Source organism: Caballeronia hypogeia (assembly GCF_001544875.2).
In the GTDB taxonomy this organism is placed as follows: Bacteria; Pseudomonadota; Gammaproteobacteria; order Burkholderiales; family Burkholderiaceae; genus Caballeronia; species Caballeronia hypogeia.
In genome coordinates this window covers 1-56604 of record NZ_FCOA02000002.1, presented here as the reverse complement: position 1 = coordinate 56604, position 56604 = coordinate 1, and the positions used below count along the sequence as shown (strand labels likewise).

Here is a 56604-nt window from a genome sequence, read left to right as displayed (position 1 = left end):
AGCACGCGCAGCATCGCGAATTGCGCGCGGCGGCGCACGACGCCCGCCGCCTGCGTCGAGAACACGAGAAACGCGCCCGTGAACAGCGCGACCAGCGCGAGCACGTTCATGTTGATGCGATACGCGCGCGACAGCCGATCCGTGCGGCTTTCGACATCGCGCGTCTCGGTCACGACGAGCCGTCCGCCCAGCTCGTGTTGCAGCGACTGGCGGAACGCCTCGCGATTCACGCCGCGCGCGAGTTGCAGATCGACGCGCGAGAGCTTTCCGGTCATCGCGAAATGCGTCTGCACGGCGGCGATGTCCATCACCGCGATGCGCTGCCCGGGACGCGTGCGCGCGATGCCGCCCGCCACGCGCAGGCTGACTGGCGAGGTGCCGCTTTGCAGTTCGATATGCGCGCCGTCGCGTGCGCCGAGCCAGGTTTGCGCGGCGGGCGAAAGAAAGATGGTGTCGTCGGCGAGCACATCGAACGGGGTTTGCGGCGACGGCACGCCGGTCAGATCCGGCGCAATGCGCTTCGCGCGAAACACGTCGATGCCCAGCACCTTGAGCGGCGCACTCTTGCCGGGCACGGCGGCATCGACTTCGAGCACCGGGCTCGCGACCGCGACGCCCGCGTGCGTCGCGAGTTGCGGATAAACCTTCTCGTCGATGAGAGCCTGCGCGCCGCGCACCTGCAGATCGGCCTGACCCGACAGGCTGCGCGCGGCGGCCGAAAACTCGTTGAACGCCGCGCCGTTGATGAGCTGAACCGCGAACCCCAGACCGACCCCGAGCGCGATCGTCAGCACGGCGGTCAGCGCGCGGCCGCGATGACTGCGCCATTGCGCGCCGAGCAGCCAGCGCGTGAGCGTGTCGAAGCTGCGACGCCCGATTGCGGTATCGCTCATCGCGCGAGTGTCGCCGCGTGCAGCGCGCCGTCGCTCAGGATCACCACGCGGTCCGCGAAGGCGGCGGCCGCTTCCGAATGCGTGACCATGACCGTCGCGGCGCGCGTCGCCTTGGTTTCCGCGCGCAGCAGTTCCAGCACTTCATGCGCGGTTTGCGGATCGAGATTGCCAGTGGGTTCGTCGGCCAGCAAAAGACGCGGCCGATGCACCAGCGCCCGCGCGATTGCCACGCGCTGCAGCTCGCCGCCCGAAAGCTGACGCGGCATATCGCCGTCGCGTCCGTCGAGGCCGACCGCCGCGAGCATCGCGCGCGCGGGTTCGGGCGGCATGCCGTTCAACAGCAGCGGCACCGCGACGTTCTGATACAGCGTCAGATGCGGCAGCACATGAAACGCCTGAAATACGAAGCCGAGCTTCTGGCGACGCAGGCGCGTGGCGGCGTCGTCGGAGAGCGTGGAGATGACCGCGCCGTCGATCAGCACTTCGCCGCTGTCGGCATGATCGAGACCCGCGATCAGATTGAGCAGCGTCGATTTGCCGACGCCCGAGTCGCCCATCACCGCGACGAACTCGCCCGCGCCGAGCGCGAAGTCGAGCGCGTCGAGCACGATGCGCCCGCCCGCGTAAGTCTTCGTCAGGCGGCGGCATTCGAGGGCGGGAGTGACGTTCGGGTCGGCGGGTCGCATGGGATGGGTCAGGCACGAAGGCGCGATTTCTGATTTCGCAAGCATTGTGCCCAACAATCGTGCTTTTCCGCTCGTTGCGCCGCCTGAATCAGCCTTGCGGCATCGTGCCGGGCCGGATGTACGGGAACATGTGCGACACGTAATCCGCCTTGCCGAGCGCCACGCCGTGATGACGCAGGATCGCGTAGGCGGTCACCGCGTGGAAATAGAGCTGCGGAAGGCACCAGTCGCGCGCGTATTGCTCGCCGGTCAGATCGAAGACGATGCCGTTCGGCAGATCGAGCGCGATGGGCGACGCGCTGCAGGCATCGAGCGCATCCGGCGTGAGCGCCGAAAGAAACGCGCTCGCCTCGGCGATACGCGCTTGCGCATCGGCGAATGTGCCCGGCGCTTCGTTCGACTTCGCGCCCTCCGTGCGAATGCCGAGCAGGCTCTGCGGCAACGCCTCGCCACGCAGCCGGTAAACCGGCTCCAGCGCCTGAAAGCACGCGAAGCGCACCTGTGCGGCGAGCGGGAACATGTCCGGGGCGAGACGCAGCGTCATGAGCGCATCGGCGTCGGCGCCCTGCTCCTTCTCGAGCGCGGCGGCCTTGTCGAGCCATGCCGACAGGCTCTTCAAGGTTTGCAGAAAGGTCGGGACGAGAAGACGGGTCAGTTGCATCGAAGGCTCCGCGGGTCGAGGTATCGCGATCTTATCGCGATGTGGCCCCGACCCGCGACGCATCGGCTTCCTGCATCGGCTTCCTGCATCGGCTTCCCGCATCAGCTTCCGGTCAGGCCGAACACCGCGACGCCCGTCTTCGTGCCGACATACACCTTGCCGTTCGCGATTGTCGGCGAGACGAACTTGTTGCCCGCGCCGAACTGATCGCGCGTGCCCGACTGGTTGCTGTTGTACAGCTCGGTGGCGAGATTGCCGGCGTCGTACGCATGCAGCACGGCGGGGGTGACGTTTTCCACGCCCCAGACGATGCCGTTCGTGTTGCCGTTCGCGGAGATCACCGGCGCGAAGCCCGGAAAACCCCAGTTGGTCGCCGGGCTCGTGCTCTGACTCGATGCGGTGGTCGCCACCATCGCGTTCACGACCGGCAGAGCCTTCAGGCGATCGCCCGCCGGGCCGACGTAAATCGTGTTGTTGTAGAACGCGGGCGCGCTGAACATCGGGCCGGTGATCGTCGAGAAAAGCTCCTGATAGATGTGGTCGCCGGCCGAATCGAACTTGCCCATGTTGTCGCGATCGACGATGTAGAGCGCGCGCGTCTTGCCGCCGCCTATCGCGAGATGGCGCACCTTTCCATTGACGTCGGTGAGATCGGGCAGCACAAGCACGCCGCCCGAGCCGAGGTCGAGATCCTGACTCGACTGCACGACCGTGTCCGATGGCTGGAAGTAATCGGTCACCTGGAGCGTCGGCGTCGGCGTGAGCTTCAGGAAGCCGTTGCCGAAATCGTTGTGAATGGGCATGTCCTGCGCGTTGGTCGTCGGGTCGAAGGTGCCGTTGCCATCGAGGAAATAGATCGACGCGCCATCCGATGCGAGGCCCGCGCCGCTCATCCAGATGCCGCCCATCTCGCCGTTCGGCGTTACGTTGACGATGTTCGTCTGCTTGAGCGTATCGGCGCTGTAGCCGATGACCCAGCCGGTGTACGGCAGCGCATCGCAATGCGAGCTCCACGACGTGTACACCACGCCGTTCATCAGCAGGAGCGATGCGCGCTCGATGTACTGGCCGGACGTGAACGGCACGACGCCGTTGACGCTGCCCGATCCGGTGCCGGGATACGAACCGGTGATTTCCGTCGGGCCGCCGAAGAGCTCGGCGCCGGTGGCGATATCGAGCGCGTGGATGCGCTGGTGATAGCCGCCCGAGCTGTCCTTCGACATGCCCACGACATACATCGCGCCGTTCGGCCCGCGCGCGCGGTCGATGACCGGCGTCGCCGTGACGCCGATGGTCGGCGTGGTCTGGTTGCAGCCGTGATCGTCGCTGGGTGTTTCGCCCGCGCCCAAGGTCGAGACGCGCCAGAGAACGGTGCCGGTGTCGGCGTCGAAAGCGTAGACGGTGCCGTTCTCGGTGGCGACGTAGAGCACGTTGTGGGTGCCGCCCGCGATCGGCACTTTGCCGAGATAAAGCGGCTGCGCGTCGATGGCGCCATCGACGGAATAGAAGCCGAGCTTGCCGAACGTGGCTGCCTTGACGTTGGCGGGCGTGAGCCGGGTTTCGGCGAGCTGCCCGGCGGTACGGCGAATGTCGTTGTGATACGTGACGACGTCCATCGGCGTGGATGGCGATGCCGTGCTCGCGGCCGGCGTGCTGGCCCCGCTCGCCGACGAAGCCGCCGACGGACTCGACGCCGTGGCGGGACTCGACGCGGATGACGGCCCCGAAGACGATGCGTTGCCTCCGGACGTCGCGGCCGTGTCGGAATTCGAACTGCCTCCGCTACATCCACCGATGATTGCTGCCGCAACGGCAGCGACGACTACGATCACGCCAAGCGAGAAGTGCCCTTTCATCTGCGGAATCTCCCGTTTCTTCGAATTTCTTGAGGGGGCCGAGCTGGATGGTGCGGCGATTATGGTCCGCGAGATGTTGCAGCAATAAAAAGGCGTCGGAGAAAGCTAACATTTGGCCGAATAATCTGATGGAAATGTGTATAGGTATGAACAATCTGTCCGTCAGGAAACGCGAATTTCGGCGCTTTCCCCATACTTAAGCGTCTACCAAAGAAAGGTAAAAAAGCTTAAAACGCCTCAGGCGACAAAAGCTGAACGGTTAGGCTTGTATGCCTTCCGATAAAAGAACCTGAGAGACAGATGACCCCGACAAATGACGTCATCCTGAGAGAGCGAGACCGCCTGTTCGGTCTGCATTCGGTACGCGGCGCAATGCCGGTCACACCTTCCTTCGACGACCTCGAAGATTTTCACCCGACCATCAAGTATCACCGTGGCGCGGCCTTCCATGCCTCGGCCACGCGCGTGGGCAACGTGTTCATGGCGAGCGCGTCGATTCTGGAAGAAGACGGCCATTCGACTTCGCTGGGAAGACTTGGCGCATTCGCGAGCGAGGATGTCGCGCTCGGCTTCGCGGTCCGCTGCGCGACCGCGTTCATCGACGGCGACGAGATGCCGCTGCCGCCATTCCAGACGATCGCACAGTAAGCGCGGGCAAATCCCTCACGCCATAGAAGCGCAAACGCCGCTTCAGCTCCGGATCGAAGCGGCGTTCGCGCGCGCTTCGCGAAAGCGAAAATAGCCGCTGCGCAGCATGACGGGGTTGCAGCCGAACCGGCTCAGCATCTGTTCCGCCGCGCCTTCGATGGACGACCGGTGACTCTCGAACGCGAGCCGCAGATCTTCCTCGCGCCACGACGCGGCGCCGAAGTGATCTTCCAGCGCCTCGGCGGAAATGATGCATTCGACGCGCTCGCCATCGGCGACGGCCGCGAACGTGAGCGACGGGACATCGCCCTGATAGACGGGCGTGTGACTCAAAAACGTGATGTTCATGCCGAGACCTCGCAAAACGACGCTGCGCGTGCTTCACGCATCGAACGAACGGGACGTCCCCGAAGCGGACATATCCCTTAAGTTTTTGCGATGAATTTGGCCCGCGTATTGATCTCGATCAAACGGGAGGCGGCCGGCACGGGTTACGTCTAAGGAATGCGATAGCTCCCCATCTTTTCCCCGATATAGCTGTACGAGCCCTTGTCCGCCGGCAATACCTGCACCTGCTGCCAGTCGAACTTTCCCTCGATGCCCTTGTACTTGCCGGTGCCCGCGCCGAGCGTGCCCTTGCCCGATGTCGAACCGCCCGGATAGCTATAGGTCTCGACGAACTTGTCTCCGTCCTTGTCCGTATAGACGCAGTAGCCGGTCGCGGAACTCGCGCTGAAACCCGCTTCGACGCAACGCGCCGTGACGTTGTGCATCAGCGGCGTCTTCTGGTTGTTCGTCATGAGCAGCGTGGATTCGAACAGATACACCGCGTCGTCGCCGCCCGCCTTGAGCTCCCGGACGTCGTTGCCGGTGGCGACGTAGGTTGCCTCGATGGCCCCCTGCTTCGGCAGCGCTTCGGCCGCGCAGACCGCCGGCAGAAACGTCATCGCGACGAACGCTGTCGAGGACAGCACGGTAATACCGGATGCGCGGGTTGTGCTTTTCATCGTCGACCTCCAGACGGATTACTTCTGAATTCCCTTCTCCCTATGCCGATGTCCGACACGAACGTGCGCCAACGGACGCCAGCTCTCGCGCCGACACTATTCAGCATGTCTACCTATGATCATTGACATGGCGTCGCGCTGCCGGGGAAAAGTGTCGCGCACGGCAATCTCAGCCGATACCCCCATTTGAGGGCAATCTCGCGCGCAGGGGACCTTCGATCGGGCTCCGCCTGTCCGAAAAGCTTCCTATACTGCCAGGCAGGTTTTCTGAAGACGCGGCGCCGTGAAGGCTCGCGGGAGACCGCATGCAACGAGTCGATGCCATTCATCGCGCGATCCAGAGCATCTACGAGGCGACGCTCGCGCCGGAGCACTGGCCCGAAGCGATTGCGTCGGTGGCGCTCGCGGGCGGCGCGCACAAGGCCATCTTGCATGCGGCCGCGTCATGCGGACCCACGCTCGCGGTCACCAGCGGATTCAGCGCCGACGATGTCCCCCGTCTTCAGCGCGAGATCGAAAACCGGCTGCCCGCATGGATCGAGGCGATACCCACGGGCACGCCCTTGCGCCAGACTTCGGTGATATCGGACGCGGACTTCCGGATGTCCGATCTCTATGATGCCGCCGTGCGCCCCGCCGGCGGCTTCTATGGAATCGTCGCGCCGCTCGTGCGCGGGGCCGACCGTCGCATTCTGCTGACACTGGCGCGCAACGCGGGCGCCGCCGACTTCACGGAAGACGACGTTCGCGCGACCAGCGTGATTGGCTCGCACGTCGTGACGGCGTTCAAGGTATGGCGGCGCATCGCCGGTTCGGAGGGACGGGCGTCGGCGACCTGTGAGGCGATCGCCAGACTGAACGTGGGCGTCGTGTTTCTCGATGAAACCATGCGTCCGCTGCTCGCCAATCCCTGCGCCGAGGCGCTGGCTCGTCGCGCGATGGTCTCGTGCTCGAAGCCAGCGGGCTCACGGCCACGCGCGCCGACGACGCGCGCAATCTCGCCGCGTCGATCGCCGCCGCCACGCACTTCGGTGACGCCCGACGCCGGGACCCCGATCCGGCGGCGCGGGCGGCGTCCGCGTGGAACTGCCTGATTCATCGCCGGCCGCCGCGCGGTCCGCTGGTCGCCAGAGTCGTTCCGGCGGGCTATTCCTTGCCGTCCTCTCTCGGCGTGGCGACTGCACGCACGATCGTGTTCGTCATGGAAGCCGACCGGCCGCCCGCGATCGACACATCGTTCCTGTGCGCCGCCTTTGGCCTCACGCGGCGCGAAGCAGCGCTCGCGGCCCTGCTCGCGCGCGGCGATGACCTGCGTCTCGCCGCGAGGCAGTTGAATATTGAGATCGGAACGGCGCGCGGCTATCTGAAGCAGGTTCTCGCCAAGACCGATACGCATCGCCAGGCCGAGCTCGTCGCGTTCCTGTTGCGCGGCGGTCTGCAGCCCGTCGGCCTCCGCTCGCGCGGCTCAGCCTGAAGCGCGCGGCTCGCCGGCCGCCGCGAGCGGACGCGCATCGCACGCAAGCGTTCATTCGTGTGAACGGCGCTCCGGCCGCTCGTGGCGCTCGGGCCGTTCCGGCCGGTGCGTGCGGCCCTGATCCTCGCTGATGGTCGATATCGCGTGCTTGAAGATGCCTTGCGCGCCGGTCGTCGAGTTGAGATAGACCATATACGAATCGAATGACTGGATGTGACCCGTCAGCTTGATGCCGTTGACGAGAAAAACAGAGACGCGCTTGTGCTCCTTGCGCAGGACGTTGAGGAATTCGTTCTGGGGATTCGGCGCGGCTTCGGACATGGTGTTCTCGGTCTATCGGTAAGAATAATGGGGGGGCCGGCTGCGTCATGCGGGCGGCCGCTCGTGTTCATTTCCATATGATAGATGGATGCGTCGCCAAAACGCTGCACAAGTGGTCGCGGCACATGGTTTGCGACGGCAAGTTGCCTTAACCCACAGGAGGCGCTATGAGCATCTTTTCATCGATCATGAGCAAGATCTTCGGCCATCAGGACAGCAATACGCCAGCGGCACAAGCAGGCGGGAGCGCCGCCCCGCCTGCTTCCGGTGCGCCGGCGGCAGGCGCCGCCGCGCCCGCGACATCGACGGCCGCATCGCCCCCCGCGCAGGCCGACGCCCCGCAACAGAACGTGGATGTCGAAGCGGTGCTCACGCAGATGCAGGCGAGCCACGGCGAGCAGCTCAACTGGCGCACCTCCATAGTCGATCTGATGAAGCTGCTGGGTCTCGACAGCAGCCTCGCCGCGAGAAAGGAGCTGGCCTCCGAACTGCACTACAGCGGCAACACGGAGGACTCCGCCGCGATGAACATCTGGCTGCACAAGCAGGTGATGCAGAAGCTCGCCGAGAACGGCGGCAAGGTGCCCGACGATCTCAAGTAAGCGCGCGGAGCCGTCCGGTCAGCCTTATTCCGCCTCGACGCGTTCGTCGCTTCCGCGTCTGGACGCGTTGCGCGCCTGCGCTTTCGCGAGCCGGCGCGCGATCTCGGCCGCCGCCGCGCCGTCTTCGTGCGTCGCCGCGCCCTCGCTCTCCCGTTCCTCCGCGAGCTGGAGATAGGCCGCGGCGAGCTTGCGCAAGTCTTCCTCGGTCGCGTCTTCGATCCCAATCAACTTGTTGCTCGCGTGCTTGTGCGACGCGAGCAGTTCGTTGAGCTTCAGATGAACCGCGACGCTGTCCTTGTTCGCGCTCTGCTGAATGAGAAACACCATCAGAAAGGTGATGATCGTCGTGCCCGTGTTGATGACCAGTTGCCAGCCTTCCGAGAAATGGAAGAACGGCCCCGACACGAGCCAGACGACCACTGATATCACCGCGAGCCCGAAGGCGACGGGCGATCCGGCCCAGCGCGTCACGGTGCTGGCGAAAGCGTCGAAGGCGCGCGTGACCGGATGTGCCTTCGCGTAGCCCGGACTCGATGTCGAAGGCACCGTATCCATGGGCGCGGCATCGGGAAGCGGGTTCTTGTCGTTCATGTGGGGGGTTTCGAGAGGGATGAAAAGAATTTAGCAAGTGCAGCTTTCGAGAGACATACGTCCCGCGGGAGCGCACCGGAACGACACTTGCTGAATTCCGGCACGACTCATCCGATGTTGACGCCATGAAGAACCCTGCCTTCCTCACCGCGCTGAATGCAATGCGTTTGGCCTGCATGAAGACCGCGCACGAGCCGACGTGAATCCGAAGTGAATCCGATCATCCGTCGCCGGCGCATCGGCCGCTTCGATGCGGCGCGCATGTGCGTGCAGTCGTCGATCGCGAGCGTGCTCACGTATGCGTGCATGAAGTTCATCGCCTCGCCGAGCCTGACTTGGGGCGTGTTTTCGAGTCTGTTCACGCTGCAGGTCAACTTCGACCGCAGCCTGAAGCACGGCACCGGGCAGATGATCGGCGCGGTACTCGGCACGGCGGTCGGCGTCGCGACGCTGCATTTCTTCGCCGCGCCCGACAATGCGCTGTTAAGGCTCAGCCTCGCGACGCTCGTCACCTGCCTGTCCTCGACGATCTTTCCCACGACGAACTACAGCATCGTCGTGGCGGCGGCGCTCGCGCTGGAACCGTCCGCCGGCATCGCGGGCGCGTTCGCGCGTGCGGAGGCCATCGTGGCGGGCGCGGCCATCGGCATTGCGGTGTCGGTGAGCGTGTGGCCGCAACTCGCCCGCTCGCGCGCCTTCGACATCATGGGCGAACTGCTCGACGACTCGCGCGCGCTGCTCACGACCTTGCCGATCCTGCATCCTGTCGAGGACCGCACGAGTGTCGACGCGCTGCATGAGCGCTTCCTGCGCCATCTCGTCGAGGCGCGCGCGGTCTGCGGCGAAACGCGCGTGCGCGCGCGCTTCGAGACGGGCTCGACGCTCGCCGCCGCCCTCAACGCGTTCCAGACGCTCTGGCACGGACTGGTGCTGCTCGACCGCGTCGGGCAGGCGCAATGCGCGTCGCTGCCGCATCAAGAACGCGATGCGCTGATCGAGCGCATTGACGCGGTGTGCCATTGCGCGAACAGCTATCTGAAAGCGCTCGCCGAGTGGATGCGCGGCGGCGTGCCGCTGCCTCCGACGCAGCGCTTCCTCGGGCCGCTGCACGACGCCGCGGCCGCGGTGCGGGCGCGCGTCGGCGGGTCTGAAGTGATGCCGTTGCAATCGCAGGCGCTATCCACGCTGTCATTTGCGCTGGATCAGATCGAATCGAATCTCGCGAACATCGGCCGGGTGCTGGAGATGCGCTTCCATCCATAGCGATAGCGGCGAGCGGACACGGCTCGTTTCCCACGAAGCCGGACGATTGCGTGATCGCCTATGCGTTGCCCGATTCGCAGTGAGCGTTGTCGGCCGCTGCGGCCAGGTCGTTCGTGTGGACCATCAGTTCGCGGACCTGACGCAGCATCGGATACTGGTCGAGCACGGCGCGCCAGCGCGGCGATGCGAGCAGATCGGTCCATATCGCTTCGAGAACCTGCGCATCGGCATGCGGGTTTTCCGCGAGCGCGGCAGCATATTCCAGGCTTGCGGGCGCCGACAGGAGCTGCATGCGGATGGCCGCGCCGAGCAGGCGCGGATTCGCCTCCGCCGGCGCGTCGCAGCAATACAGCACCGTGCGCCGCAGGCTGGCTTCGTCGGTTCGCAGCGCGCCGAGCGACGCGCCGCGAATACGCATCGTGCCGCAACGAGTCTCGAAGGCGTAAGTCGCGTCACGTTCCGCATGTGCAAGCAGCCGTATTCCGCGCAGCAGGCGACCAAAGTCGGTGGCGGCCGCATCCACCGAAGCCTTGGCTTCGACCAGCAGACGCACGTCCCAGGCTTCGTCGTCCGCACTCACGCGATGCAGCAGCACCGCGTCCCATTCTGTCTTCGCGTGCGCGTGACTCGCCGGTATCGAAGCCGGAACACGCATCGACGTCACCACGCGCCACGCGTCGCGCGTGCCGTCTGCCTCGTCGAGGCGACGCGCCAGCGCTTCGAGCGCGCGGGCCGCCGCCGCTTCCGTGGCCACGCCGCGCCGTTGCGAAGCGGCGCCGTGAGCCACGGCCAGCGCACTGCCCGGACGCGGGCCCTGAAGGTCACACAGCGACCGGTAATGGCGCACGGATTCATCCGCCTCCAAGGATTCGAGCCGGCGCAGACGTGTCAACGCGTCGCTGTCGCGCAGCCGCACCAGCCCGCTCGCGAGCGCCGAATCTTGCGCGATCTCCGGCACTTCGAGCAGGGCGCGAACGGTCTCGTGAAACGCCGACGAGTCCGCCGATGTCGCTGCGGCATGAAGCCCGCTCAGCGCGTCGCGCTGCGCGACGGAAACGATCCGCGCCACTTTTCCCGGATGCGCGAGCGAAGCAACGGCCGCGCGAATCCCGCGCCGATCCTGCCCGGCATGTGCAGACAACGACGCGTATTCGCGCACCCGCACGACCCGGTGACGCAGCGTCATCGCCTGAAAGACGGGGTCGCCGCCGTCCGTGCGCAGTGCGTCGCGGATCATGCGCGCGAGCGAATCGATGAAACGGCGCTTCAGCGCTTCATCCGGCGTGCCGGCGCGGGCCAGCGCCTCGCGGGCCTGTTCCAGCGCGAGCGCCAGGGCCTTCGCCGGGCTTGAGGCGGCTGCGCTGTCGAGCGGCGGCAGGCGATAGCAGCGCGTCACGCCCCGCAGTATTTCATCGAGCATCTTGTTCTCGCGCTTCGTCGCGTGTCCGGAAACGGTTCGATAAGTACATGATCTGTTTCGTACTAGTTTCCTAAAATGGGGACACTGGTTTGCGCGAACCCAACGTTCACAAGCATGCGACGCCGTTTCACGCGTCGCTTCACTCTCACGCCAGCCTCGAGTCAAACGAAAATATGGTCATCTACCACCGTGGCGCAGCGTTCAAGGCCGCCGTAAGCCGGGAAGGCGCGGCTTACATCGCCACAGCATCGATTCTGGAAGAGGACGGACATACCACGTCGCTGGGCGAACTCGGCGCCTTCGCAAACGAGGAAAGCGCGTATTGCTTCGCGGTGGCCTGCGCGACCGCGTTCATCGACGGCGACACACCTCCGGTCCCGCCGCTCCTGTCCGCGGACCACTAGGCGAGCGAGGCGGAAAGCCGCCCGGAACCGCGCGGCCACGCTCAGGCGTCTGCGCACGGTCATCGCGCAGCATAGTCAACGGCAAGCTTCGTTCGCGCCGGCAAACGAGGCCGATTCCCCGTGCAATCAGGAGCTGAAACGGGATCGCACGAACGAACCCGTCTTGCGCCTAGCCCTGCGACGAAGGCGTCGGCGGAAGCCCGAAATGCGGCACGACACCCTTCACGCCCGGCACGTTCTCTGCCGCGACGCGAATTGCATTGCCCTCGTCTGAGCCGACGACGGGCCCCCAGAGATGCACCGTCCCGCCTTCGACGATGACGTTCTCCCGCGCGAGCGCCCACGGCTGGCCTGCCATGGCGGCGAGCACGTCTTCGCGTATCGCGTTGTCGCCGCTTTCGATATCGGCGGGCACCTCGGGCGCCATCGTCACGAGCGCGCGAATGAGGTTGGCGCGGCTCACGACGCCCACCAGCTTGCCGTCGCGCATGACCGGCACGCGCTTGATTTTCCGGCGGTCGAGCAGATCGGCAATGTCCGCGACCGGCATCGATTCGGTGATCGTGGCGACGTCGGTGGTCATCACATCGCGGACCTTCCGCGCGTGCTCCCTCACGTACTGGCTCGCCAGCTCGCTCGTCGATGCAACCAGTTCGAGCCACCAGGCACGCTGCCTGACGCCGGTGCCGAGCTCCGCACGGTGCATCAGATCGCCCTCCGTGACGATGCCGAGCAACTTCCCGGACTCGTCGACCACGGGCATGCCGCTGATGCCAGCGAAGACCATGGTGCCCGCGGCGTTGCGAACGGACATGTCGGGGCTGGCGGTAATGATCGAAGTCGTCATGATGTCGGAAGCTCGCACGTTCATCTCCTTGAGGGAAGAAAACATCGTCTCGAACTGCTGGCGCTCCATCATCGCGCCAGACGACGGGTTCTGACAAGAATGGCTTTCGCGAACCGCGCGGCTCGCCGGTGCGGATCTCGAATCAATCTGATGATTCGTTTCGCAAGATGTGCGGCAGGCGCTTCGTTCACCGGCGATTTCGTCGGACGATGAACGAAACCGCGCTTCTGTTACGCTCGGACACTCGTCAGGTTTGCGCGGAACTCGACATGACCGTTCTGTCAGCGCGTTATGTGATCGCGATCGTAGTCAACGTGGCATTGCCCGCGCTCGCCTACAGGATCGCGATCGGGCACTTCGGCGTGGTCGGCGCGCTCATTGCATCGGCATTGCCGCTGGTCGTGTGGATGACCTTCGATCTGACGCGCTACCGCCACTTCGACGCGCTGAGCGGCATCGTCCTGGCGGGCATCGTCATGTCGCTGCTCGTGCTGCTTTCGGGCGCGGACGGCTGGCTGCGAAATTCACGCGAGCCGGCGGTCAGCGGCGTCATCGGCATGTTCTTTCTGCTTTCGCTCTTTCTCGACCGCCCTCTCGTGTATTACCTCGCGCGCTCGACGCTCTCGCGCGAACAGCAGGGACGCGAAGCCGACTTCGACGATCGCTGGGCCACACGTCCGGCGCTGGCCCGATCGATCCGGCTGATGACCGCCGTGTGGGGCGCCGGTCTCGTCGGCGAGAATCTCGCGCGACTCTGGATCACGCTTCACCTGCCTGACACGGACGCCAACCGGCTGTCCACCTTCGTCAGTTACGCGACCTACGCGGCGCTGACGGTCTGGACGATGTTCTACCGCAACAGATACATCAAGCGACAGGCGTAGGATCGCTTCCGGCTCAGGCGGCGGGCCGCGCGCCCTCCCACGCGCGCTGCAGCAACGCCCTGAGCGGTTTCTCCTCGACCGGACGCGGATTCCAGTATGGGTTCGACATCGCCACCTCGCATGCACGATCGAGGTCGGCTTCGCTCAGGCCGATCTCACGGAGCCCTTGCGGCACGCCGAGTTCATGGTTGAGTCGATACAGCCCGTCCGGCGCCGACTTCACGTTCAATGCGCGCGCGATGCGCTCCATCGCGTCGTCGGCCACGATGCTGTTGTAAGCGAGTGCGTGCGGCAGAACGATTGCGTGCGTCTCCGCGTGAGGCAGGTTGAAGGTTCCGCCGAGCGTATGGCAAAGCTTGTGATGAAGCGCCATCCCGACGTTGCCCAGCACCATGCCGCACAGCCACGCGCCGTAGAGACACTCGCTGCGCGCCGTCCTGTCCCTGCTGTTTCGATTCACGCCGCGCAGACCATTGGCGAGCGAGCGAATGCCTTCCTCCGCCATCAGGGACATGACGGGATTGCCATCCTTCGAATACAGGCCCTCGGCGGCATGCGCGATCGCGTTGAGGCCGCTCACGATCGACAATCGAACCGGCAGTCCGATCGTCAGTTCAGCGTCGTACAGCACAGTCTTCGGGATGACCCTGGCGTCGCGGCCGGTCTTCTTCAGGCCGTCTTCGGTGATGCCGTAGATCGGCGTCATCTCCGAGCCGGCATAGGTCGTCGGTATCGCGATGATCGGCAGCGGCGATTCGAGCGCGATCGCCTTGCCGAGTCCGATCGTGGAACCGCCCCCGATCGCCACCGCACAGTCCGCGCCGACCGCCTTCGCGTGCTCTCGCGCACGCCGCGCGTTCTCGATGGGCACGTGCATCTGCGCCCCATCGAAAACGCCCGCGCTCGACGGACCGAGCAGCGCCGAGACGACTTCGGCCTGCGCCTTCTGCTCGGGCGTGCAGAGCACCAGCGCGCGCCGCGCGCCGAGCGTCTCGACTTCCTGCTGGATCAGCTTCATGCTGCCCGCGCCGAACACGACGCGCGATGCCTGCGTGGTATAGGTGAACTCGTACATGCTCTGACCCGTCTAGATGTAATCGACCTGATGACGCGCGATACGAACATCGCCCACCACCTGCTTCACCCGCAAATGCTCGGGATGCGAGGCGTAGGCGTCGAGCGATTCCTGGCTTTCGAACTCCGTGTACAGGACGACGTCGCACGCATAATCCACGGCGCTGACGTCCAGTCCGACCTCGAGCCTGGTGAGCCCCGGAATCTTGCCGCTCAGGCTTTCGAACGCGGACTTCACGAGCTGCGCGGATTTTTGCCTGGCCTCCGGCGTGTCGCCGCGGACGTTCCACATCACAATGTGCTTGACCATATATGTCTGCCGTAGAAAGAGCCGTTAAGCCTTGTTCTTGTTGTACACATCGACGAACACGGCCGCGAGCAGAACAATGCCCTTGATGACCTGCTGATAATCCACTCCGATGCCCATGATGGACATGCCGTTGTTCATCACGCCCATGATGAACGCGCCGACCACCGCGCCGACCACCTTGCCGACGCCGCCGGACGCGGAGGCGCCGCCAATGAAACACGCCGCGATGACATCGAGCTCGAAGCCGGTGCCCGCCTTCGGCGTTCCGCTATTCAGACGCGCGGCGAAGATCAGGCCCGCGAGCGCCGCAAGCACGCCCATGTTCACGAAGGTCAGAAAGCTCACCGCCGGCACGCTCACACCCGAAAGCCGCGCGGCCTTCGCGTTGCCGCCCACGGCATAGATACGCCGCCCGATGGTCGTGCGATTCATGATGAACGTGTACACGCCGATCAGCACGCCCATGATGACGAGCACCGTAGGCAGGCCGCGATACGAGGCAAGCAGGGAGCAGAAGAACACGATGAGCGCGGTGAGCACGACATTCTTCGTCACGAACATGGCGAACGAACCGCTTTCGACGCCGTGTTTCGCGGCGCCTGCGCGCTGCCTGAGCTCGATCACGAAGAACAGCGCACCGACGAGCACGCCGAGAAGAATCGACGTGATGTGCAGCGCCTGCCCGTGAAACACATCGGGGATGAAGCCGGAACTCACCGCGCCGAAGCCTTCGGGGAACGGACCGATCGACTGTCCTTGCAGCACGAGGTTCGTCATGCCACGGAAGACCAGCATGCCCGCGAGCGTCACGATGAACGACGGCATGCGCCAGAACGCGATCCAGTAACCTTGCACGGCGCCGATGAGCGCGCCCGTCGCGAGACAGATGATCGTGGCCCAGACATAGTTGACGTCGTACTGCACCATCAACACCGCCGCCAGAGCGCCGACCAGACCCGCCGTGGAACCGACCGAAAGATCGATGTGACCGGACACGATCACCATGAGCATGCCGAGCGCCATGATCACGATGTAGCTGTTCTGCAGCACCAGATTGGTCAGGTTGAGCGGCTGCATCAGCACGCCGCTGGTCGAGACCTGGAAGAACAACATGATGATGACGAGCGAAAGAAGCAGTCCATATTCGCTGCCGATACGCTTGACCATTCCGAACATTTCGCCTTTACCGACTTCGGCGCCTTCGGCGGCCACCGGAGAGAGTGCCTTACGCATTTTCGATGCCTCCATTTCGCATGATCGCTCGCATGATTTTTTCCTGCGAGACCTCTTCTGCGGTGAATTCGCCGACGAACCGGCCTTCGTTCATGACATAAACGCGGTCACACATGCCGAGAAGCTCCGGCATCTCCGAGGAGATCATGATCACGCATTTACCTGCCGCTACCGCCTGATTGATGATGTTGTAGATCTCGTATTTCGCTCCCACATCTATGCCTCGCGTGGGCTCGTCGAGGATCAGCACTTCGGGCTCCGAGAACAGCCACTTGCTCAGCACGACCTTCTGCTGGTTCCCGCCCGACAGGTTGCCCACCACATGCGTCACGCCCTGAGCGCGAATCCGAAGCTTCTTGAGGAAGTCCGCGGCGACCGTGATTTCCTCGTGCTCGTTCACCACGCCGAACTTCGAAACACCGGACAGGTTCGCCAGCGTGATGTTTCGTTTGATGTTGTCGTCCAGAAGCAGGCCGTTGCCCTTGCGGTCCTCGGTGACGTATGCAATACCCGCGTCGATCGCCTTGCGCACCGATGACGTGTCGACCTGCTTGCCATGCATCAGCACCTGACCCGTGATGTCCTGTCCGTAGGTGCCGCCGAACACGCTCATCGCGAGTTCGGTGCGACCGGAGCCCATCAACCCGGCGATGCCGACGATCTCGCCCTTTCGAGCGTTGAGATCCACGCCCTTGATGACCGCCCGGTCGCGTTGAACGGGATGCTGAACGCGCCAGTCCCGCACTTCGAAGATCACTTCACCGATATGCGGTGTTCTCGGCGGATAGCGGTCCGACATTTCGCGGCCGACCATCGCCTTGATGATGCGGTCCTCGCTCACGGTCTCGGCTTTGCAGTCCAGCACGTCGACGGTCGAGCCATCGCGAATCACGGTGATGCCGTCCGCGACGCGCGATATCTCGTTCAGCTTGTGCGAGATGATGATCGAGGTGACGCCGCGCGCTTTCAGTTCGAGCAGCAGCGTGAGAAGCGTGTCGCTGTCTTTCTCGTTGAGGCTGGCGGTAGGCTCGTCGAGGATGAGCAGACGGACCTCCTTGGAGAGCGCCTTCGCGATTTCGACGAGTTGCTGCTTGCCGATGCCGAGCGTGCCGACCGGCGCATCCGGAGAGTCCGTCAGGCCGACTTTTTCCAGCAGCTCGCGGGCCTTCGCTCGCGAACCCTGCCAGTCGATCACGCCGCGCTTCGACTGTTCGTTACCCAGAAAGATATTCTCGGTAATGGACAGCATGGGCACGAGCGCAAGCTCCTGATGGATGATGATGATGCCCACCGTCTCGCTGTCGGAGATATCGGCGAAGGTCCGTGTCTGTCCGTCGTAAAGGACGTCGCCAGCGTAAGAGCCGTGTGGATAAACGCCACTGAGAATTTTCATCAGCGTCGATTTGCCCGCGCCGTTTTCTCCGCAAATGGCGTGAATCTCGCCCTGGCGCACCCTCAGATTCACGTTGTTCAGCGCCTTGACCGCGCCAAAGCTTTTCTGAATGCCGCGCATCTCCAGAATGGTATCCATGATCGAATTCCTCCGATGTCGCGCCGCCTTACTTGATCTGCGCTTGCGTGTAATAGCCGCTCGATACCAGTTCCGACTGATAGTTCGCGCGATCGACGAGCACCGGCTTCACGAGATAGGTCGGCACGATCTTCGCGCCGTTGTTGTAGCTCTTCGTGTCGTTCACCGGCACCTGCTTGCCCGTCAGCGCGTCGTCGACCATCTCGGCTGCCACGCTCGCGAGCTTGCGCGTGTCCTTGAACACGGTCGACGTCTGATCGCCGCGAACGATGCTCTTGACGTTCTGGATGTCGGCGTCCTGTCCCGTGACGACGGGCATGGTCTGTTGCGCCGAACCGTATCCAATGCCTCTCAGAGACGAGATCACGCCGATAGCGATCGCATCGTTGGGCGTCCAGACCGCATCCAGATGATCTTTTCCGTAGAACGCGCTCAGCAGGTTGTCCATGCGCGCCTGCGCCGTGGCGCCGTCCCAGTTGCGCGTCGCGACCTTCTCGAAAGCAATCTGCTTGCTGCGAACCACGAACTTGCCGCTGTCGATGTACGGCTTGAGCACCGACATGCCGCCCGCATAGACCATGTGCGCGTTGTTGTCGTCCGAGGAGCCGCCGAACAGTTCGATGTTGAACGGCGTCTTGCTGCCGGCCTTCTGCCACGCGCTGACGATGCTTTGCCCTTGCAGCACGCCGACGCCGTAGTTATCGAAGGTCGCGTAGTAATCGACGTCCTTCGTCTGACTGATCAGGCGGTCATAAGAGATGACCTTGATGCCCTTCTTCTGCGCGAGCGCAAGCGCCTCGGAAAAGGTCTTTCCGTCGATGGGCGCGATGACTAGCGCTTTCACGCCCTTGGCCAACATGTTCTCGACCTGATTCACCTGCGTCGGAACGTCATAGTTCGCGTATTGAAGATCGGCGGCATAGCCTTTGGCTTTCAGTGCATCGACCATGCTCTTGCCATCGGTGATCCAGCGCGATTCGGTCTTGTCGGGCAGCGAGATTCCGACCACGCCCTTGTCCTGTGCAAACACAGCGCCCGACGTTGCAGCGAAAGCCGCCGATGCGGCCAGAATGACCGCGACATGCTTCAAGATTTTCATGACATTGTCTCCTGATAAGGATTCCGTATTTATTTACCGAAAGACATCTACTGATGTCTTTCTAAACCTGCTTCAGCGAAGCGAAACTTCAGCGCCCGCATCTTTCGACGACGCAAACATCGCCTCGATCACGCGGCTGATGTTGTAGGCTTGCGTCGCGGGCACGACTGATTGCGTGCCGCTGCGCAACGCATCGAAGAAAGCATTCGACTCGCGGTCGAAATAGACCGGGTTGCCGATCTCCGCGATATCGGGCGAATACTCCGTCTTCTTCGTCGCCCAGATTTCCGGGAAGCTCGTCTCCTGCCACTCGGTCCAGCCTTCGGGATGCGCGCCTTTGCCGGCATCGTAGATCTTGTAACTCGCGGGCAGCGAACGGGACGACATGATGCCTTCCGTGCCGTACGCGGTGATGTCCCAGCTCTCGGTCCACGGCAGCACGTCCCATGACATGAAGTCGACGGTAACGATCTTGTCCTCGTAATTCAGCACCGCGCCTGCCGCGTCTTCACGCGATTCATCGCCATGAAAGTTCGGGAACTTCGTGATGCGCGCGTTCACGGAGCGCGGCATGCCGAAGTGCAGAAGAATGCGGTCGATCAGATGACAGCCGATCACGAACACCGCGCCGCCGATATCGCCGGGCTGCGTCATGTGCGCTGTACCCGCCTCGTCGTGCGAGCAACCGCCATGTGCGCGCACCTGAACCACCTTGCCGAGACGGCCGCTCTGAAGCGCGGCCTGCATGGCGTCGACCGAAGGTGCGAAGCGCCAGCAATAGCCCACCTGAAACAGGCCGCCCGTGCGCTCCACCGCCTCGACGATGCGCTTCGCATCCGCCGAACTCCGGCCGGCTGGCTTTTCGCACAGCACCGCCTTGCCGGCCTCCAGCGCTTCGATGGCGAGGTCCGCCATCTTTTCGCTCTTGGAGTGCACCAGCACCACATGAACGTTGTCGTCCGCCAGAATCTCCTCCTTCGAGCGCGCTTCGAGACCGAGTGCGTCGACGAACGGCTGGAGCAGCGGACTCGTATCCCACGCGCCGAGCATCTTCGCATCGGCGCGGCGCTGGATTGCCTTGACTCGCCCGGACGTGTGCGGGTGAGTGATGCCGAGGCATGCCACACCGAGCGTCTCATTGGGAGCAATCTTTCGTGTCATGACCTGTCTCCTCCTGTTGTGTTCGTTACACCTTCACTGCCTTGCCCGACAGCGCGGATTCGAGCGCGGCATCCGCGAGACGCAGCGCCTTCAGTCCGTCCTGCACGGATGTCGGCAGCGGCGAGTTCGTGTTGAGCGCATCTACGAAGGCTTCGAGTTCGGCCTTGTATGCCGCCTCATAACGTTCGAGGAAGAAGTTGAGCAGAGGCTCGCGCACATCGGTTGCTTCCTTCGACCAGCGGCGAATCGTGGAGGGACGCAGGTTCTCCTGCAGCAGCATGCCCTTCGAACCCGATACCTCCATGCGCTGGTCATAGCCATACACCGCTTCGCGACAGCAGTTGATATGGCATTGCTTGCCCGAGGCGGTACGCAACTGAACCATGACCGTATCGAAGTCGGTCAGCTTCTCGAGCGACTCGTCGACGAGACGGCTCGCCATCGCCATGACTTCGACCGGCTCTTCGCCCAGCAGCCAGCGCGCCATGTCGAGATCGTGGATGACCATGTCGCGGAAGATGCCGCCAGAGTGCTCGACATAATCGCGCGGGGGCATGCCCGGATCGCGGCTCGAGATGATGACCTGCCGCACTTCGCCGACATCGCCCGCGTCGATCGCCTTGCGAAAGGCCTGCGACGTCGGATCGAAGCGTCGGTTGAACGCGAGCATCACGCGTCCGCCACGACGCTCCACTTCGTTCGCGGCGGCGAGCGACTTCTCCATGTCGAGGTCGATGGGCTTCTCGCACAACACGGCCTTCCCGCGCTTGACGGCTTCGAGCATGAACGTGATGTGCGTATCCGTCGGCGTGCCGATGACCACGGCGTCGATGTCGTTGCGTTCCAGGACGCCTTGCGGGTCCGTCGATGCCTCGCAGCCGAGACGCGTCGCCAGCGAAGTTGCCGCGCTTTCGACCGGGTCCGCGACCACGACGAGTTTTGCATTCGGGCTCGCGGCAACGTTGCCAGCGTGAATGCGGCCAATGCGGCCCGCACCGAGTACAGCGATTCGAATCATGTCAGTCTCCAGAAATGTTGTGTGTCGTCGAAGGCAGGCGTCAGGCGGCCGTCGTGGCGCTCGTCGAAAATTGCGCGATGGTGCTCTCGTACGCGCGCCGGGCCATCTCGTCGAGCGGAAGCTTGCGGTGCACCTCCGAGATGAGTTCCACGCCGTAGTACGGGAGCGTGCAGCCCGCGCGGTCCAGGGCGTCGACGAAGGCCCGACAGTCGCCCGCGCCTTCGCCGCAAAGCTGGCGGTTGAAAGTGGAATCCTCGAACAGCGTGCCCCTGATTTGCGCGCCTACGTCGTCCATCTCGACGCCCTTGATATAGCGCGCCGGAATGCGCGCGACTTCGCTATAGGGCGTGCCGGCCCGCGCGACGTGCCAGTGGTCCACCATCAGACCGCCGTTGGGCTGATCCGCGCCTTCGGAAATCTTCAGCGCTTCCGCAATGTTTCGAATCGGCGAGAAAGGCATGAACTCGATGGCGACGGTCGCGCCCACGGTCGCCACGTCGCAGCAGAGCTTCGCGAACTCGTCGGTCATGCGGGCGAAGTCGGCCGGCGTTTCGTCGAAGGGGCTCGCACCGATTTTCAGATTGCGCATGCCAAGCTCGCCACCGAGTTCGATGAAGCGCTTGCGGCATTCATCCGATTTCGCGCGCGCATCGCCTTCGAGATACCAGTCCATGAGAATTTCGAGCTCGAAGTACTTCATGCCGGTGTCGTCCAGAATCGCCTTGACGCCGGACAGACCATATTTTCCGACGCTGTGCTCGAGATCGTCGAGAATGAGGCCGATACCGCTCCAGCCCGCGCGCGATGCCGCCTCGCAGCGCTCACGCAGCGAGAATGGGCTGATTTCGCTCGATGCGCACGGATAGACGTCGCCAGCGAGCGTCCAGTATGCCGCCAGAAGTTCCACTTTCTTCGTGCTCATAGTTAGTAATCCTTTATCTATTGATGTCGTTGATGCCGTTTCTATTTCGTACCCGACGATTAAGGAACGGCGCGCATGGGCTTGCCGCAGGCCGCGAGAGTAAAGTCCCACGACACCGACCAGAACGGCGATGACAATCCCACACGTTTTGCCGCTTCCGGGTCATCGATCTGGTTGAACTCGGCGATGAGTTCGCGCTTGACGCCGAAGACCGCGTCTTCACCCAGATACGGGCAGTCGGGCGTGAAGATGTGCGTGATGACCGGATCGAAGCCCGGAGCCGTCACGATGAAATGCAGATGAGCCGCTCGATTCGGATGCCGGCCCATTGCGCCGAGCAGTTTTCCGACCGGACCATCCGAGGGAATCGGATAGTGGCGCGGCTTGACGGACTTGAACCAGTAACGCCCCTCGGCATCCGAAGAGAACACGCCGCGCAGATTCGAGTCGGGTTGAATGCCCTTCTGCTGCACGTCATAGAAACCGCCGTCGTTGGTCTGCCACACTTCGAGCTTCGCGTTCCGAATCGGGTTGCCCTCGATGTCGGTCACGCGACCTTCGACGACCATCGGCTCGCCTTTCCCGTCCAGACAAATGTTCTCGCCGTTCCGATACGCGGGCGCATCGGCGACATAGAACGGACCCAGGATCGTGTTCGGCGTAGCGCCGCTCGGACGACGATGATTGATCGCATCGACCAGCATGGAGACACCCAGTATGTCCGAGAGCAGGATGTACTCCTGCCTCCAGTCCGTGCACATCTGACCGGTCTCGGTCAGGAAGCGAATCGCGCTGAACCACTCCTCATGCGTGGGTTCGATTTCCTTGATCGCGGCGTGAAGGTGCCTCACCAGCACCGACATCACTTCACGCAGACGCGGACTGGCTTCATCGCTCATGCGCGCGTTGACGACTTCCGCCGAGCGCGCCTCGTCGAAGTACGGCGATGTGGACTGAATTGCGGGGGATGCGTTTTGCATGTCGTGTCTCCATCAATCTTGTCTTCAGCTTTGAGACCAGTCTATATTCGCCGTGGCTGGCAAAACAGAGCTGAAAAGGGAAAGTCTTTCGCGTCAGATGGGAAACAGGCTCACGCTGTCCAGTGCCGCTCGTAGTCGTTCTGCTGAAACCGCTCGACGAGTGCCTCGATGAACAATCGCACTTTCACGGGAAGATGCGAGCGAGTTTGAAACGCGATGTTCATCGTCAGCCGGGGCAGGTCCCATTCATCGAGAACGGGAACGAGACGGCCGGCCGCGAGATCGTCGTAGATGATGTATTTAGGCTGCACGAGAATGCCCATGTTATCCAGCGCGGCGGTGCGCAGGATCTGGCCATCGTTCGATTCCAGCAGCGGCTTCACGCGCACCACGACGTTCTCGTTGCCGCGCGTGAACGAGAGCTCGCGAGGATTGTCCGCGAGCTGATAGTTCAGAATCCGGTGCTTCGCAAGTTCAGCGGGGAATCGGGGACGGCCATTCGCTTCGATATAGCCGGGAGCCGCCGCGAGAATCCGGCGCGTCGATGCAAGCCTTCTGATCGTGATGTTGCTGTCGGGCTCGAGAACCTTCGTTCGTATCGCGACGTCGATGCCATTCTCGATGATGTCGTAGTAGCGATTGGCCGCCACGACATCCACCGTAATGTCGGGGTAGCGCGCGGTGAAATCGGGAAGCATCGGCGCGATGTGCAGCAGGCAGAACGACAGCGAGGCCGTGACGCGAAGCACACCGCTCGGTCGCACCACCGCTTCCTTGATCACCGCTTCTGCTTCGCCGAGATCGGCCAGAATGGATTTGCAGCGCCGGTGAAACTCCGCACCCGCTTCGGTCAGGTAAAGATTGCGGGTGGTTCTTCGTACAAGCTGTATTCCGAGCCTCGCCTCCAGCGAAATCAGATACCGGCTTGCCGCCGATATCGACAAGTCGACCGCTTCCGCCGCGCGACTGATACTGCCCGTGTCCGCCACTTCGACGAACAACTGTAGTTCCTTGAACTGGTCCATGCGCTTGCACCGTTACGCCTTTTCTCCGCCCGCATTCGCGCCGAATGCGAGAGCATGCGCGACGTCGTTGAGTTGTTTTTAGCGTCGCGTCGACATCATGATAGTTTGGCGAGGCCATCTTTGAGAGGCGAAAATCGATCAAAAATCTATCAGCACCTGCGCTTTGGTGGCTAACCCCGTGCCTCGCGTTTTAGATGTAGCATGGCTCGCGAGAGTGGATAGAAAGTCTGCGAACACATCAGGAAACTATCAGCGAAGGAGAGTGGAATTGGCTCACCGCTTCTTGATCAAGGAAATCGCGCTTCAGGCCGGGCTCGGCGTCGCGACCGTCGACCGCGTTCTGAACGGTCGTGCGAATGTCCGCGAGCACACTCGCAAGCGCGTCGAGCAGGCCATCAAGGAACTCGAGCGCCAGGAACTGAATCTGGCGAACACGGGACGCAAGCTCATCGTCGACGTCGTCGTGGAAGCGCCCGCGCGCTTCAGTGACGAAATAAGAAGTGCGCTCGAAGCGGAGCTTGCGTGGATGCATCCGGCAATCGTGCGTCCGCGTTTTCTGCTGCAGGAGACAATGACGACCGCCGAAGTCGTCGATGCGCTTCGTTCCATCGCACGCCGGGGAAGCCACGGCGTGTTCCTGAAAGCGCGCGACGTTCCGGAGATCGCCGAAGCGGTCGGCGAGCTTCAACGTCATGGCATTCCTGTCGTCACCGTGTTCACCGACATACCCTTGTCGGGCCGCATCGCCTATGCCGGTCTCGACAATCGCGTGGCGGGCGCTACCGCCGCTTACCTTCTCGGCTTGTGGCTGGGACCGCAGACCGCGAACGTGCTGATCACCATGAGCGACGAACATTTTCGTGGCGAGGAAGAGCGCGAGATCAGCTTTCGTCGTGCGTTGCGCAAGCATCATCCTCAACTCAGGCTGATCGATGCGAGCGGCGGTCATGGACTCGATCTCGCCACCGGGCAGCGCGTCAGCAGCGTGCTCGACGACGATACGTCGATTGCCGCCGTGTACTCGATGGGCGGCGGCAATGTCGCGATTCTTCGCGCGCTGCAAGCGCGGCAGCACGCGCCGTTCTTCTTCATCGGGCACGATCTCGACAGGGACAACGTTCAGCTTCTGCGCGACGGAAAGATTCAGGCGATCCTGCATCACGATCTGAGACAGGACATGCGTTCGGCATGTCATCACATCATGCACTATCACAAACTGCTGCCCGCTTCGTCCGTCGCTGCGTCTTCGTCGGTGATGGTCGTCACGCCTGAAAACATTCCGGATCACATCGCCAGTCGTTTTCGCGACTGATCGCCGCACGCGCGAATCAGAATCGCGTGGCCAGTCCCGCGATCACCCCGAACTGGCTCTTTCCATAGTTCGGGTTCGTGCTCGAAGGATTGCCGTTAACGGGATCGTTATTGATGTTCGCGCCGTACAGACCGCTATCGAGGCCGACGTTCGACGTCGAACTGTTGCGCACGTAGGCGAGTTCCGTGTAGAGCAGCGTTCGCTTCGAGAGCAGATAGTTGGCGCCCAGCGTGTAGAGCGTCGCATTGCCGTTGCCATTGTTCGCGTTGGCGTGATACACCGCGCCGGTGACGGCGAGCGCGGGCGTCGTCTGCCATATCGCGCCGATCCATTCGTGATTGACGTTCGTCGGCAATGTGGTTCCCGCCGGCAATGCGGACGGCGTGGATGTGCCGAAATAGCCCGCGTTCGAAGCATCCGGCGCACTCAAGTGCTGATAGCCGAGATAAGCGGTCACGGGTCCGAAAGCGTAAGTCAGGCCGGTCAGAATCGAGCGCGATGTCAGGTACACGTTGCTGAATTGACCGTTCGGGTCGCGCACTTCATCGTACGTCGCTTGCCAGAACAGGCCTCGATTCGCGTACGAAAGCTTGAGGCCATCCGAGCGACCCTGAGCGCTTCCCAGCCCGCTCGATGTGCCCAGTTGACCCGGCGCACTGCCGGGATTGCCGGCGTTCCATGTCGGCGCGTTCGTCAGGTCGTATTGCCCTTGCAGCGTGAAGCCGGCGATCGTCGGCGAAAGGTACTCGACACCATTCGCCGCTTGCGAAAAGACGCGCCCTCTTACCAGCGTGCCGATCGCGTACTTCTTGGTCTGCTGTGGATCGACATCGCCGGAATACTGGCTGATCTCGGCCGAACCCATGTTGCCGAACTTGATTTGCCCCCACGTATCGTTTTGCAGACCGACTGTCGCCTGTCCCGCGAAGAAGCTGCCGTTCGCGAAGCTGCCGTTCATCGTGTTGAGTCGCGACTCGAGTTGAAAGACCGCGTGCGTGCCGCCGCCCAGATCCTCGATACCTCTGAAGCCGAATCTCGATTGCGCCCAGCCGCCGCTTTGCGCGCCGAACACGTGTCCCTTCGGCTGATTCGTCTCATACACGATGCCGTTATCCACGATGCCGTACAGCGTGACGCTGCTTTGCGCATTGACCGTTGCCGCCGCCGATAAGGCGAACGCACTGAACAGAAGTTTCTTCATCTTCATCTTCATCTCCGTTTATATCGTTATCCTAGGTAATTGTTATGCTTCGCAAGCGATGCCTTCAGCCAAGCCAATTCAAATGTGTGGCCGAGTTTATATTCCCCATTCGCTCGATCAAAGAGCCCAAAGAGGAATCTCTTTCGCGTGATTCGGGAAAATGACGTGATTCGCGTCGAACGCGCGTGCGTTTCGCGTTCGACCACCGCGGACAAAGTGCGGGCATGAACGCGGGAAGTGATTCGCGAGTTCCCCGATCGCTCCGAATATTTACTTGACATCTAAACTATATAAACCTAAATTACCGTCACAGGGAGACATCAGTCGGAGACACACATGCGCATCGTCTGCATCGGCGGCGGCCCGGCGGGCCTCTACTTTGGTCTGTTGATGAAACGCCGGCACCCCACGTATGACATCACGGTCGTCGAACGCAACCGCGCTTACGACACGTTCGGCTGGGGCGTGGTTTTCTCCGATCAGACACTCGGCAATCTGCGCGCGGCAGACCCCCAAAGCGCCGACGCGATTCTCGAGGCCTTCAATCACTGGGACGACATCGAGGTCCACATCGGCGGACGTTGCATTCGCTCTTCCGGTCACGGCTTCTGCGGCATCGGGCGCAAACGTCTGCTGAATATCCTGCAGGCGCGCTGCGAGGAACTCGGCGTGAAGCTCGTCTTCGAAACCCAGGTCGTGAACGACGTCGATTACGAAGCCGATCTCATCATTGCCAGCGACGGCGCGAACAGCGCCATCCGCGGAAAGTACGCGTCCACGTATCAGCCCGATATCGACATGCGCGATTGCCGCTTCGTGTGGCTCGGCACGAACAAGTGCTTCGACGCCTTCACCTTCGCGTTCGAAAAGACTGAATGGGGCTGGTTTCAGGCGCATGCATATCGCTTCGATGAAAACACTTCGACGTTCATCGTCGAAACGCCGGAGCGCGTCTGGCGCGCCGCCGGTCTCGCCGACATGAGCAAGGAAGACGGCATCGCGTTTTGCGAGAAGCTCTTCGCGAAGTATCTCGACGGAAACGCGCTGATCTCGAACGCATCGCATCTGCGCGGCTCGGCGCAGTGGATTCGCTTCCCGCGCGTGGTCAATCGCGAATGGGTGCACTGGCGCGACGGCGCGAACGGCGAGCGCACGCCCATCGTGTTGATGGGCGACGCCGCGCACACCGCGCACTTCTCGATCGGCTCAGGCACGAAGCTCGCGCTGGAAGACGCGATCGAACTCGCGAACAGCATCGACACTGCGTTCACGAAACAGAGCGGCGATCTCGATGGCGCGCTCGAACACTACACGCAGGTTCGCAGCGTCGATGTCCTCCGCATTCAGAACGCGGCGCGCAATTCGACCGAGTGGTTCGAACATGTGGACCGTTACGCATCGTTCGAACCGGAACAGTTCGCCTATTCGCTGCTGACGCGCTCGCAACGCATCTCGCATGAAAATCTGCGCGAACGCGACGCGCGTTATCTCGCTTCGTTCGAAGACTGGCTGGCCGCGCGCGCGGGCTTCGAGCGCGACGAGAACAAGCGCCCGGTTCCACCGATGTTCACGCCGTTCAAACTGCGCGGCGTCACCTTGAAGAACCGCGTGGTGGTCTCGCCGATGGCGCAGTATTCCGCTGTAGACGGAATCGCGGGCGACTATCACCTGATGCATCTCGGCGCGCGCGCAATGGGCGGCGCCGCGCTCGTCATGACGGAAATGACGTGCGTTTCGCCCGAAGCGCGCATCACGCCAGGATGTCCCGGCATGTATGCGCCCGAGCATCTCGCCGCGTGGAAGCGCATTGTCGATTTCGTGCACGCGCAGTCGGATGCGAAGATCGGCATGCAGCTCGGCCACGCGGGCGCGAAGGCATCGACACGCGTGAGCTGGGAAGGCATCGATCAGCCGTTAGCGGATGGCAACTGGCCGCTCGTGTCGGCGTCGCCGCAGCAGTACCTGCGCGAAGTAAGCCAATGGTCGCGTGAAGCATCCCATGACGAACTGCGCGCCATCGAAGCGCAATTCGTGCGCGCCACCGAAATGACGGCACAAGCGGGCTTCGACTGGCTCGAACTGCACTGCGCGCACGGCTATTTCCTTTCGAGCTTTCTTTCGCCGCTGACCAATCATCGCAGCGATGAATACGGCGGCTCGCTCGAAAATCGCCTGCGTTATCCGCTGCAGGTATTCAAGGCGATGCGCGCGGTGTGGCCACAAGACAGGCCGATGTCCGTGCGCATCTCCGCGCACGACTGGGTCGACGGCGGCACGACACCCGACGACGCCGTCGAGATTGCACGCGCGTTCAAGGCTGCGGGCGCCGACATGATCGACGTGTCATCGGGACAGGTCAGCAAGGACGAAAGGCCTGTCTACGGCCGCATGTTCCAGACGCCGTTCGCGGACCGCATCCGCAACGAAGCCGGCATTGCGACCATCGCGGTGGGCGCGATCTCCGAAGCGGATCATGTGAACAGCATCATCGCGGCGGGGCGCGCCGATCTGTGCGCGGTGGCGCGTCCGCATCTCGCGAATCCGTCGTGGACGCTCAACGAAGCGGCCAGGATCGGCTATTTCGATATCGTGTGGCCGAAGCAATACGCGGCCGCAAAATCGCAACTCGAACGCAATCTGGAACGCGAACGCGCCATGGCCGCCGACAACGCGCGGCTGACGCCGCAAGAACGCGTGCAACGCGCCGAAGGAAGCATCTGACCATGACATCTCTCGCCGGCAAACACGCGGTCGTCACGGGCGGAGGCAGCGGCATCGGTGCATCGTGCGCCGGGGCGCTGGCGCGAGAAGGCGCGCGCATCACGCTGATGGGCCGCGACATGAAGCGCCTCGAAGCGCAGCGCGACGCCATGCGTGGCTTCGGCAACGTGTCATGTGTGAGCGTCGATGTAACGAACGAAACCGCTATCAATGAAGCCTTCGCACGCGCGGTCGAAGCGCACGGCCCCGTCGATGTGCTGGTGAACAACGCGGGCCACGCGCAAGCCGCGCCCTTCACGCATACCGATGCCGCGCTCTGGCAGCGCATGCTCGACGTGAATCTCACCGGGGTGTTCCTGTGCACGCGCGCGGTGCTGCCCGCCATGCTCGAACGCGGCTATGGCCGCATCGTCAACGTCGCGAGCACGGCCGGACAAATCGGTTACGCGTATGTCGCCGCCTATTGCGCAGCGAAGCACGGCGTCATCGGTCTCACGCGTGCGCTCGCCGCCGAGGTCGCGACCAAAGGCATCACGGTGAACGCGGTGTGCCCGGGCTACACCGAAACCGAACTGCTGCGCGCTTCGCTCGACCAGATCATGTCGAAGACCTCGCGCAGCGAACAGGACGCACGCGACGCGCTCGTGCGTCATAACCCGCAACGCCGCTTCGTGCAGCCGGAAGAAGTCGCCAGTGCCGTGCTATGGCTCTGCTCACCCGGTTCTGGCGCGATGAACGGCCAGTCCCTATCCGTATCCGGTGGAGAAGTCACGTGACTCAAGCCACGCGCAACAAGAAAACCGCCGCGACGGAGCCTAAAGCGCCGCGCAAGGGCATCGAAAAACCGGCCGACAACGTCGTCGACCTGGAGATGAGCACGGGCGCCGACAGCCATATGGGCCTGCGGCTGTGGCTGCGCATGCTGACCACGACCAACCTCGTGCAAGCGGAATTGCGCAAGCGCCTGCGCACCGAATTCGACACGACGCTGCCGCGTTTCGACCTGATGTCGCAACTCGAGCGTCATCCCGAAGGCCTGAAGATGACCGAACTGTCGCGCCGCATGATGGTGACCGGCGGCAACGTGACGGGCATCACGGACCAGCTCGAAAAGGAAGGCCTCGTTTCGCGCTATACCGATCCGAACGACCGCCGCTCCATCAGCGTGCGACTCACTCCGCAAGGCCGCGCCGCGTTCGACAAGATGGCGACCGCGCATGAGCAATGGGTCGTCGAAATGTTTGGCGGCCTCGAACTGAACGAGAAATCGCAGACGCATCAGCGGCTCGGCAAGTTGAAGCAGCATCTGATGAAAACGCTGAAGGACTGAAGGAGACCTCGATGAACTCATCCGCCGCCAGCGCGCTGCTCGCTGGCAATCGCATTACGCTCGCCGACTATCGCGCGACGCACTTCGGCTGGTCCGTGACGAACGGCGTCGCGACCATCATGCTGAATCGTCCCGAGCGCAAGAACCCGCTGACCTTCGAATCGTATGCGGAACTGCGCGACCTGTTCCGCCAGCTCGCGTATGCGACGGATGTGAAGGCCGTCGTGCTGCACGGCGCGGGCGATAACTTCTGCTCCGGCGGCGACGTGCATGAAATCATCGCGCCGCTCATCGATCTGCCGATGCCCGAACTGCTGCTCTTCACGCGCATGACCGGCGATCTGGTCAAGGCGATGCGTCACTGTCCGCAGCCGGTCATCGCGGCGGTGGATGGCGTCTGCGCAGGCGCGGGCGCCATCCTCGCGATGGCCTCCGACATGCGTCTCGGCACCGCGCGCAGCAAGCTCGCGTTCCTGTTCACGCGCGTGGGCCTCGCGGGTTGCGACATGGGCGCCTGCTCGATCCTGCCGCGCATCATCGGCCAGGGGCGTGCCTCGGAACTGCTGTTCACGGGCCGCTCCGCGAGCGGCGACGAAGGCTACGCGTGGGGCTTCTACAACCGCCTCTGCACGCCCGAAACCTTGCTCGACGAAGCCGCGAAGCTCGCCTCCGAACTCGTTGCGGGCCCGACCTTCGCGCATGGCATCACGAAGAAGATGCTGCATCAGGAATGGAGCATGAGCGTCGACGAGGCGATCGAATCGGAAGCGCAGGCGCAAGCCATCTGCTTGAGCACGCGTGACTTCGAGCGCGCCTACCGCGCGTTCGCCGCGAAGACGCGCCCCGTGTTCGAAGGAGACTGAATGAAAGCCGATCCTCACAGCGCGCTCGCCTGGCCTTTCTTCGAGGAACGGCATCGCGAGCTGGCGCATGACGTCGATGCGTGGGCAGCAGAGCACCTGAAGCACATCGATCACACCGATACCGATGCGGCCTGCAAGCGGCTCGTACGCATGCTGGGCGAAGGGGGCTGGCTCGCGCATTGCATCGGCGGCACGCGCTATGGCGCATCGAACGACACGATCGATACGCGCGCCGTGTGCCTGCTGCGAGAAATGCTCGCGAAGCATGACGGCCTCGCCGATTTCGCCTTCGCGATGCAAGGTCTCGGTTCGGGCGCGATCTCGCTCACGGGCACGGATGCGCAAAAGGAGCGTTATTTGCCGCGCGTCGCGAAGGGCACGGCGCTGGCCGCGTTCGCGTTGTCCGAGCCGGAAGCGGGATCGGATGTCGCGGCGATGTCGTTGGAAGCGCACATCGAAGGCGACGACTACATCCTGAACGGCGACAAGACCTGGATCTCGAACGGCGGCATCGCGGACTTCTATGTCGTCTTCGCACGCACCGGAGAAGCGCCGGGTTCGCGCGGCATCAGCGCGTTCATCGTCGATGCGGATACGCCGGGCCTGCAGATCGCCGAGCGCATCGACGTGATCGCGCCGCATCCGCTCGCGCGTCTGCATTTCGATAACGCGCGCGTACCGCGCAGCCAGATGCTCGGCGCGCCCGGCGAAGGCTTCAAGATCGCGATGCGTACGCTCGATATCTTCCGCACCTCGGTTGCGGCGGCATCGCTCGGTTTCGCGCGTCACGCGATGCAGGAAGGGCTCGAACGCGCGGCCTCGCGCAAGATGTTCGGCCAGACGCTCGGCGACTTTCAACTGACGCAGGCCAAGCTCGCGCAGATGGCGCTCACCATCGACACGAGCGCGCTGCTCGTCTATCGCGCCGCGTGGCTGCGCGATCAGGGCGAAACCGTCACGCGCGAAGCCGCGATGGCGAAGTGGCATGCGAGCGAAGGCGCGCAGCAGGTGATCGACGCCGCCGTGCAGTTGTGGGGCGGCCTCGGCGTGAAGCACGGCACTGCCGTCGAATCGTTGTATCGCGAGATTCGCGCGCTGCGTATCTACGAAGGCGCGACGGAAGTGCAGCAACTGATCGTCGGACGCGATTTGCTGAAAGCGCACGGAGAAGCACGGCGATGACGCGAACCTTCGATATGCCCGTGCGTATCCGTTTCGCGCACTGCGACCCGGCGGGCATCGTCTACTTTCCGCAATACCTCGTGATGACGAACGCGCTCGTCGAGGACTGGTTCAGCGATGCGCTGGGCATCGACTACGCGGACATGATCTCGACGCGGCGCGTCGGGCTGCCCATCGTCAGGCTCAACTGCGACTTCTCGCGGCCGAGCCGCATGGGAGAAACCGTGACGCTCACGCTTGGGGTCGATTCGGTCGGACAGCGCTCCATTCGCATCGACATCGTGTGTCATTGCGCGGGCGAAGTGCGCTTTCGCGCGAAGCAGGTACTGGTCACGACATCGCTCGACGACGGCCGTTCCATCGACATTCCCCGCGACATCGCCGGCGCAATCGAGTTGTTCGCGCCGGGCACGAGCCGCGCAATACAGGAGGAGACACGCTCATGAAGCAAACGCTTTTGCCTTCGGGCTGGATCAAGCCGCGCGGTTACGCGAACGGCGTCGCGGTGCGCGGCACGCAGGTATATATCGCCGGGCAGATCGGCTGGGACGAACAGGCGCGTTTCGTCAGCCGCGAGTTCGGCGCGCAGGCTGTGCAGGCGCTGCGCAATATCATGGCCGTGCTGCGCGAAGCCGGCGGCAAGCCCGAGCATCTGGTGCGCATGACATGGTATGTGACCGACAAGCGCGCGTATCTCGCGGCGGCGAAGGAAATCGGCGCGGCATTCCGCGAACTGATCGGCGATTACGACATCGCGATGAGCGCCGTGCAGGTCGTCGCGCTGATCGAAGACGATGCACTGGTGGAAATCGAAGCAACGGCTGTCATCCCCAACTGAAGCGGAGAGCACGATGGAACGGTCAGCCCATGTCGATACATTCGCGCGCGATCATCTGCCGCCGCAGGATCAATGGCCCGTGCTCCTGCTCGATAACGCCGATGTCGCCTATCCCGCGCGCATCAATTGCGCGACCGAGCTGCTGGACCGCGCGATCGAAAGTGGACACGGCGATCGTCCCGCGATCTGGTCCGACGACAACGGCGAGGCCCACGCGACCACTTACCGCGAGTTGCGCGCGCTCGTGAATCGCAGCGCGCATGTGCTCGTCGATGAAATGGGTTTGCGTCCGGGCAATCGCGTGCTCTTGCGCGGCCCGAACACCTTGCAGATGGCGGTCGCGTTCTTCGCCGCGCTGAAGGCGGGTCTCGTCGTCGTGCCGACCATGCCGCTGTTGCGCTCGAAGGAACTGAAACAGATTATCGACAAGGCGCAAATTACGGCCGCACTCTGCGATGTGCGCCTGACAGAAGAACTCGCGCGCTGTCACACGCAGGGCGACGAGTTCAATTGCGAAACGCTCGCGCAAGTCGTGACGTTCCACCATGACGCGCCGGCCTCGCTCGATGCACTCGCACGCAACAAGCCCGATCATTTCGATGCCTGCGACACCGCCGCCGATGACGTGTGCCTGATCGCCTTCACGAGCGGCACGACGGGCGCGCCGAAGGGCTGCATGCATTTTCATCGCGACGTGCTGGCGATGTGCGACCTGTTCCCGCGTCACATCCTGAAGCCCACGTCGAGCGATGTGTTCTGCGGCACGCCGCCGCTCGCGTTCACATTCGGCCTGGGTGGCTTGTTGTGCTTTCCGCTGCGCGTCGGCGCATCGACGGTACTGTTCGAAAAGCTCACGCCTGAAACGCTTCTGCAAACCGTCGAGCGGTTTCGCGCGACCATCATGTTCACCGCGCCGACGTTTTACCGGCAGATGGCGCCGCTGGTCGAACGCTTCGATATTTCCAGCCTGAAAAAGACCGTGTCCGCAGGCGAAGCGCTGCCCGACTCCACGCGCGCGTTGTGGCGCGAGGCGAGCGGCATCGAAATGATCGATGGCATCGGCGGCACGGAGATGATTCATATATTCATTTCCTCGGCGGGCGCGGATGTGCGCGAGCACGCAATCGGCCGCGCGGTGCCCGGCTATATCGTGCAAGCGGTGGACGACGCGATGCAGCCCGTGCCGCCCGGCACGCTGGGCAAACTCGCCGTGCGCGGCCCGACCGGCTGCCGGTATCTCGCCGACGATCGCCAGTCGAGGTTCGTGCGCGACGGCTGGAACCTGCCCGGCGATTCCGTCGTGATCGATCAAGACGGCTACGTGTTCTATCAGGCGCGCGCCGACGACATGATCGTATCGGCGGGATACAACATCTCCGGCCCCGAAGTGGAGAGCGTGCTGATGCAGCACGAGGCCGTGGCCGAATGCGGCGTGATCGGCGTACCCGACGAAACGCGCGGACAGGTCGTGAAAGCGTTCGTCGTGCTCAAGCCCGGCTTCGCCGGCGACGATGCGCTCATCGCCGAATTGCAGGACTTCGTGAAGCGCAATGTCGCGCCGTACAAGTATCCGCGTCTCGTCACCTTTTTGAGCGCGCTGCCGCGTACGGAGACCGGCAAGCTCAAGCGCTTCGCCCTGCGTTCGATGTAGCGCGTTCGCGAAGCAAAAACGTTTGCTTGGTAGAGTACGGATCACGCCCGCCGCGAGGCGGCTCGTCCACTCTTCCGAGCAAACAAGAAAAATGGTTCTGACGCGACGTAGCCTTGCCGTTTCACTTTTTACCGCACTCGCCGTGACCTCGCAGGTTGCGACAGCCGCGAGCAAGACGCTCGTATTCTGTTCCGAAGGCAGCCCCGCCGGTTTCGACTCCGCGCAATACACGACCAGCACCGACTTCGATGCAGGCGCGCATTCGGTCTATGACCAACTCGTCGAATTCAAGCGCGGCACGCTCGATCTGACGCCCGGTCTCGCCGAGAAATGGGACGAATCGCCCGACGCGAAGACCTTCACGTTTCATCTCCGGCGCGGCGTGAAATTCCAGTCGACTGCCTGGTTCAAGCCCACGCGCGACTTCAATGCGGACGACGTGGTGTTCACGTTCAAACGCATGATCGATCCGAACGAGCCGTTTCAGAAAGCGCATCCGGTCAGCTTCCCGTATCTGACCGACCTCGGTTATGACAAGAACATCGCCTCCGTCGAGAAGCTCGACGACTACACCGTGCGCTTCACGCTGAAGACGCCGGATGTCGTGTTCGTGCGCAACATCGCGATGGAGTTCGCTTCGATCGTATCGGCCGAATATGCTGCGCAACTGCTGAAGCAAGGCAAGCCCGAAGACCTGAACCAGAAGCCCGTGGGCACCGGCGCGTTCGCGTTTCGCGACTATCAGAAAGACGCGACGATCCGCTACGACGCGAACCCGACGTACTGGAACAAGAAGGACGTGCACATCGACAAGCTCGTGTTCTCGATCACGCCCGACGCAGCCGTGCGTCAGCAGAAACTCTCGGGCGGCGAATGTCAGATCACGTCGTTCCCGCGTCCCGCCGACATTGCCGCGTCGAAGCAGGACCCGAAGCTGACGGTGCTGTCAGGCGTCGGCTTCAACGTGGCCTATGTCGGCTACAACACGACGCACAAACCGCTCGACAACGTGAACGTGCGCCGCGCGCTCGACATGGCCATCGACAAGCAGGCGATCATCAAGACCGTCTACGAAGGCGCGGCCACCGTCGCGACCAATCCGATGCCGCCCTCGCAATGGTCCTATAACAAGGCGCTGAAGGACGCGCCGCGCGATCCCGCGAAGGCGAAGGCGTTGCTGAAGGAGGCGGGCTTTCCGAACGGCTTCACCATCACGCTATGGGCCATGCCCGTGCAGCGCGGCTATAACCCGAACGCGCGACTCATGGCGCAACTGATTCAGTCGGACTGGGCGAAGATCGGCGTGAAGGCGAACATCGTCACGTACGAATGGGCCGAGTACAACAAGCGCGCGAAGACCAACGGCGAGCACGACGCGATTCTCTATGGCTGGCTCGGCGACAACGGTGATCCCGACAACTGGCTCGGCACCACGCTCGGCTGCGACGCGGTTCACGGCAGCAACATGGCGAAGTGGTGCAACAGGCAGTTCGACGATCTGCTGGCGAAAGCGCGCCTCGTCACTGATCAGAACGCGCGCACGAAGCTCTATGAAGAGGCGCAGGTCGTGTTCAAGGATCAGGTGCCGTACACGCCGCTTGCGCATGCGAACATCTTTCAGCCGATCTCGAAGCGCGTACACGGCTATCTGATCAGCCCGCTCGGCGGGCATCGTTTCGACGGCATCACGCTCGATTGATCGCTCACTCGATCAGCCGCCGCGATACATCGGGTCGATGCTGTCGCGCGGCTGGCGCTTGCCGGACTGCGTTCTGTATTCGTCGTCGCCGCCGAGCGCTTTCTGCGGGTCGTGCTTCATGTCCTTTGCGTTCATCGCGTGATCGGCGTCGCTGCTGTGCGCGACCGGCGCCACCGCGCCCCGGCAATGCATGTCCGCCGCGCCGTACACGCCCGCGATGGCGGGCACGGCAAACAGCGCCGCACTCGCGGCCAGAATGACGGCGTGATATTTCGCTTTCATGTCGACTCCAGTGAACGTGCCGATGCACGCGCCGGTCGATGCACGGCCTGTGCCAATCTCGCCATGAACCGCTGAAACCCTTGCAGGAAAAGGGATTGCGTGACGACGCGGCATCGAACCGATAGGCGCGTCTGTCGGGCTTCGGCCAACGAATCCGCCCTTGCGTGTCCGTCACCATCCGACAGCCCGACACCGCCGATGTCGTTTTGAGCCGATTTCCGGACGCGTGAGCGAAGGCACGCGCGCGCCGCGATCCGCACACTCTGGTGAACCATCAAACATGCCGAGGGCCACGCGCCTCATCGGCTGCCTTCTGCCGGAACGCGCCATCGCCCTGTGCGTTCGACATCGAAATCAGGAGTGAGACAATTGCCCCCCACGTATGAGCGCAACGCTGGAATCAAACCCTCCCCGCCCCTCACGCTGGGCGATATCACCATCGTCGATCATGCCTTGCTGAAGCGCGCCGTCGGCGCGATGGCGCTCGGCAATGCCATGGAATGGTTCGACTTCGGCGTCTATAGCTACATCGCGGTCGTGCTCGGCCGCGTGTTCTTTCCGTCGAGCAGTCCGTCCGCGCAGTTGATCGCCACCTTCGGCACGTTTGCCGCGGCGTTTCTCGTGCGGCCCATCGGCGGCATGGTGTTCGGTCCGCTCGGCGACAAGATCGGCCGCCAGCGCGTGCTCGCGATGACCATGATCATGATGGCCGTGGGCACCTTCTGCATCGGCCTGATTCCGAGCTATCACTCGATCGGCATACTCGCGCCCGTGCTTCTGCTCGTCGCGCGTCTCGTGCAGGGCTTTTCCACGGGCGGAGAGTATGGGGGCGCTGCGACCTTCATCGCCGAATACTCCACCGACGCGCGGCGCGGCTTCACCGGCAGCTTTCTCGAAGTGGGCACGCTGGTGGGCTATATCCTCGGCGCGGGCACCGTCGCGCTGCTGACCGCGACGCTCTCGCAGGAAGCGCTGCTTTCGTGGGGCTGGCGCGTGCCGTTCATGATCGCGGGTCCGCTCGGTCTCGTCGGCCTGTATATCCGCATGAAGCTGGAGGAAACGCCCGCGTTCAAGAAGGAAGCGGAGACACGCGAGGCACACGAACGCTCGCGCCCGAAGCAGTCGTTTTCAGATCTCCTGAAGCAGCAATTCAGGCCGATGATGCAATGCGTGGGCCTCGTACTGATCTTCAACGTGACCGACTACATGGCGCTCTCGTATCTGCCGAGCTTCCTGTCCGCGACGCTGCATTTCGACGAAACGCACGGCCTCTTCCTCGTGCTGCTCGTGATGCTGCTGATGATCCCGATGACGCTCTACGCCGGCCACCTGTCCGATCGCATCGGCCGCAAGCCGGTGATGATGGTCGGCTGCGTCGGCCTGCTCGTGCTGTCGATTCCCGCGCTGCTGCTCGTGCGCACGGGCGACGTAGTGCCGGTGTTTCTGGGCCTTCTGCTGCTCGGCGCACTGCTCTCGACGTTCACCGGCGTGATGCCTTCCTCGCTGCCCGCGCTGTTCCCGACGCGCATTCGCTATGGCGCGCTCGCCATCGGCTTCAATGTGTCGGTGTCGCTGTTCGGCGGCACGACGCCGCTCGTCACGGCCTGGCTCGTCGATGCAACCGGCAATCTGATGATGCCCGCTTACTATCTGATGGCGGCGTCGGTGATCGGCATGGTGTCGGTGTTCGCGATGCGCGAGACCGCGCAGACGTCATTGCTCGGCTCGGGACCGTGCGTCGCGACGCGCGCCGAAGCGCTCGCGCTCACGCGCAAGAAGCTGAAGGTGGTGCCGCCCGTCAGACGCGAAACCGCGCCGCAAAAGCAGCAAAAGAAGCGCGCCTGAACCGCGCAGCTTCGTTCACACGCTGACCTCCACGAACGGCGCGATGTTGCGCATCGCGCGTTCGACATAGCTTTCCTTCTCGCCGACCGGCGCGACGTAATGCATCACGTCGTGCGCGGCCTGCACGCCTTCGAATCGCGCGATCACCCACGCGGCGAGATATTGCGACGCGAGACAACCGCCCGCCGTCGCGACATTGCCGTGCGCGACGAACGGTTGATTCAGCGTGCGCACGCCCGCTTCCTCGACCCAGGGCTTCGTCGTCAGGTCGGTGCATGCGGGCACGTCCCGCAGCAATCCCAGCTTCGCCAGAATGAGCGTGCCCGAGCATTGCGCACCGAGCAACTGACGCGCGGGATCGAACTTCAGGCGCGACATCAGCAGGGCATCGGCGACCACTTCGCGTGTCTTCACACCGCTGCCGACGATCACCGCATCGGCATGCGCCGCGTCTTCGAGCGTTGCCTGCGCCCTGAGCGTGACGCCGTTCATCGAACGCACTTCGTCGGACGGACACGCGATCGACACCTTCCAGTCCGGCTTTTTGATGCGATTGAGAATGCCGAGCGCGATCAGCGAATCCAGTTCGTTGAAGCCCTCGAACGTCAGAATGGCGATGTGCATCGTGACCTCCCTGCGACCGTATTGACATGACCGCATGCTACGGCGGACGCCCGATACAATCAAAAAATTGTCATGGATACATCGGCGACCCTTCGGACCGATCGCGCCTTTTGACCGATCGTGCTTTCGGACGCGGCGAAATTACCGATATCCACTTCCGCATTTAATCCGTATTGCGACGCCAAAACCGCACGCGACCCCACGGGTATTGACGCCGGTACGTTCCTTTTCAAAAGGACAAAATAGCCAAACGTTTGCCGCGATAATTGTGTTTCAATTGAAGTTGTTATTCTTCTTGCACAATTCCCGATACCTCCGCGATCACAATCGCGATCCATCGAATGGAAATGGCCCATGCGGACTCAGTACGAGGCATCGACGCCGGAAAAGAAAATCAAGGCCGAACATAAGCGCGTGGCGCATTTTCAGCGCTGGTTCGCCACGTTCGCCAGCCTCGCTCATTCGCGTCTGCCGCTGTCCGCCTATTTGCAGAAAGTCACCGACACACTGAGAGAAGTCGCCGGCGTCGACTCCTCCGTGGTGGAATGGATCGAGGGCGACGAGCTCTTCTATCGCGCGGCGAGCGGTGCGGCGGCCGCGCATATCGGCGTGCGGCTGCCCACCGCCGGGAGCCTCTCCGGCCTGTGCATCACGCGCCAGCAGGCGCTCATCTGCCGCAATTCGGCCACCGATCATCGCGTGGATCGCGCCGCGTGCGAGGCGGTCGGCGCGATCTCCATGGTCGTCGCGCCCGTCATCTACGAAGGCCGCTCGGTCGCGGTCCTGAAGCTCATCTCCGGCGAGCTCGATCATTTCGGTCACGCGGACATCAGCATTCTCGACGCGTTCTGTGCTTGCATCGCCGAGACCATCGCGCGCGAGGAGATCGCGCAGGAAAACCGCAAGCTGCTGAAGGAGAACGCCAGCGTCGCGGCGGATCTGACGGTGGAGTCGTCGCTGCGCATCGAGTTCGAGAAGAAGCTCGCCGACGCCATGCGTCGCCGTCAGACCGTGCTCGACAACGCGCACGTCGCGTTCGTGTCGATGGACGAAGCGGGCATGATCGTCGACTGGAACGAGGCCGCGGGCGGGCTGTTCGGCTGGAAGCAGCACGAGGTCGCGGGCAGCGAGCTGGCGTCGTTCATCGTGCCCGAGCGCTTTCGCGACGCGCATCGCACCGGGCTCACGCGCTATCTCGCGACCGGCGAGGCGCGCATGATCAACAAGCGCGTCGAGTTGCCGGCGCTGCGCCGGGACGGCAGCGAGTTCGCCGCCGAGCTGACGATCAGCGAAGTCTGGTACGAAGGCCAGCGCCAGTTCGCGTGCTTCGTGCACGACATCACCGACCGGCGCGTCGCGACCGAGGCGAACGAGCGCCTGCGCCTGCTCATCAACTCGGTGAGCGATTACGCCATCTGCATGCTCGATCAGAACGGCTACGTGCGCTCGTGGAACGACGGCGCGCGCGCCATTTACGGCTTCACGGCGCAGGAGGCCATTGGCCGGCATTTCGCGCTGTTCTATACCGCCGACGAGCACGGCCGCGACCGTCCCGCCGACGATCTCGCGCTCGCCACCAAACGCGGCCGGGTCGAGCATGAAGACTGGCACGTGCGCCGCGACGGCTCGGAGTTCTGGGCGCACGTGATGCTGAGCGCCCTGCCCGGCAACGGCGACGGCGCGCAGGGCTTCGTCAAGATCACGCGCGACATGACCGCGCGGCGGCGGCTCGAAGAACTGGAGGCGTCGAGCCGGCGCATGAACGAGTTTCTCGCGCTGCTCGGCCACGAGTTGCGCAATCCGCTCGCACCGATCCGCAACGCGGTGAGCATTCTCAAGCTGAAGTCGTCGGACGACGCCGACGTGATCCGCAGCCGTCAGATCGTCGACCGGCAGCTCGCGCATCTGACCAAGCTCGTCGACGACCTGCTCGAAGCCGGGCGCGTCAGCTCGGGAAAGATTCGCCTCACGAACGCAATCGTCGATATCGCCGATGTCGTGCATCTGAGCGTCGAGGCTAGCCAGCCATTGTGCGACGAGCGCGGCCAGCGCATCGTCGTGCGCGACAGCGGCCAGCCGGTCCACGTCAACGGCGATTCGACGCGGCTCGTGCAGGCGCTCAACAATCTGCTCAACAACGCGTCGAAATTCAGCCCGCACAATTCCACCATCACGCTCGAAGTCGGCCCGCGCGGCGGCTCGGTCATGGTCCGCGTGAAAGACGAGGGACGCGGCATTTCGCCGGAAGCGCTCGGCATCGTGTTCGATCTGTTCGTGCAGGAACATCCGCCGGGCGCGCATCCGGACGAAGGCGGACTCGGCATCGGCCTCACGCTGGTGCGCGCGATCGCCGAACTGCACGGCGGCCATGTCGAGGCGAAAAGCGGCGGCGCGGACCAGGGCAGCGCGTTCTCGCTGTGGCTTCCGCTCGCGGAGCCGCCAATGTGCGGCGCGGCCTCGGACACGACGCCGGGCGCGGCCGCGACGCGTCAGCTCGACGTACTCGTGGTCGACGACAACCGCGACTCCGCCGACAGCATGACCCTGCTCGTGGACATGCTCGGCCACCACGCGCGCGCCGCCTACGACGGCCCCGGCGCGCTCGACTCGTTCGAAGCGAACCGGCCGCAGATCGTGCTGCTCGATCTGTCGATGCCGGGCATGACAGGCTTCGACGTGATCCGCAGGATGCGCGACGAGGGCCGCCGCGTGATCGTCGCGGCGATGACCGGTCTGGGCTCCGACGAAGACATCGCGCGCACGCGCGCCGCGGGCTTCGATGCCCATCTCGTCAAGCCGGTCGATCTTCCGGAACTGGAGCGCGTGCTGGCGCTGGCGGGGCGAGCCTGACGGCTTGCGGCGCGCCCGGCGCGGCGCGCACGCACGCCGGGGTTTTCGTCAGCCGGTACGGCGCCTTCAGCACCGGCCAGAATGCGCCGTTGGCATCGCGCGCGGCGGAAAGCACATCCGCGAGGAAGTCGCCGTCCTGCAGAAGTTCATCGACGCGCATGACGGGCGTCGCGCCCGCGAGCTTCACGGCCGCGACGGCTTTCGGCAGCGCGCTGCATTGCGCGCGTTCGGCGTCGGAGACTTCGCGTTCCATCCAGATGTGGCCGTCGAGACAGGCGAGCGCCTGGCCGCGCGCTGAATTATTGCCCGCGGCGAACAGCGCGCACCAGGCGGCGACGTCCTGCATCGAAATTTCGATGAACGCGCCGGCGTTTTCCTCGCGTGCGGCGAGACGCGCGAGGATCGCGAACAGCGCCGCCTGCCCGCCGAGAATGTCCGCGCCCGATGCGCCGATCTTCACCGGCGCGCCGTCGGCGCGCGTGAGGTCCATGAGACCGCCCATCGCCTGGATGACGGTGTCGAACGCCGGCCGCGACGGATACGCCGATGTCATGCCGAACCCCGATATCGAGCAATAGACGAGGCGCGGATTGATCGCGCCGAGCGCCTCGCGCGTGAAGCCGAGCTTCGCGAGCGCGCCGGGACGCAGGTTCTCGACGAGCACGTCGGCGTCTTTCAACAGCGTGCGCAGGTACGCGCGAGCGCTTTCCTGCTTCAGATCGAGCGCGATGGTCTCTTTGTCCGTGTTGTTGAGCGCGAAGAAATAGCTCGTGCCGCCCTGTCCGGGCGACCACGCGCGCGCCGCTTCGCCGCCGGGCGGCTCGATCTTCACGACTTGCGCCCCCAGCGCCGCGAGATGCTTGCCGACCAGCGGCGCGGTCGTGTACTGGCCGATTTCGATGACCTTGACGCCCGCGAGCGGCGCGGCGTTCGCCCCGCGTTCGCATGGGACCGCGCGCTTCGCGACGGGCAGCGCATCGCTCAGCGCCGAGGTTTCGAAGATCGAAACGTCGCGGTAGGTATCGGCGTCGACGCCATGCGCTTTCATCGCCCGCGCGGCTTGCGCATGACGCATGCGGAAATTCGGCTCGTCCGCCAGATCGCGGACACCGACGATCGGCCCGGCCGCCACGCCGATGCTTTCGCAGATGCGCGTGCAGTCGTCCGTGGTGAGCGTCGTCGTCCAGCTTTCGACGAGCGCGTCGAGTTCATCGACATGGCGCACGCGTTCCGCGAGCGACGCGAAACGCGCGTCGTCGAGTTGCGGCACGCGCGCTTCCTGCTTCAGCTTGCGCCATTGCTCTTCGGTGCCCGTGCAGATGAGAATCCAGCCGTCGCGCGTGCGATACGCGTTCCACGGCGCGCACGCCGGATGGCGGTTGCCCAAGCGCCCGACCGCGCGGCGCGCGAACGCGGCCGGCAGAAAAGTCGTCAGCGCGCTCGCCGCGCAGCCGCTCAGTGTCACGTCGATGTTCTGCACGATCCCCCGCATGCGCTTCACGCGCACGGCCGCCGCGATGGCCGCCGCCGCGTAGAGCGCCGCCGATATCTCCGTCAGCGGAACGCCGATGCGCACCGGCGCGCCGTGCGCAAAGCCCGTCGTGTCCATGAGACCACTCATCGCCTGGATTTGCGCGTCGGACCAGCGCCTGCCCGCGCGCGAGTCTTGCGGTCCCGTCGCGGTGATATCGCAGACCATGTGCGAGCCGGATGTCTTCCATCTCGCGACGACGTTCGCATCGTCGAAGTCCGACGAAACCAGGATCACGTCGTAATCCGCGGAATCCGACGCGGTCCGTTCCACCGCGGCGCCCGCGCGTTCGAGCAGCGTCGCGCAGAGTCTCACCGCATCGCGCGCGCCGCAGGCCAATACCCGTATTCCTTCCAGCATGATCGTCTCCTTCTCCGTGTCTGCACGGCTGGCGCGCTCACGCGCGCGTTGCTACCATTTTTCGATGCGAACCCTTCCGTCCCTCAACGCGCTGCGCGCCTTCGAAGTCTGCGGGCGTCTGCTCAGCATCCAGCTCGCAGCCGACGAGCTGAACGTCACGCCCGCCGCAGTCAGCCGGCAGATCAAGCTGCTCGAAGACCAGCTCGGCGTGCTGCTGTTCGAACGCGGTCATCGCGCGATCACGCTTACGCCCATGGGCTCGCGCTATCTCGCCGACGTGATCCGCAGCTTCGACACATTGCGCACCGCGACCGTCAATCTCACCGAGGCGCGGCGACGTCGCACGCTGAGGATCCGCGCCTACACGACCTTCTCGATGAACTGGCTGCTGCCGCGCCTCTCGACGTTTCATCGCGACCATCCGGATATCGAAGTGAGCCTGACGACATCGCTGCAACCGGTCGACTTCAATGTCGAAGACGTCGATGGCGCCATTCGTCTGTCGCACGCGCCTTCGTCCGATCTCGGCTTCGACCGGCTCGTGCCGAACGAACTCGTGCCCGTATGCAGCCCGGACTTTTTGCGCGCGCATCCCGGGCTTTCCGACGCCACGCCCGAAGCCTTGCGCGACGTGCCGCTCCTGCATTCGCTCGCGCGCCGCGAAGACTGGGCGAAGTGGCTCGACGCGGCCGGCGTGCGCGGCGTGAATCCGCTCGGGGGCCTTTCCTACGAAAGCTCGATCCTTGCGTACTTCGCCGCGACGCAAGGGCACGGCATCGCCATGGCGCAGCGCGTGCTCGTCGCGGATCAGTTGCGCGCGGGCACGCTCGTCATGCCGTTTTCCTTCGTGCTCGATCTCGGCGCGTTCACCTACTACCTGATCTATCCGCCCACGCATCTTTCGAATCCGGAATTCGCCGCCTTCCGCACCTGGCTTCTGTCCAGCGGCGAAGATCAGGCGTGACACGTCAGCGGCCGGTATAGCGAGGCTTGCGTTTCTCCGCGAACGCCTTGCGCCCTTCCACGCGGTCTTCCGATTCGCGCATCGCGCCCCACGCGAGCTCGGTGAATTCGAGCGCCTGCGCGAGCGGCACATTGGCGCTCGTCTCGATGACCTTCTTGATCATCTGCACCGCGAGCGGACCGTTCGATGCGATCTCGCGCGCGAGTTGCAGCGCGCAGTCCATGAGCGCTTCGGGCTCCGCGAGATCCGAAACGAGCCCGATCCGATGCGCGTATTCCGCGTCGATCCTGCAGCCGGTGAGAAGCATCTTCATCGCGATGGCGGAAGGGATCGCGCGCTGCAAGGCCTGAATGCCGCACACCGCCGGAATGCTGGCGACGACCGCTTCCGGCAGGCCGAACGCCGCACTCTTAGATGCGATGCGCAGATCGCATTGCAACGCGAGTTCGAGTCCGCCGCCCAGGCAATAACCATTGATAGCTCCGATCATCGGCTTGAAGATGCGTAGCGAACTCAGCTCCATCAGACGCACGTAGATACCTTCCGCGCCCGCGCGATCCATCGACTTCACGAACGACGCGCCGAACGAGGTCGTGGGCGGCAGCGTGCGCTTCAGGTCCGCGCCGACGCAGAACGATTTCGCGCCCGCGCCGGTGATGACGATCACGCGCACGTCATCGTCGTCGCGTGCCTGCGCGAGATGCGCGCGCAGTTCGACGAGGCTTTCGAGATCGAGTGCGTTGAGCGCTTCGGGCCGATCGAGCGTCACGACGGCGACGTGATCCGACACGCTGTAGCGAATGCTCATGATGTCCTCCGCCGCTCAAACGCTCGGCGACGCGAGCGAGCGCCCGCCGCATACATAGAGGGTCTGCCCGGTGACATACGAGGCCTCGCGCCGCGCGAAAAAGCGCACCGCTTCCGCGATATCCTCCGGCGTGCCGATGCGCTGAACCGGCACCGACTTCTTCAGCTTCTCCTGCAACCCGATATCGAACGTCCGGAAGAGCGGCGTATCGACGATGCCGGGCGCGACCGCGTTCACCGTCACGCCGTCCTTCGCCCATTCGAGCGCGAGGCTGCGCGTGAGACTCACCACGCCGCCCTTCGCCGCCGAATAGTTCGCCTGCCCCGCGCCGCCGAGCCACGCGCGCGACGAGATGTTCACGATGCGCCCGTACTGCGCCGCGCTCATGTGCGCGAGCGCCGCGCGGCAGCACAGAAACTGCGACCTGAGATTGACGCCGATGACGGCGTCCCAGTCGTCATCGCTCATGCGCGTGATGCGCTTGTCGCGCACGATGCCCGCGTTGTTCACGAGCACGTCGATACGACCGAAGCGTTCGATCACCGCATCGACCGCGCGATTCACCGATTCGCCTTGCGTCACATCGACGGGCAGCGCGATCACATCCGCGCCTTCAGCCGCGAGTTTCGTGGCGGCATCGTCGAGCGCGGCGCGATCGAGATCGAACAGCGCGACGCGTTTTCCATCGTTCGCCAGTCCTTGAGCGATACCGAATCCGATGCCTTTCGCGCCGCCCGTGACGATGGCGACTTCCTTGTTCGATGCATTCATGTGCTGTCTCCTTGAACGAATGCCTCGATGCTAGAAGGCTCATCGGGTGCGCTCAAACGACATTTTTTGCGTCGTCGATTGAGTTTTCCTGCAGTGGTTTTCGATTGAGAAGAAGTCAATCGAACGCGCAAAAAAAGTCGTTTGAGCGCGCGCAAAGCCACTTCTACGATGCGTCCATCACAAACACACACGGAGACACAAGCATGGACACCACGCTTCCCCAGGTCGCGGAACCGGCCGCGACGCCGCTCACGCGGACGCAGAAAAAGGCCATCGTCGCGGCGACGCTCGGCACCATCGTCGAGTTCACGGACTGGATCATCTACGCGACTTTCGCCTCGCTGTTCTCGCGGCAGTTCTTTCCGGCGAACAACGCCAGCATCGCGCTGCTAGCGGCCTTCGCCGTGTTCGCCGTGGGCTTCGTGATGCGGCCCATCGGCGGCGCGCTGCTCGGCGCATATGCCGACCGCCACGGGCGCAAGAACGGGCTCGCGCTTTCCGTCGCGCTGATGGCGGGCAGCTCGCTCGTGATCGCGGCGTGTCCCGGCTATGCGTCGATCGGCGTGGCCGCGCCGCTCGTGCTCGTCGCCGCGCGGCTCGTGCAAGGGTTCGCGGCGGGAGGCGAGTTCGGCTCGGCATCGACGTTTCTGATGGAGTCGGCGGCGCCTTCCCGGCGCGGCTTCGCGGGCTCGTGGCAGCACTTCGCTGTGAACGCGGGCGTGCTCGTCGCGGCGTCCATCGGCGCGCTGCTCACGTCGACGATCGATGCACCTTCGATGGCCGCGTGGGGCTGGCGCATCGCGTTCGCGATCGCGGGGCTGATGGGCTTCGTTGCGCTGTGGTTCCGCCTGGCCGTCTCCGAAACCGATGCGTTCAGGAAGAACGTGTCCGTGCACGAGCACACGCGGCATCCGTTCGTGACCATCGTGCGCGAGCATCGGCGCGCGGCCCTGCGCGTGATCGGCATCGCGATGGCGGGCAATCTCTGCATCTATCTGTGGCTCGTGCTGTTCCCTACGCTCGCTCACATGCGCGGCCTGCCGCTGCGCGATGCGTTCAGCGCGAGCGTGGTGTCCATCGTCGTGTCGCTCGTCGCGATTCCGCTGCTGGGCATGCTGTCGGATCGCATCGGCCGCAAGCCGATATTGCTCGCATTCGCCGCCGGTTCGGGACTCTTCGCGTGGCCCGCGCTGCACTTTCTCGGCAATGACTACTGGAGCGCGGTCGTCATCGTGAGCATCGGCATGTTGCTGTCGTCGGGCTTCGCCGCGACTTGCGCGACCGTCATGGCCGAGCAGTTTCCCGCGCATGTCCGGGCCACCGGCGTGGCGCTTCCCTACGCGCTTTCGGCGGCGCTCTTCGGCGGCACGCTGCCCACCATCGTCACCGCGATGAACAACGCCGGGCTCGCGCAATACCTGTGGATTTACGTGGCCGTCGTCTGCGCGGCGGGCTGCATCGTCTATGCGCGCATGCCGGAGACGCGCGGCAAGACGCTCGACTGAGACTTTCTTTTTTCAAATGCAATGGAGGCAATGATGCGTAAAGTCGTAATCGGGGGCGTCGGCATGACGCCCTTCGGCAAGTTTCTCGAACGTAATCTCAAGTCGCTCGCGGAAGAAGCGGTGTCGCTCGCGCTGAAGGACGCGCATGTCACCGTGAACGATGTCGATCGCGTGTTCTTCGGCAACGCGGCGGCGGGCGTCGTCACCGGCCAGGAGATGATTCGCGCGCAGTCGTCGCTGCGCAACACCGGACTCGACGGCAAACCGATGTTCAACGTCGAGAACGCGTGCGCGTCGGGCAGCTCGGCGCTCAATCTCGCGTGCCTCGCGGTGGCTTCGGGGCAAGTGGAGACGGCGCTGGTCGTCGGCGTGGAGAAGCTCTCGCATGAAGACAAGGCGGTTTCGTTCGGCGCGTTCGCGAGAGCGGTCGATCTCGAAGAGCCGCTGCCCGAAGGCGTGACGACCGGCACCGGCTCGCTGTTCATGGACCTTTACGCCGCGAAGGCGCGCAAGTGGATGGACAAGACCGGCGCCGATGCCAGCGACTTCGCCCGCGTCGTCGTGAAGAGCCGTCACGCGGGATCGCTCAATCCGCACGCGCAGTTCCGCAACGAGACCAGCGTCGAGGAAGTGCTGACGAGCCGCATGGTCAGCGATCCGCTGACGCTGTTCATGTGCTCCTCCATCGGCGATGGCGGCGCGGCCGTGTTCATCTGCTCGGAGGAATTCGCGGCGAAGCACGACATTCGCCCCGTGTTCATTCGCGCAAGCTCGATCGTGTCGGCGAAAGCCGATGGCTCCGGCGAACTCGTCGCGGTGCGCGCGGCGCGCGAGGCTTATGAGCAAGCGGGGATCGGACCGGACGATGTGCATGTCGTCGAACTGCACGATGCGTCCGCGCCCGCCGAACTCATTCACTACGAGAACCTCGGGCTGTGCGCGCCCGGCGACGCGCCGAAGCTGATCCGTTCGGGCGATACGGGCATCGGCGGAAGGATTTCGGTGAATCCGAGCGGCGGCTTGCTCTCGCGCGGGCATCCGGTGGGCGCGACGGGCGTCGCGCAGATCGTCGAACTGACACAGCAGTTGCGCGGCAAGGCTGGCGCGCGTCAGCGCCCGGGCGCGAAAGTCGCGCTCGCGGAAAACAACGGCGGTCAGCTCGCGGGCGATTCGGCCGTCGCGCTCGTCACGATTCTTTCGACGTAATCAGTCGTTCACACCCGCCCGCAGCACCGTCACATTCCCCCGCTCCTCGAAGCGCGCGAGCACCGGCGCTTCGGCCAGCGCATCGGTGACGAGCGTCCAGTCGCGTTCCAGCGGCGTCCAGTGCTGCTGGTTCGCGCGCTCCAGCTTGTTCGACGTGGCGAGCACGAACACGCCCGCCGCCTGGCCCGCGATGCACTCCTTCAGAAACGCCTGCTCCGCCGTCGCCTCGCACAGCCCGCGACCCGCGACGACGCCATCCGCGCCGAGAAACGCCTTGTCGAACGTGATACGCGTGAGCGCCACCTGCGCGATCGGCCCGAGCGTGCTCATGCTCGACGGCCGCACGTCGCCGCCGATCAGCGTCACGCGCACGTCCGCCGCCGTGAGCGCGCCCACGGCCAGCAGATTGTTCGTGACGACGTGAATCCCGGTGCGCCCGGCGAGGCAGCGCGCGAGCGCGGCGGTCGTGGTGCCGCCATCGAGAAAGATCGTGTCGCCGTCCTGCACGTGCCGCGCCGCCACGCGCGCGATCGCCTCCTTCTGCTCGCGGAAACTCGCGCTTCGCGTGTCGAGCGACTCCTCCGGCTCGTGCATGCCCACCGACGCCGCGCCGCCATACGTGCGCACGATGCGCCGCTCATCGGCGAGCGCGCGCAGGTCGCGGCGCACCGTCGCCTCCGACATGCCGAAATGCTCGCACAGCGCGGCCACATCGTTCATGCCGGACAGCACGGCCTTGAGCATCGCTTCGCGGCGTTTTTCGACTTTCATTCCGTTCCCTGAGTTTTTGCGATTCCGGCGAGCCGCACAGTGTAGCGAACGCGCCGGGACCATCGAATGCTGCCGAGCCGGCTTGACCGGTTCCCAATGAGTTTGATCGATTCGATCATTCAATCAAATAAATTTAGCCCGAATCGATCAGAGTAAACACTTAGACGACCGATTTGCGCAAATCAAGACAGAGGACTAAACTCCGAATTGATCGATTCAGTCAATTTATGATTGAATCGGACAGAAACCACTCTGGAGACATGCATGGCTCAGATTCACATCAAGCGCGCCGTCGAGCGCGTTCCCGGCGGCATGATGATCGTCCCGCTGCTGCTCGGCTCGCTGATCGCGACGTTCGCGCCCGGCATGCCGAAGTTCTTCGGATCGTTCACGAACGCGCTGTTCACCGGTTCGCTGCCGATTCTCGCCGTGTTCTATGTCTGCATGGGCGCGGGCATCGACGTGAAGGCGACGCCGTATCTCCTGCGCAAGGGCGGCGCGCTGTTCGCGACGAAGGTCGGCACGGCGATCGTCGCGGGCATCGTGCTCGGGCATTTTCTCGGCGAGCAGCCGATCTCGTCCGGACTGTTCGCGGGCATTTCGACGCTCGCCGTCGTTGCCGCGATGAACGACACCAACGGCGGCCTCTACATGGCGCTGATGGGCCAGTACGGGCGCTCGGAAGATGTCGGCGCGTACACGATCATGTCACTCGAATCCGGCCCGTTCCTGACGATGGTCACGCTCGGCGTCGCGGGTCTTTCGGCGTTTCCGTGGCCGACGCTCGTCGGCAGCATTCTGCCGCTCGCCGTTGGCATGCTGCTCGGCAACCTGGATCGCGAAATGCGCGAGTTTCTCGGCCGCGCCGTGCCCGTGATGATTCCGTTCTTCGCGCTGGCGCTCGGCGCGAGCCTCGACCTGCACAAGGTGTGGCAAGCCGGCCTGCTCGGCATCGGGCTGGGTTTCGCAGTCGTCATCGTGACTGGCATTCCGCTGTACTTCGCGGACCGTCTGACGGGCGGCACGGGCGTCGCGGGCGCGGCGGCGGCGAACACCGCGGGCAACGCGGCGGCCGTTCCGGCGCTGATCGCGGCCGCGAATCCGGTTTATAACGAAGCGGCGAAGAGCGCGACGCTGCTGGTCGCCGCGTGTGTGGTCGTGACCGCGATCGTCTCGCCGATACTGACCGCATCCATCGCCAAACGCGTGAATGCGCGCAACGAGGCGCGCGCATCGTCCAATGCGAAACGACGCGAGGCCACGCAATGAAGAGTCTGCTGATCGTCGCGGACGATCTGTCGGGCGCCGCCGATTGCGCCATCGCGTTCGCGGCGGCGGGTCTGAAGACCGTCGTGTCGCTCGATGCGAGCGCATCGGCTGCCGACGCGACCGTCATCGCCGCCGACACCGACACGCGGCGCCTCACGCCCGCCGAGGCCGCGCAGCGCACGGCGAACGCGTGGCGGACGCTGCGCGCGCCGGGCCGCCGCCTGTACAAGAAGATCGATTCGACCTTGCGCGGCAACTGGACCGCCGAAGTCGCCGCGCTCGTCCGCGTCGCCGGCCCCGCGATCGTCACGCCGGCATTTCCCGCGACGGGCCGCGTCGTGCGTGATGGCCGCGTGATCGTGCGCGGCGTGCCGCTCGAAGAAACCGAAACGTGGCAGCTCGAAAACGCCGGGCAGAACGCCGGATTGCGCGCCATGCTCGACATGGTCGGCCTGCGCGTCGCGCACGTTCCGCTCGATGCCTTCCGCGCCGCGCCGCGGGATGTCGCCGCGATGGTGGCGTCGGCGGCGGCATCGACGGATGGCGTCGATGCGATCGTCGTCGATGCCGAAACCAGCGACGATCTCGCGTCGCTGGCGCACGTGACCGCAGCGGTGGAAGAGCAGTTCTTCTGGGTCGGCTCGGGCGGACTCGCCCGCGAGCTGGCCGCGCTGCCCGATCTGTTCGATGCGAACGCCGCCCTGCCGAAAGCGACTACGGTGGCACCGGCGCGAGGCCCGATCCTCGCGCTCGTCGGCAGTCTTTCGGCGATCTCCGAGCGTCAATGCGCGCTGCTGTGCGCCGAAGCAGGCGTCTGCGAAACGACCGTGCCGCCTGCCGTGTTGCGCGGCGGCGTGAATCATCCCGACTGGCGGGCGTGGCAGGAGCGCATCGGCGCGTCGGTGCGCAATCAGGAAGACGCGATCGTGCGCATAGGCCGCGACGACGCGTTCGATCCCGCCGAAGGCGCGCGCCTCTCGAACGCGCTCGCGGCGCTCGTCGCCCCTCACTTCGACCAGCTCGGCGGACTGATCGCGACCGGCGGCGAAACCGCGCGCGCGATGCTCGCGGCGGCCAACGTGGGCAGCCTCGAACTCGTGCGCGAGATCGAAGCGGGCGTCGCGCTCGGGCGGCCCTCGACGGGCAACGGCCCCGCCATCGTCACCAAAGCCGGCGCATTCGGCAGCGAACATGCGCTGCTCGGCGCCTACCTGCACTTGCGCGGCGCGGATCTTCCCGTCGCGCGTTGAGACCCGACATCATCAGACGAAACATCATGAGCAACTATCTTCCCGTAATCGGCATCACGATGGGCGACGCAAGCGGCGTCGGCCCCGAAGTCGTCGTCAAGAGTCTCGCGCACGCTTCGGTCTATGAGCAATGCCGTCCGCTCGTGATCGGCGACGCGCGGCGTCTCGAACGCGCCAATGAAATCGTCGGCGGCAGCATGACGGTGCGGCGCATCGCGGCGGCGTCGGACGCGCGTTATGAGCGCGGCGTGATCGACTGCATCGACCTCGGCCTGATTCCCGACGACCTGCCCTTCGGCGAACTCTCCGCGATCGCGGGCGATGCGGCTTATCAGTACATCGCCCGCGCCGTCGAACTCGCGGAGTCGAAGCAGATCGACGCGATCTGCACGGCGCCGCTCAACAAGGAAGCCTTGCACGCGGGCGGCCACAAGTTTCCGGGTCACACGGAAATGCTCGCGCATCTGACCGGCGTCGACGAAGTGTCGATGATGCTCGTAGCGCCCCAATTGCGCGTGATTCACGTGACGACGCACATCGGCATCATCGACGCGATCCGCAAGATCGAGCCGGGTCTCGTCGAGCGTACGATCGAGCGCGGCAATGCGACGCTCGTGAAGGCGGGCATCGCGAAGCCGCGTATCGGCGTGTGCGGCATCAATCCGCATGCGGGCGAGAACGGCCTGTTCGGCTATGGCGAGGAAGAGGAAAAGATCATTCCGGCCGTGAAGCGCCTGCAGGAACGCGGCCTCGACGTGACCGGCCCGCTGCCCGCCGACACGCTGTTTTATCGCGCGGGCCGTGGCGACTTCGATCTCGTCGTCGCGATGTATCACGATCAGGGACACGGTCCCGTGAAGGTGCTCGGGCTCGAAGCGGGCGTGAACGTGACCGTCGGACTCGAAGTGATCCGCACCTCGGTCGATCACGGCACGGCGTTCGATATCGCGGGCAAGGGCGTCGTCGATGAACGCAGCATGCTGGAGGCGCTCCGCCAAGGCGCGGAACTCGCGACGCGTCGATAAGGCGCGCCCGTCGGCATGGCGTGATAATGAGCGCCTCAAAAGCGCGATGACGACCATGCCCGCTCCCTCATCCTTCGATACGCTGAGCCGTATCTGGCGCATCGCCGGCCTGCCCGACGATGCGCTTTCCTTCATCGACCTGCCGGGTCGCGATCCCGTTTTTCCCTCTTCGTTCGCCGTCGGCACGGCGGCGCAGGCGAGCATCGGCGCGGCGGCGCTCGCGGCTTGCGAACTGGCGCATGCGCGCGGCGTCGAGCGCCAGCGCGTGTCCGTCGACATGATGCATGCGGCTGTCGAGTGCACCGGCGCATTCACCGTCGACGGGAAGGAGCCGGAAACCTGGGGACGTTTCTCCGGCCTCTATCGATGCGCCGATGGCCATGTGCGCATTCATGCGAACTTCGAACATCATCAGGATGGCGCGCTGCGACTGCTCGGGCTCGAAGCGCGCACGGCCACGCGCGAGGATGTCGAGCGCGCGTTGATGTCGTGGCGCGGATGCGACTTCGAAAACGCGGCGGCGCAGCGCGGGCTCGTCGTGACGATGCTGCGCGCCTTCGAGGAATGGGATGCGACCGAGCAGGCGCGGGCCGTTGCCGCACAGCCCTTGATGACGATCACGCGGATCGGCGATGCCGGGCCGCTTGCGCTGCCTTCCCTGTCTCACGACGCGCGTCCGCTCGACGGATTGAAGGTGCTCGATTTCACGCGCATTCTCGCGGGGCCGGCCGGAGGGCGGGCACTGGCCGCGTTCGGCGCCGATGTGATGCTCGTCAACGCGCCGCATCTGCCGAATATTCCGGCGATCGCGGATATGAGTCGCGGAAAGCGGTCGGCTTTGCTCGATCTGCGCGCGGACGATGATAGACAAACGCTGTGGCGTCTGATCGACGAGGCGCATGTGTTCGCGCAGGGGTATCGGCCGGGCGGGATCGCATCGTTGGGATTCGGGCCGGAGGCGTTGGCTGAACGGCGGCCGGGGATCGTCTATACGTCGCTTACCGCGTATGGAACGCAAGGGCCCTGGGCTGACAGGCGCGGTTTCGACTCCCTCATTCAGACGGCGATGGGATTCAACGCGGCCGAAGGGCAAGCGGCCGGAGAAGGCAAGCCACGGCCGTTGCCCATGCAGATGCTCGATATGGCCAGCGGCTTCCTGATGGCGTTCGGCGCGGCCGCCGCGTTGTGGAAGCAGCAGCGCGAGGGCGGGAGCTGGCATGTGGAGGTGTCGCTGGCGCAGACGGGGCAGTGGCTGCGCGGCCTGGGACGCATCGACGACGGGCTGAAGGTCGCGAAGCCGGATGTCACGCCGTATCTGGAGCGCTATCGGTCCGGATTCGGGGAGTTGATGGCGGTCAGGCCGAGTGCGGGACTGGCGCGTACGCCGGCGGGGTATGCGAGGGAGTCGACGCCGCCAGGAACGTCCGTGCCGAAATGGTGACGTTTGTCATCGCTGGAGAAGGAGGCTCGATCGATCTCCTAAAATGGACCGAAAGCGTTGCTTTACGGCTGGAGGTGCTTATGCGGTCCATAGAGGAAGCGCTGGCACGGTTAGGTCGGCTCGAGTCGTCTATTGCCGCCATTGAACAAGCGCTGACGAGTCTGCGTTTTTATTTGAATCGACTTCCGGCGGACGACGGACCTGCGTATTCGAACGCAATGAAGTCCCTGTTCGACTACGAACAGTCTCTTCGCGCGCTGCAGGCGCTTCGAGACGACGCCTTGTGGGATATCGACCTGATAAAGCGGCGCGACGAGCCGGGAGACAAGCGCCGGAACTGAGCGTTTTGTCATGGACGACGCGTTGCGCGGACGCAATGCCAACACCGGTTCCTTCGACCGGCTGCGGCGACACGCCACCGACGAACAGTGCGCCGCCATCGGCTGGAAAATTCGCGCCGAATACCGTTGCCGTTGCCTACCGGAACGCCTGGCGCCCGCGGCTGCTAAAATCTTGCGCACAATCGCAACGGTACTGAGAGATGGGCTTCGAACAACTTGCAGCATTGAAAAAGCAACTGGCGCAACGCAACGAGCGCGCGCCCGCGAAAAAACCTGCGGCGCGGCCGCAACGGCCTGCACCCGCCACGCCGAAGCAACCGGTCGATCCGGTTGTGCACACCATCGGAAAGCTGCAGAAACAGTTTCCACGTGCGTTCCCGAAGAATCCGGCGCCCAAGCTGCCGCTGAAAGTAGGCATCCTCGAAGACCTGCTCAAGGAAGCGCCCAACCTTCGCCTCACGGAGAAGGAAGTTCGCGATGCCATCAAGACATGGTGTCGCGGAGCACGATACTGGAGCAGTCTCGTCGAGGGCGCGGCACGAGTCGACTTGCAGGGCGATGCCGTGGGACAAGTGTCGGCGGCGGACGCCGGGCGCGCACAGTATCTGGAAGCGCAAAGGCTGGCTCGCGCGTCCTCGGCGCCGGCGAAGGCCAAGGCTTAAGCAGGCCTGTCATCGATAGCATCACGGCGTTGCCGCTTTCGCGGACCGCGGACCCGCGCTATCAGCGAAGTAATCGAGAGAGCACATAGCCGGGCGCGGGGTTTTTCCACGCCCGGCGATCTGGCCATTGTCATTCAACGGATCAAACAGAAGCATAAGATCGTGTAGCAATCCGTAGAATCGGCACTATACTGAGTTGCAGTCCAAAGTTTGTTATGGACCAGCCTGAACGTTCGTCCTTCCGCTCGGCAAAAACAAACTCGGAACATTGGCGCAGATTTTCTTAGGCGCACATTACACGACACGTATTGTCGGGGCGGCCTCAAATCTGAAGTGCAACACCTGTTTCGTATAAGGTGTTGCGATGCACGAAAGAACTCAGTATCAACAGC

At 63.9% G+C, this 56604-nt stretch carries 55 protein-coding genes (1 of these 55 only partly in view); 28 read left to right on the top strand and 27 right to left on the bottom strand.

Features of this window, described 5'->3' with window-relative positions; genetic code table 11:
* The 4 genes from AWB79_RS03535 to AWB79_RS03520 form a co-directional block, all read right to left on the bottom strand.
* Positions 1-893, bottom strand: the 5' portion of a protein-coding gene (locus tag AWB79_RS03535) for an FtsX-like permease family protein (RefSeq protein WP_061166013.1). 1669 nt of this gene lie to the left of the window's left edge; the window shows 893 of its 2562 coding nt (coding positions 1-893); the start codon lies at positions 891-893; its stop codon lies off the left edge, out of view.
* The gene (locus AWB79_RS03530) at positions 890-1579 is read right to left on the bottom strand and encodes an ABC transporter ATP-binding protein (protein ID WP_061166012.1); all 690 of its coding nucleotides are present in this window, start codon (positions 1577-1579) and stop codon (positions 890-892) included. The genes AWB79_RS03535 and AWB79_RS03530 overlap by 4 nt, the downstream gene beginning before the upstream one ends.
* An 88-nt stretch (positions 1580-1667) precedes the next feature.
* Positions 1668-2240: a DUF1993 domain-containing protein gene (locus tag AWB79_RS03525; protein ID WP_061166011.1), complete on the bottom strand. Its 573-nt coding sequence runs from the start codon at positions 2238-2240 to the stop codon at positions 1668-1670.
* 101 nt (positions 2241-2341) lie between these two features.
* Positions 2342-3856: an outer membrane protein assembly factor BamB family protein gene (locus AWB79_RS03520; protein WP_232470809.1), complete on the bottom strand. Its 1515-nt coding sequence runs from the start codon at positions 3854-3856 to the stop codon at positions 2342-2344.
* Here AWB79_RS03520 and AWB79_RS40325 point away from each other — a divergent pair.
* Together AWB79_RS40325 and AWB79_RS03515 are read left to right on the top strand one after the other, a co-directional pair.
* Entirely contained in the window at positions 3843-4184 is a 342-nt protein-coding gene (locus AWB79_RS40325; RefSeq protein WP_232470808.1) for a hypothetical protein, read from the top strand. The two genes, AWB79_RS03520 and AWB79_RS40325, sit on opposite strands and share 14 nt — an antisense overlap.
* A gap of 212 nt (positions 4185-4396) precedes the next feature.
* Positions 4397-4744: a hypothetical protein gene (locus tag AWB79_RS03515; RefSeq protein ID WP_332459654.1), complete on the top strand. Its 348-nt coding sequence runs from the start codon at positions 4397-4399 to the stop codon at positions 4742-4744.
* Positions 4745-4786: 42 nt separating this feature from the next.
* Here AWB79_RS03515 and AWB79_RS03510 read toward each other — a convergent pair whose 3' ends face one another.
* Entirely contained in the window at positions 4787-5092 is a 306-nt protein-coding gene (locus AWB79_RS03510) for a DUF1488 family protein (RefSeq protein WP_061166008.1), read from the bottom strand.
* 149 nt (positions 5093-5241) lie between these two features.
* Positions 5242-5751: a hypothetical protein gene (locus AWB79_RS03505; protein WP_232470807.1), complete on the bottom strand. Its 510-nt coding sequence runs from the start codon at positions 5749-5751 to the stop codon at positions 5242-5244.
* A 305-nt stretch (positions 5752-6056) separates the two neighbouring features.
* On the opposite strand from AWB79_RS03505, the gene AWB79_RS03500 reads away from it, so the two are divergent.
* Complete coding sequence (locus AWB79_RS03500; protein ID WP_061166007.1) at positions 6057-6845, top strand: hypothetical protein; 789 nt, start codon at positions 6057-6059, stop codon at positions 6843-6845.
* A gap of 431 nt (positions 6846-7276) precedes the next feature.
* Here the strand turns inward: AWB79_RS03500 and hfq are convergent, their stop codons facing one another.
* Positions 7277-7546 carry an RNA chaperone Hfq gene (gene hfq, locus AWB79_RS03495; RefSeq protein WP_061166005.1) on the bottom strand — a complete coding sequence of 90 codons (270 nt, stop codon included), beginning with the start codon at positions 7544-7546 and terminating at the stop codon, positions 7277-7279.
* A 167-nt stretch (positions 7547-7713) separates the two neighbouring features.
* Between hfq and AWB79_RS03490 the strand changes: the two genes are divergently transcribed.
* A complete protein-coding gene (locus tag AWB79_RS03490; protein WP_061166004.1) occupies positions 7714-8148 on the top strand; it encodes a DUF3597 domain-containing protein in 435 nt (144 codons plus the stop codon).
* Positions 8149-8172: 24 nt separating this feature from the next.
* Here the strand turns inward: AWB79_RS03490 and AWB79_RS03485 are convergent, their stop codons facing one another.
* On the bottom strand, positions 8173-8739 hold the full coding sequence (locus AWB79_RS03485; RefSeq protein ID WP_061166003.1) for a low affinity iron permease family protein: 567 nt from the start codon (positions 8737-8739) through the stop codon (positions 8173-8175).
* Between the two features lie 210 nt (positions 8740-8949).
* On the opposite strand from AWB79_RS03485, the gene AWB79_RS39975 reads away from it, so the two are divergent.
* Positions 8950-10002, top strand: a complete 1053-nt coding sequence (locus tag AWB79_RS39975; RefSeq protein WP_061166002.1) for an FUSC family protein — start codon at positions 8950-8952, stop codon at positions 10000-10002.
* 58 nt (positions 10003-10060) lie between these two features.
* Here AWB79_RS39975 and AWB79_RS03475 read toward each other — a convergent pair whose 3' ends face one another.
* Positions 10061-11422: a hypothetical protein gene (locus tag AWB79_RS03475; protein ID WP_061166001.1), complete on the bottom strand. Its 1362-nt coding sequence runs from the start codon at positions 11420-11422 to the stop codon at positions 10061-10063.
* Positions 11423-11511: 89 nt separating this feature from the next.
* Between AWB79_RS03475 and AWB79_RS03470 the strand changes: the two genes are divergently transcribed.
* Complete coding sequence (locus AWB79_RS03470; RefSeq protein WP_332459653.1) at positions 11512-11826, top strand: hypothetical protein; 315 nt, start codon at positions 11512-11514, stop codon at positions 11824-11826.
* A 169-nt stretch (positions 11827-11995) separates the two neighbouring features.
* Here AWB79_RS03470 and AWB79_RS03465 read toward each other — a convergent pair whose 3' ends face one another.
* Positions 11996-12691 carry a CBS domain-containing protein gene (locus AWB79_RS03465; protein ID WP_061166448.1) on the bottom strand — a complete coding sequence of 232 codons (696 nt, stop codon included), beginning with the start codon at positions 12689-12691 and terminating at the stop codon, positions 11996-11998.
* A 251-nt stretch (positions 12692-12942) separates the two neighbouring features.
* Here AWB79_RS03465 and AWB79_RS03460 point away from each other — a divergent pair, with 251 nt between their 5' ends.
* Positions 12943-13557: a VC0807 family protein gene (locus tag AWB79_RS03460; protein WP_061166447.1), complete on the top strand. Its 615-nt coding sequence runs from the start codon at positions 12943-12945 to the stop codon at positions 13555-13557.
* Between the two features lie 13 nt (positions 13558-13570).
* Here AWB79_RS03460 and AWB79_RS03455 read toward each other — a convergent pair whose 3' ends face one another.
* The 10 genes from AWB79_RS03455 to AWB79_RS03410 all read right to left on the bottom strand — a co-directional run bounded on the left by AWB79_RS03455 (position 13571) and on the right by AWB79_RS03410 (position 23910).
* Complete coding sequence (locus AWB79_RS03455) at positions 13571-14632, bottom strand: maleylacetate reductase (RefSeq protein ID WP_061166000.1); 1062 nt, start codon at positions 14630-14632, stop codon at positions 13571-13573.
* A gap of 12 nt (positions 14633-14644) precedes the next feature.
* Positions 14645-14941, bottom strand: coding sequence for a Dabb family protein (locus AWB79_RS03450; protein WP_061165999.1), 297 nt, complete (start codon positions 14939-14941; stop codon positions 14645-14647).
* Between the two features lie 24 nt (positions 14942-14965).
* On the bottom strand, positions 14966-16174 hold the full coding sequence (mmsB, locus tag AWB79_RS03445) for a multiple monosaccharide ABC transporter permease (protein WP_082862257.1): 1209 nt from the start codon (positions 16172-16174) through the stop codon (positions 14966-14968).
* Entirely contained in the window at positions 16167-17705 is a 1539-nt protein-coding gene (mmsA, locus tag AWB79_RS03440; protein WP_061165998.1) for a multiple monosaccharide ABC transporter ATP-binding protein, read from the bottom strand. Before mmsA ends, mmsB begins: the two co-directional genes overlap by 8 nt.
* 28 nt (positions 17706-17733) lie before the next feature.
* A complete protein-coding gene (gene chvE / locus AWB79_RS03435; protein WP_061165997.1) occupies positions 17734-18804 on the bottom strand; it encodes a multiple monosaccharide ABC transporter substrate-binding protein in 1071 nt (356 codons plus the stop codon).
* Between the two features lie 72 nt (positions 18805-18876).
* Positions 18877-19965, bottom strand: coding sequence for a Gfo/Idh/MocA family protein (locus AWB79_RS03430; protein WP_061165996.1), 1089 nt, complete (start codon positions 19963-19965; stop codon positions 18877-18879).
* Positions 19966-19990: 25 nt separating this feature from the next.
* Entirely contained in the window at positions 19991-20983 is a 993-nt protein-coding gene (gene iolG / locus AWB79_RS03425) for an inositol 2-dehydrogenase (RefSeq protein ID WP_061165995.1), read from the bottom strand.
* A gap of 40 nt (positions 20984-21023) precedes the next feature.
* A complete protein-coding gene (locus AWB79_RS03420) occupies positions 21024-21905 on the bottom strand; it encodes a sugar phosphate isomerase/epimerase family protein (RefSeq protein ID WP_061165994.1) in 882 nt (293 codons plus the stop codon).
* 59 nt (positions 21906-21964) lie between these two features.
* Positions 21965-22885 (bottom strand): intradiol ring-cleavage dioxygenase, encoded by a 921-nt coding sequence (locus AWB79_RS03415; protein WP_061165993.1) that lies wholly within the window; start codon positions 22883-22885, stop codon positions 21965-21967.
* 110 nt (positions 22886-22995) lie between these two features.
* Positions 22996-23910: a LysR family transcriptional regulator gene (locus tag AWB79_RS03410; protein WP_061165992.1), complete on the bottom strand. Its 915-nt coding sequence runs from the start codon at positions 23908-23910 to the stop codon at positions 22996-22998.
* A gap of 268 nt (positions 23911-24178) precedes the next feature.
* Here AWB79_RS03410 and AWB79_RS03405 point away from each other — a divergent pair, with 268 nt between their 5' ends.
* A complete protein-coding gene (locus AWB79_RS03405) occupies positions 24179-25222 on the top strand; it encodes a LacI family DNA-binding transcriptional regulator (protein ID WP_061165991.1) in 1044 nt (347 codons plus the stop codon).
* Positions 25223-25238: 16 nt separating this feature from the next.
* On the opposite strand, the gene AWB79_RS03400 is transcribed toward AWB79_RS03405, so the two are convergent.
* Entirely contained in the window at positions 25239-26423 is a 1185-nt protein-coding gene (locus AWB79_RS03400) for a porin (RefSeq protein WP_061166445.1), read from the bottom strand.
* Between the two features lie 336 nt (positions 26424-26759).
* Here AWB79_RS03400 and AWB79_RS03395 point away from each other — a divergent pair, with 336 nt between their 5' ends.
* The 9 genes from AWB79_RS03395 to AWB79_RS03355 all read left to right on the top strand — a co-directional run bounded on the left by AWB79_RS03395 (position 26760) and on the right by AWB79_RS03355 (position 36707).
* Complete coding sequence (locus AWB79_RS03395; RefSeq protein ID WP_061165990.1) at positions 26760-29144, top strand: bifunctional salicylyl-CoA 5-hydroxylase/oxidoreductase; 2385 nt, start codon at positions 26760-26762, stop codon at positions 29142-29144.
* Between the two features lie 2 nt (positions 29145-29146).
* The gene (locus AWB79_RS03390; RefSeq protein WP_061165989.1) at positions 29147-29920 is read left to right on the top strand and encodes an SDR family NAD(P)-dependent oxidoreductase; all 774 of its coding nucleotides are present in this window, start codon (positions 29147-29149) and stop codon (positions 29918-29920) included.
* Entirely contained in the window at positions 29917-30474 is a 558-nt protein-coding gene (locus AWB79_RS03385) for a MarR family winged helix-turn-helix transcriptional regulator (protein ID WP_061165988.1), read from the top strand. The genes AWB79_RS03390 and AWB79_RS03385 overlap by 4 nt, the downstream gene beginning before the upstream one ends.
* An 11-nt stretch (positions 30475-30485) precedes the next feature.
* Entirely contained in the window at positions 30486-31337 is an 852-nt protein-coding gene (locus AWB79_RS03380; protein ID WP_061165987.1) for an enoyl-CoA hydratase family protein, read from the top strand.
* The gene (locus AWB79_RS03375; RefSeq protein ID WP_061165986.1) at positions 31338-32519 is read left to right on the top strand and encodes an acyl-CoA dehydrogenase family protein; all 1182 of its coding nucleotides are present in this window, start codon (positions 31338-31340) and stop codon (positions 32517-32519) included.
* The gene (locus tag AWB79_RS03370) at positions 32516-32965 is read left to right on the top strand and encodes an acyl-CoA thioesterase (protein ID WP_061165985.1); all 450 of its coding nucleotides are present in this window, start codon (positions 32516-32518) and stop codon (positions 32963-32965) included. Before AWB79_RS03375 ends, AWB79_RS03370 begins: the two co-directional genes overlap by 4 nt.
* Positions 32962-33357: a RidA family protein gene (locus AWB79_RS03365; protein ID WP_061165984.1), complete on the top strand. Its 396-nt coding sequence runs from the start codon at positions 32962-32964 to the stop codon at positions 33355-33357. Before AWB79_RS03370 ends, AWB79_RS03365 begins: the two co-directional genes overlap by 4 nt.
* Positions 33358-33370: 13 nt before the next feature.
* On the top strand, positions 33371-35008 hold the full coding sequence (locus AWB79_RS03360) for an AMP-binding protein (protein ID WP_061165983.1): 1638 nt from the start codon (positions 33371-33373) through the stop codon (positions 35006-35008).
* A gap of 91 nt (positions 35009-35099) precedes the next feature.
* On the top strand, positions 35100-36707 hold the full coding sequence (locus tag AWB79_RS03355; RefSeq protein WP_061165982.1) for an ABC transporter substrate-binding protein: 1608 nt from the start codon (positions 35100-35102) through the stop codon (positions 36705-36707).
* A gap of 12 nt (positions 36708-36719) precedes the next feature.
* Here AWB79_RS03355 and AWB79_RS03350 read toward each other — a convergent pair whose 3' ends face one another.
* A complete protein-coding gene (locus AWB79_RS03350; protein WP_061165981.1) occupies positions 36720-36989 on the bottom strand; it encodes a hypothetical protein in 270 nt (89 codons plus the stop codon).
* Between the two features lie 369 nt (positions 36990-37358).
* Between AWB79_RS03350 and proP the strand changes: the two genes are divergently transcribed.
* Complete coding sequence (gene proP, locus AWB79_RS03345; RefSeq protein ID WP_061165980.1) at positions 37359-38834, top strand: glycine betaine/L-proline transporter ProP; 1476 nt, start codon at positions 37359-37361, stop codon at positions 38832-38834.
* A gap of 15 nt (positions 38835-38849) precedes the next feature.
* Here the strand turns inward: proP and AWB79_RS03340 are convergent, their stop codons facing one another.
* Complete coding sequence (locus AWB79_RS03340) at positions 38850-39458, bottom strand: DJ-1/PfpI family protein (protein WP_061165979.1); 609 nt, start codon at positions 39456-39458, stop codon at positions 38850-38852.
* Between the two features lie 354 nt (positions 39459-39812).
* Between AWB79_RS03340 and AWB79_RS03335 the strand changes: the two genes are divergently transcribed.
* A complete protein-coding gene (locus AWB79_RS03335; RefSeq protein WP_061165978.1) occupies positions 39813-42308 on the top strand; it encodes a hybrid sensor histidine kinase/response regulator in 2496 nt (831 codons plus the stop codon).
* On the opposite strand, the gene AWB79_RS03330 is transcribed toward AWB79_RS03335, so the two are convergent.
* Positions 42250-44199 (bottom strand): CaiB/BaiF CoA-transferase family protein, encoded by a 1950-nt coding sequence (locus AWB79_RS03330; RefSeq protein ID WP_061165977.1) that lies wholly within the window; start codon positions 44197-44199, stop codon positions 42250-42252. The two genes, AWB79_RS03335 and AWB79_RS03330, sit on opposite strands and share 59 nt — an antisense overlap.
* A 64-nt stretch (positions 44200-44263) precedes the next feature.
* Here AWB79_RS03330 and AWB79_RS03325 point away from each other — a divergent pair, with 64 nt between their 5' ends.
* Positions 44264-45163 (top strand): LysR substrate-binding domain-containing protein, encoded by a 900-nt coding sequence (locus tag AWB79_RS03325; protein ID WP_061166444.1) that lies wholly within the window; start codon positions 44264-44266, stop codon positions 45161-45163.
* Between the two features lie 4 nt (positions 45164-45167).
* Here AWB79_RS03325 and AWB79_RS03320 read toward each other — a convergent pair whose 3' ends face one another.
* Both AWB79_RS03320 and AWB79_RS03315 read right to left on the bottom strand, forming a co-directional pair.
* Positions 45168-45971 carry an enoyl-CoA hydratase/isomerase family protein gene (locus AWB79_RS03320; RefSeq protein ID WP_061165976.1) on the bottom strand — a complete coding sequence of 268 codons (804 nt, stop codon included), beginning with the start codon at positions 45969-45971 and terminating at the stop codon, positions 45168-45170.
* A gap of 15 nt (positions 45972-45986) precedes the next feature.
* Positions 45987-46742 (bottom strand): SDR family NAD(P)-dependent oxidoreductase, encoded by a 756-nt coding sequence (locus AWB79_RS03315; RefSeq protein WP_061165975.1) that lies wholly within the window; start codon positions 46740-46742, stop codon positions 45987-45989.
* Between the two features lie 203 nt (positions 46743-46945).
* On the opposite strand from AWB79_RS03315, the gene AWB79_RS03310 reads away from it, so the two are divergent.
* Together AWB79_RS03310 and AWB79_RS03305 are read left to right on the top strand one after the other, a co-directional pair.
* The gene (locus tag AWB79_RS03310; protein WP_061165974.1) at positions 46946-48247 is read left to right on the top strand and encodes an MFS transporter; all 1302 of its coding nucleotides are present in this window, start codon (positions 46946-46948) and stop codon (positions 48245-48247) included.
* A 30-nt stretch (positions 48248-48277) separates the two neighbouring features.
* Complete coding sequence (locus AWB79_RS03305) at positions 48278-49453, top strand: thiolase family protein (RefSeq protein ID WP_198398961.1); 1176 nt, start codon at positions 48278-48280, stop codon at positions 49451-49453.
* On the opposite strand, the gene AWB79_RS03300 is transcribed toward AWB79_RS03305, so the two are convergent.
* Positions 49454-50224, bottom strand: a complete 771-nt coding sequence (locus AWB79_RS03300) for a DeoR/GlpR family DNA-binding transcription regulator (RefSeq protein WP_061165973.1) — start codon at positions 50222-50224, stop codon at positions 49454-49456.
* Between the two features lie 264 nt (positions 50225-50488).
* On the opposite strand from AWB79_RS03300, the gene AWB79_RS03295 reads away from it, so the two are divergent.
* The 6 genes from AWB79_RS03295 (at position 50489) to AWB79_RS03270 (ending at position 56212) form a co-directional block, all read left to right on the top strand.
* Positions 50489-51493, top strand: coding sequence for a 2-keto-3-deoxygluconate permease (locus tag AWB79_RS03295; protein WP_061165972.1), 1005 nt, complete (start codon positions 50489-50491; stop codon positions 51491-51493).
* Positions 51490-52743: a four-carbon acid sugar kinase family protein gene (locus AWB79_RS03290; RefSeq protein ID WP_061165971.1), complete on the top strand. Its 1254-nt coding sequence runs from the start codon at positions 51490-51492 to the stop codon at positions 52741-52743. The genes AWB79_RS03295 and AWB79_RS03290 overlap by 4 nt, the downstream gene beginning before the upstream one ends.
* Before the next feature lie 26 nt (positions 52744-52769).
* Positions 52770-53768, top strand: coding sequence for a 4-hydroxythreonine-4-phosphate dehydrogenase PdxA (gene pdxA, locus AWB79_RS03285; RefSeq protein ID WP_061165970.1), 999 nt, complete (start codon positions 52770-52772; stop codon positions 53766-53768).
* Between the two features lie 55 nt (positions 53769-53823).
* Positions 53824-55209 (top strand): CoA transferase, encoded by a 1386-nt coding sequence (locus tag AWB79_RS03280; protein WP_198398960.1) that lies wholly within the window; start codon positions 53824-53826, stop codon positions 55207-55209.
* Positions 55203-55550 carry a hypothetical protein gene (locus AWB79_RS03275; protein WP_061165969.1) on the top strand — a complete coding sequence of 116 codons (348 nt, stop codon included), beginning with the start codon at positions 55203-55205 and terminating at the stop codon, positions 55548-55550. The genes AWB79_RS03280 and AWB79_RS03275 overlap by 7 nt, the downstream gene beginning before the upstream one ends.
* Before the next feature lie 200 nt (positions 55551-55750).
* The gene (locus AWB79_RS03270; protein WP_061165968.1) at positions 55751-56212 is read left to right on the top strand and encodes a ProQ/FinO family protein; all 462 of its coding nucleotides are present in this window, start codon (positions 55751-55753) and stop codon (positions 56210-56212) included.
* Positions 56213-56604: the final 392 nt, after the last annotated feature.

Excerpts from the sequence above, each read along its gene's own strand:
- AWB79_RS03530 (WP_061166012.1), bottom strand. The coding sequence starts at position 1,579 with ATGCGACCCGCCGACCCGAACGTCACTCCCGCCCTCGAATGCCGCCGC.
- AWB79_RS03525 (WP_061166011.1), bottom strand. The coding sequence starts at position 2,240 with ATGCAACTGACCCGTCTTCTCGTCCCGACCTTTCTGCAAACCTTGAAG.
- AWB79_RS03520 (WP_232470809.1), bottom strand. The coding sequence starts at position 3,856 with ATGGACGTCGTCACGTATCACAACGACATTCGCCGTACCGCCGGGCAG.
- AWB79_RS03515 (WP_332459654.1), top strand. The coding sequence starts at position 4,397 with ATGACCCCGACAAATGACGTCATCCTGAGAGAGCGAGACCGCCTGTTC.
- AWB79_RS03510 (WP_061166008.1), bottom strand. The coding sequence starts at position 5,092 with ATGAACATCACGTTTTTGAGTCACACGCCCGTCTATCAGGGCGATGTC.
- AWB79_RS03505 (WP_232470807.1), bottom strand. The coding sequence starts at position 5,751 with ATGAAAAGCACAACCCGCGCATCCGGTATTACCGTGCTGTCCTCGACA.
- AWB79_RS03500 (WP_061166007.1), top strand. The coding sequence starts at position 6,057 with ATGCAACGAGTCGATGCCATTCATCGCGCGATCCAGAGCATCTACGAG.
- hfq (WP_061166005.1), bottom strand. The coding sequence starts at position 7,546 with ATGTCCGAAGCCGCGCCGAATCCCCAGAACGAATTCCTCAACGTCCTG.
- AWB79_RS03490 (WP_061166004.1), top strand. The coding sequence starts at position 7,714 with ATGAGCATCTTTTCATCGATCATGAGCAAGATCTTCGGCCATCAGGAC.
- AWB79_RS03485 (WP_061166003.1), bottom strand. The coding sequence starts at position 8,739 with ATGAACGACAAGAACCCGCTTCCCGATGCCGCGCCCATGGATACGGTG.
- AWB79_RS03475 (WP_061166001.1), bottom strand. The coding sequence starts at position 11,422 with ATGCTCGATGAAATACTGCGGGGCGTGACGCGCTGCTATCGCCTGCCG.
- AWB79_RS03460 (WP_061166447.1), top strand. The coding sequence starts at position 12,943 with ATGACCGTTCTGTCAGCGCGTTATGTGATCGCGATCGTAGTCAACGTG.
- AWB79_RS03455 (WP_061166000.1), bottom strand. The coding sequence starts at position 14,632 with ATGTACGAGTTCACCTATACCACGCAGGCATCGCGCGTCGTGTTCGGC.
- AWB79_RS03450 (WP_061165999.1), bottom strand. The coding sequence starts at position 14,941 with ATGGTCAAGCACATTGTGATGTGGAACGTCCGCGGCGACACGCCGGAG.
- mmsB (WP_082862257.1), bottom strand. The coding sequence starts at position 16,174 with ATGCGTAAGGCACTCTCTCCGGTGGCCGCCGAAGGCGCCGAAGTCGGT.
- mmsA (WP_061165998.1), bottom strand. The coding sequence starts at position 17,705 with ATGGATACCATTCTGGAGATGCGCGGCATTCAGAAAAGCTTTGGCGCG.
- chvE (WP_061165997.1), bottom strand. The coding sequence starts at position 18,804 with ATGAAAATCTTGAAGCATGTCGCGGTCATTCTGGCCGCATCGGCGGCT.
- AWB79_RS03430 (WP_061165996.1), bottom strand. The coding sequence starts at position 19,965 with ATGACACGAAAGATTGCTCCCAATGAGACGCTCGGTGTGGCATGCCTC.
- iolG (WP_061165995.1), bottom strand. The coding sequence starts at position 20,983 with ATGATTCGAATCGCTGTACTCGGTGCGGGCCGCATTGGCCGCATTCAC.
- AWB79_RS03420 (WP_061165994.1), bottom strand. The coding sequence starts at position 21,905 with ATGAGCACGAAGAAAGTGGAACTTCTGGCGGCATACTGGACGCTCGCT.
- AWB79_RS03415 (WP_061165993.1), bottom strand. The coding sequence starts at position 22,885 with ATGCAAAACGCATCCCCCGCAATTCAGTCCACATCGCCGTACTTCGAC.
- AWB79_RS03410 (WP_061165992.1), bottom strand. The coding sequence starts at position 23,910 with ATGGACCAGTTCAAGGAACTACAGTTGTTCGTCGAAGTGGCGGACACG.
- AWB79_RS03400 (WP_061166445.1), bottom strand. The coding sequence starts at position 26,423 with ATGAAGAAACTTCTGTTCAGTGCGTTCGCCTTATCGGCGGCGGCAACG.
- AWB79_RS03395 (WP_061165990.1), top strand. The coding sequence starts at position 26,760 with ATGCGCATCGTCTGCATCGGCGGCGGCCCGGCGGGCCTCTACTTTGGT.
- AWB79_RS03390 (WP_061165989.1), top strand. The coding sequence starts at position 29,147 with ATGACATCTCTCGCCGGCAAACACGCGGTCGTCACGGGCGGAGGCAGC.
- AWB79_RS03380 (WP_061165987.1), top strand. The coding sequence starts at position 30,486 with ATGAACTCATCCGCCGCCAGCGCGCTGCTCGCTGGCAATCGCATTACG.
- AWB79_RS03375 (WP_061165986.1), top strand. The coding sequence starts at position 31,338 with ATGAAAGCCGATCCTCACAGCGCGCTCGCCTGGCCTTTCTTCGAGGAA.
- AWB79_RS03370 (WP_061165985.1), top strand. The coding sequence starts at position 32,516 with ATGACGCGAACCTTCGATATGCCCGTGCGTATCCGTTTCGCGCACTGC.
- AWB79_RS03365 (WP_061165984.1), top strand. The coding sequence starts at position 32,962 with ATGAAGCAAACGCTTTTGCCTTCGGGCTGGATCAAGCCGCGCGGTTAC.
- AWB79_RS03360 (WP_061165983.1), top strand. The coding sequence starts at position 33,371 with ATGGAACGGTCAGCCCATGTCGATACATTCGCGCGCGATCATCTGCCG.
- AWB79_RS03355 (WP_061165982.1), top strand. The coding sequence starts at position 35,100 with ATGGTTCTGACGCGACGTAGCCTTGCCGTTTCACTTTTTACCGCACTC.
- AWB79_RS03350 (WP_061165981.1), bottom strand. The coding sequence starts at position 36,989 with ATGAAAGCGAAATATCACGCCGTCATTCTGGCCGCGAGTGCGGCGCTG.
- AWB79_RS03340 (WP_061165979.1), bottom strand. The coding sequence starts at position 39,458 with ATGCACATCGCCATTCTGACGTTCGAGGGCTTCAACGAACTGGATTCG.
- AWB79_RS03335 (WP_061165978.1), top strand. The coding sequence starts at position 39,813 with ATGCGGACTCAGTACGAGGCATCGACGCCGGAAAAGAAAATCAAGGCC.
- AWB79_RS03330 (WP_061165977.1), bottom strand. The coding sequence starts at position 44,199 with ATGCTGGAAGGAATACGGGTATTGGCCTGCGGCGCGCGCGATGCGGTG.
- AWB79_RS03325 (WP_061166444.1), top strand. The coding sequence starts at position 44,264 with ATGCGAACCCTTCCGTCCCTCAACGCGCTGCGCGCCTTCGAAGTCTGC.
- AWB79_RS03320 (WP_061165976.1), bottom strand. The coding sequence starts at position 45,971 with ATGAGCATTCGCTACAGCGTGTCGGATCACGTCGCCGTCGTGACGCTC.
- AWB79_RS03315 (WP_061165975.1), bottom strand. The coding sequence starts at position 46,742 with ATGAATGCATCGAACAAGGAAGTCGCCATCGTCACGGGCGGCGCGAAA.
- AWB79_RS03310 (WP_061165974.1), top strand. The coding sequence starts at position 46,946 with ATGGACACCACGCTTCCCCAGGTCGCGGAACCGGCCGCGACGCCGCTC.
- AWB79_RS03305 (WP_198398961.1), top strand. The coding sequence starts at position 48,278 with ATGATGCGTAAAGTCGTAATCGGGGGCGTCGGCATGACGCCCTTCGGC.
- AWB79_RS03300 (WP_061165973.1), bottom strand. The coding sequence starts at position 50,224 with ATGAAAGTCGAAAAACGCCGCGAAGCGATGCTCAAGGCCGTGCTGTCC.
- AWB79_RS03295 (WP_061165972.1), top strand. The coding sequence starts at position 50,489 with ATGGCTCAGATTCACATCAAGCGCGCCGTCGAGCGCGTTCCCGGCGGC.
- AWB79_RS03290 (WP_061165971.1), top strand. The coding sequence starts at position 51,490 with ATGAAGAGTCTGCTGATCGTCGCGGACGATCTGTCGGGCGCCGCCGAT.
- pdxA (WP_061165970.1), top strand. The coding sequence starts at position 52,770 with ATGAGCAACTATCTTCCCGTAATCGGCATCACGATGGGCGACGCAAGC.
- AWB79_RS03280 (WP_198398960.1), top strand. The coding sequence starts at position 53,824 with ATGCCCGCTCCCTCATCCTTCGATACGCTGAGCCGTATCTGGCGCATC.
- AWB79_RS03275 (WP_061165969.1), top strand. The coding sequence starts at position 55,203 with ATGGTGACGTTTGTCATCGCTGGAGAAGGAGGCTCGATCGATCTCCTA.
- AWB79_RS03270 (WP_061165968.1), top strand. The coding sequence starts at position 55,751 with ATGGGCTTCGAACAACTTGCAGCATTGAAAAAGCAACTGGCGCAACGC.